The 57,671-nt window shown below is 44.4% G+C and carries 50 protein-coding genes (1 of these 50 running past the window's edge); 8 read left to right on the top strand and 42 right to left on the bottom strand.

Annotation, left to right across the window (positions count from 1 at the left end):
- The 5 genes from DN53_RS18010 to DN53_RS14595 form a co-directional block, all read right to left on the bottom strand.
- The coding region (locus DN53_RS18010) for a hypothetical protein (RefSeq protein ID WP_207211128.1) at positions 1-213 on the bottom strand (213 nt) is incomplete at its 3' end.
- Between the two features lie 156 nt (positions 214-369).
- Complete coding sequence (gene fabD / locus DN53_RS14580) at positions 370-1,251, bottom strand: ACP S-malonyltransferase (protein WP_129655390.1); 882 nt, start codon at positions 1,249-1,251, stop codon at positions 370-372.
- 77 nt (positions 1,252-1,328) lie between these two features.
- The gene (locus DN53_RS14585) at positions 1,329-1,838 is read right to left on the bottom strand and encodes a gamma carbonic anhydrase family protein (RefSeq protein ID WP_129655392.1); all 510 of its coding nucleotides are present in this window, start codon (positions 1,836-1,838) and stop codon (positions 1,329-1,331) included.
- A gap of 435 nt (positions 1,839-2,273) precedes the next feature.
- Positions 2,274-3,005, bottom strand: coding sequence for a LytR/AlgR family response regulator transcription factor (locus DN53_RS14590; protein WP_129655394.1), 732 nt, complete (start codon positions 3,003-3,005; stop codon positions 2,274-2,276).
- Positions 3,005-4,960 (bottom strand): tetratricopeptide repeat-containing sensor histidine kinase, encoded by a 1,956-nt coding sequence (locus DN53_RS14595; protein ID WP_165357447.1) that lies wholly within the window; start codon positions 4,958-4,960, stop codon positions 3,005-3,007. Before DN53_RS14595 ends, DN53_RS14590 begins: the two co-directional genes overlap by 1 nt.
- A 74-nt stretch (positions 4,961-5,034) precedes the next feature.
- Here DN53_RS14595 and DN53_RS14600 point away from each other — a divergent pair, with 74 nt between their 5' ends.
- Positions 5,035-5,523 carry a hypothetical protein gene (locus DN53_RS14600; protein ID WP_129655396.1) on the top strand — a complete coding sequence of 163 codons (489 nt, stop codon included), beginning with the start codon at positions 5,035-5,037 and terminating at the stop codon, positions 5,521-5,523.
- A gap of 167 nt (positions 5,524-5,690) precedes the next feature.
- Positions 5,691-6,860, top strand: coding sequence for a VWA domain-containing protein (locus DN53_RS14605; protein ID WP_129655398.1), 1,170 nt, complete (start codon positions 5,691-5,693; stop codon positions 6,858-6,860).
- Between the two features lie 50 nt (positions 6,861-6,910).
- Here DN53_RS14605 and DN53_RS14610 read toward each other — a convergent pair whose 3' ends face one another.
- Positions 6,911-7,906: a PorP/SprF family type IX secretion system membrane protein gene (locus DN53_RS14610; protein WP_129655400.1), complete on the bottom strand. Its 996-nt coding sequence runs from the start codon at positions 7,904-7,906 to the stop codon at positions 6,911-6,913.
- A 129-nt stretch (positions 7,907-8,035) separates the two neighbouring features.
- Between DN53_RS14610 and DN53_RS14615 the strand changes: the two genes are divergently transcribed.
- The 4 genes from DN53_RS14615 (at position 8,036) to DN53_RS14630 (ending at position 12,277) form a co-directional block, all read left to right on the top strand.
- A complete protein-coding gene (locus tag DN53_RS14615) occupies positions 8,036-8,932 on the top strand; it encodes a NifU family protein (RefSeq protein ID WP_129655402.1) in 897 nt (298 codons plus the stop codon).
- A 70-nt stretch (positions 8,933-9,002) separates the two neighbouring features.
- A complete protein-coding gene (locus DN53_RS14620) occupies positions 9,003-9,203 on the top strand; it encodes a dodecin family protein (RefSeq protein WP_129655404.1) in 201 nt (66 codons plus the stop codon).
- A gap of 60 nt (positions 9,204-9,263) precedes the next feature.
- On the top strand, positions 9,264-11,378 hold the full coding sequence (locus DN53_RS14625) for a thioredoxin domain-containing protein (RefSeq protein ID WP_129655406.1): 2,115 nt from the start codon (positions 9,264-9,266) through the stop codon (positions 11,376-11,378).
- Positions 11,379-11,455: 77 nt separating this feature from the next.
- A complete protein-coding gene (locus DN53_RS14630) occupies positions 11,456-12,277 on the top strand; it encodes a mechanosensitive ion channel family protein (RefSeq protein WP_129655408.1) in 822 nt (273 codons plus the stop codon).
- On the opposite strand, the gene tsaB is transcribed toward DN53_RS14630, so the two are convergent.
- The 26 genes from tsaB to ruvB form a co-directional block, all read right to left on the bottom strand.
- Positions 12,274-12,951, bottom strand: coding sequence for a tRNA (adenosine(37)-N6)-threonylcarbamoyltransferase complex dimerization subunit type 1 TsaB (gene tsaB / locus DN53_RS14635; RefSeq protein WP_129655409.1), 678 nt, complete (start codon positions 12,949-12,951; stop codon positions 12,274-12,276). The genes DN53_RS14630 and tsaB overlap by 4 nt on opposite strands.
- Before the next feature lie 16 nt (positions 12,952-12,967).
- Positions 12,968-14,317 (bottom strand): TolC family protein, encoded by a 1,350-nt coding sequence (locus tag DN53_RS14640; protein ID WP_129655411.1) that lies wholly within the window; start codon positions 14,315-14,317, stop codon positions 12,968-12,970.
- 37 nt (positions 14,318-14,354) lie between these two features.
- Positions 14,355-15,467, bottom strand: a complete 1,113-nt coding sequence (locus DN53_RS14645) for an efflux RND transporter periplasmic adaptor subunit (RefSeq protein WP_129655413.1) — start codon at positions 15,465-15,467, stop codon at positions 14,355-14,357.
- Positions 15,468-15,501: 34 nt separating this feature from the next.
- Complete coding sequence (locus DN53_RS14650; RefSeq protein WP_242502160.1) at positions 15,502-16,701, bottom strand: ABC transporter permease; 1,200 nt, start codon at positions 16,699-16,701, stop codon at positions 15,502-15,504.
- A gap of 59 nt (positions 16,702-16,760) precedes the next feature.
- Positions 16,761-17,990, bottom strand: coding sequence for an ABC transporter permease (locus tag DN53_RS14655; RefSeq protein WP_129655417.1), 1,230 nt, complete (start codon positions 17,988-17,990; stop codon positions 16,761-16,763).
- The gene (locus DN53_RS14660; RefSeq protein WP_129655419.1) at positions 17,983-18,684 is read right to left on the bottom strand and encodes an ABC transporter ATP-binding protein; all 702 of its coding nucleotides are present in this window, start codon (positions 18,682-18,684) and stop codon (positions 17,983-17,985) included. Before DN53_RS14660 ends, DN53_RS14655 begins: the two co-directional genes overlap by 8 nt.
- Before the next feature lie 176 nt (positions 18,685-18,860).
- Positions 18,861-19,073 (bottom strand): hypothetical protein, encoded by a 213-nt coding sequence (locus tag DN53_RS14665; protein WP_129655421.1) that lies wholly within the window; start codon positions 19,071-19,073, stop codon positions 18,861-18,863.
- 17 nt (positions 19,074-19,090) lie between these two features.
- Positions 19,091-19,621: a DUF420 domain-containing protein gene (locus DN53_RS14670; protein ID WP_129655423.1), complete on the bottom strand. Its 531-nt coding sequence runs from the start codon at positions 19,619-19,621 to the stop codon at positions 19,091-19,093.
- On the bottom strand, positions 19,618-20,361 hold the full coding sequence (locus DN53_RS14675; protein ID WP_129655425.1) for an SCO family protein: 744 nt from the start codon (positions 20,359-20,361) through the stop codon (positions 19,618-19,620). Before DN53_RS14675 ends, DN53_RS14670 begins: the two co-directional genes overlap by 4 nt.
- Positions 20,342-20,974 (bottom strand): hypothetical protein, encoded by a 633-nt coding sequence (locus DN53_RS14680; protein ID WP_129655427.1) that lies wholly within the window; start codon positions 20,972-20,974, stop codon positions 20,342-20,344. The genes DN53_RS14675 and DN53_RS14680 overlap by 20 nt, the downstream gene beginning before the upstream one ends.
- 71 nt (positions 20,975-21,045) lie before the next feature.
- Entirely contained in the window at positions 21,046-21,429 is a 384-nt protein-coding gene (locus DN53_RS14685) for a cytochrome C oxidase subunit IV family protein (protein WP_129655429.1), read from the bottom strand.
- 56 nt (positions 21,430-21,485) lie between these two features.
- Positions 21,486-22,460, bottom strand: coding sequence for a cytochrome c oxidase subunit 3 (locus DN53_RS14690; RefSeq protein WP_129655431.1), 975 nt, complete (start codon positions 22,458-22,460; stop codon positions 21,486-21,488).
- A 92-nt stretch (positions 22,461-22,552) separates the two neighbouring features.
- Positions 22,553-23,134, bottom strand: coding sequence for a cytochrome c oxidase subunit 3 (locus tag DN53_RS14695; RefSeq protein WP_129655433.1), 582 nt, complete (start codon positions 23,132-23,134; stop codon positions 22,553-22,555).
- A 6-nt stretch (positions 23,135-23,140) separates the two neighbouring features.
- Positions 23,141-24,040, bottom strand: coding sequence for a heme o synthase (cyoE, locus tag DN53_RS14700; protein ID WP_129655435.1), 900 nt, complete (start codon positions 24,038-24,040; stop codon positions 23,141-23,143).
- Between the two features lie 195 nt (positions 24,041-24,235).
- Positions 24,236-24,940, bottom strand: a complete 705-nt coding sequence (locus DN53_RS14705) for an energy transducer TonB (protein WP_129655437.1) — start codon at positions 24,938-24,940, stop codon at positions 24,236-24,238.
- A 52-nt stretch (positions 24,941-24,992) separates the two neighbouring features.
- Positions 24,993-25,400, bottom strand: coding sequence for a VanZ family protein (locus DN53_RS14710; RefSeq protein ID WP_129655438.1), 408 nt, complete (start codon positions 25,398-25,400; stop codon positions 24,993-24,995).
- Positions 25,393-25,773 carry a glycine cleavage system protein GcvH gene (gene gcvH / locus DN53_RS14715; protein ID WP_129655440.1) on the bottom strand — a complete coding sequence of 127 codons (381 nt, stop codon included), beginning with the start codon at positions 25,771-25,773 and terminating at the stop codon, positions 25,393-25,395. Before gcvH ends, DN53_RS14710 begins: the two co-directional genes overlap by 8 nt.
- Before the next feature lie 105 nt (positions 25,774-25,878).
- The gene (gene sov / locus DN53_RS14720; protein WP_129655442.1) at positions 25,879-33,021 is read right to left on the bottom strand and encodes a T9SS outer membrane translocon Sov/SprA; all 7,143 of its coding nucleotides are present in this window, start codon (positions 33,019-33,021) and stop codon (positions 25,879-25,881) included.
- A 5-nt stretch (positions 33,022-33,026) separates the two neighbouring features.
- Positions 33,027-33,608 carry a Holliday junction branch migration protein RuvA gene (gene ruvA, locus DN53_RS14725; protein WP_129655444.1) on the bottom strand — a complete coding sequence of 194 codons (582 nt, stop codon included), beginning with the start codon at positions 33,606-33,608 and terminating at the stop codon, positions 33,027-33,029.
- Between the two features lie 40 nt (positions 33,609-33,648).
- Positions 33,649-35,946, bottom strand: coding sequence for an NADP-dependent malic enzyme (locus tag DN53_RS14730; RefSeq protein ID WP_129655446.1), 2,298 nt, complete (start codon positions 35,944-35,946; stop codon positions 33,649-33,651).
- A gap of 121 nt (positions 35,947-36,067) precedes the next feature.
- Entirely contained in the window at positions 36,068-37,399 is a 1,332-nt protein-coding gene (locus DN53_RS14735; protein WP_129655448.1) for an MFS transporter, read from the bottom strand.
- Positions 37,400-37,587: 188 nt separating this feature from the next.
- A complete protein-coding gene (queG, locus tag DN53_RS14740; protein WP_417935933.1) occupies positions 37,588-38,484 on the bottom strand; it encodes a tRNA epoxyqueuosine(34) reductase QueG in 897 nt (298 codons plus the stop codon).
- A 67-nt stretch (positions 38,485-38,551) separates the two neighbouring features.
- Positions 38,552-38,962: a DsrE family protein gene (locus tag DN53_RS14745; protein WP_129655452.1), complete on the bottom strand. Its 411-nt coding sequence runs from the start codon at positions 38,960-38,962 to the stop codon at positions 38,552-38,554.
- Between the two features lie 11 nt (positions 38,963-38,973).
- Positions 38,974-39,651, bottom strand: a complete 678-nt coding sequence (locus tag DN53_RS14750; protein WP_129655454.1) for a Tat (twin-arginine translocation) pathway signal sequence containing protein — start codon at positions 39,649-39,651, stop codon at positions 38,974-38,976.
- A 12-nt stretch (positions 39,652-39,663) separates the two neighbouring features.
- Positions 39,664-40,734, bottom strand: coding sequence for a c-type cytochrome (locus DN53_RS14755; RefSeq protein WP_129655456.1), 1,071 nt, complete (start codon positions 40,732-40,734; stop codon positions 39,664-39,666).
- A gap of 222 nt (positions 40,735-40,956) precedes the next feature.
- Positions 40,957-41,979 carry a Holliday junction branch migration DNA helicase RuvB gene (gene ruvB, locus DN53_RS14760; protein WP_129655458.1) on the bottom strand — a complete coding sequence of 341 codons (1,023 nt, stop codon included), beginning with the start codon at positions 41,977-41,979 and terminating at the stop codon, positions 40,957-40,959.
- A gap of 138 nt (positions 41,980-42,117) precedes the next feature.
- On the opposite strand from ruvB, the gene DN53_RS14765 reads away from it, so the two are divergent.
- Positions 42,118-44,382: an acyl-CoA dehydrogenase family protein gene (locus DN53_RS14765; RefSeq protein WP_129655460.1), complete on the top strand. Its 2,265-nt coding sequence runs from the start codon at positions 42,118-42,120 to the stop codon at positions 44,380-44,382.
- A 2-nt stretch (positions 44,383-44,384) separates the two neighbouring features.
- Here DN53_RS14765 and DN53_RS14770 read toward each other — a convergent pair whose 3' ends face one another.
- The 9 genes from DN53_RS14770 to DN53_RS14810 form a co-directional block, all read right to left on the bottom strand.
- Positions 44,385-45,209: a GIN domain-containing protein gene (locus DN53_RS14770; protein WP_165357449.1), complete on the bottom strand. Its 825-nt coding sequence runs from the start codon at positions 45,207-45,209 to the stop codon at positions 44,385-44,387.
- A 124-nt stretch (positions 45,210-45,333) separates the two neighbouring features.
- The gene (locus DN53_RS14775; protein ID WP_129655464.1) at positions 45,334-47,151 is read right to left on the bottom strand and encodes a cytochrome c oxidase subunit I; all 1,818 of its coding nucleotides are present in this window, start codon (positions 47,149-47,151) and stop codon (positions 45,334-45,336) included.
- 41 nt (positions 47,152-47,192) lie between these two features.
- Positions 47,193-48,251: a cytochrome c oxidase subunit II gene (locus DN53_RS14780; protein WP_129655466.1), complete on the bottom strand. Its 1,059-nt coding sequence runs from the start codon at positions 48,249-48,251 to the stop codon at positions 47,193-47,195.
- A gap of 28 nt (positions 48,252-48,279) precedes the next feature.
- Positions 48,280-49,632 (bottom strand): quinol:cytochrome C oxidoreductase, encoded by a 1,353-nt coding sequence (locus DN53_RS14785; protein WP_129655468.1) that lies wholly within the window; start codon positions 49,630-49,632, stop codon positions 48,280-48,282.
- 17 nt (positions 49,633-49,649) lie between these two features.
- Positions 49,650-50,219 carry a c-type cytochrome gene (locus tag DN53_RS14790; protein ID WP_129655470.1) on the bottom strand — a complete coding sequence of 190 codons (570 nt, stop codon included), beginning with the start codon at positions 50,217-50,219 and terminating at the stop codon, positions 49,650-49,652.
- A 4-nt stretch (positions 50,220-50,223) separates the two neighbouring features.
- Positions 50,224-50,751 carry a DUF3341 domain-containing protein gene (locus tag DN53_RS14795; protein WP_129655472.1) on the bottom strand — a complete coding sequence of 176 codons (528 nt, stop codon included), beginning with the start codon at positions 50,749-50,751 and terminating at the stop codon, positions 50,224-50,226.
- A gap of 2 nt (positions 50,752-50,753) precedes the next feature.
- The gene (gene nrfD / locus DN53_RS14800; RefSeq protein WP_129655474.1) at positions 50,754-52,208 is read right to left on the bottom strand and encodes an NrfD/PsrC family molybdoenzyme membrane anchor subunit; all 1,455 of its coding nucleotides are present in this window, start codon (positions 52,206-52,208) and stop codon (positions 50,754-50,756) included.
- A 30-nt stretch (positions 52,209-52,238) separates the two neighbouring features.
- A complete protein-coding gene (locus tag DN53_RS14805) occupies positions 52,239-55,370 on the bottom strand; it encodes a TAT-variant-translocated molybdopterin oxidoreductase (protein WP_129655476.1) in 3,132 nt (1,043 codons plus the stop codon).
- Between the two features lie 32 nt (positions 55,371-55,402).
- Positions 55,403-56,737 (bottom strand): cytochrome c3 family protein, encoded by a 1,335-nt coding sequence (locus tag DN53_RS14810; protein ID WP_129655478.1) that lies wholly within the window; start codon positions 56,735-56,737, stop codon positions 55,403-55,405.
- 235 nt (positions 56,738-56,972) lie between these two features.
- On the opposite strand from DN53_RS14810, the gene DN53_RS14815 reads away from it, so the two are divergent.
- Entirely contained in the window at positions 56,973-57,347 is a 375-nt protein-coding gene (locus tag DN53_RS14815; RefSeq protein ID WP_129655480.1) for an SPOR domain-containing protein, read from the top strand.
- A gap of 64 nt (positions 57,348-57,411) precedes the next feature.
- On the opposite strand, the gene DN53_RS14820 is transcribed toward DN53_RS14815, so the two are convergent.
- Positions 57,412-57,671 carry the 3' portion of a hypothetical protein gene (locus DN53_RS14820; RefSeq protein WP_129655482.1) on the bottom strand. The gene runs 436 nt beyond the window's last position, so 260 of the gene's 696 nt are visible here — the last part of the coding sequence; its start codon lies beyond the right edge, outside the window — the gene reads right to left on this strand; its stop codon occupies positions 57,412-57,414.

Genomic DNA, 57,671 nt, shown 5'->3' on the forward strand with positions numbered 1-57,671 from the left:
GTCGTTCACAAGGTCCGCAACGTCAAGGGTCACCGTGAAGGTCAGGGTCGCAGTGCCCGCATTGCCCTCTGCAACAGGAGCGGGGTCGTCAATCGAAATAATCTGCCCATACCCAACACTTAAGCCAAAAAACAGAAAAGCCCAGAACAGGATGTATATCCGACTTGGGCCAGTACTAGGAAATAATGAGGTCTTTTTACAGAGAGATAGCATCAGCTGTTCTATGAGTTCCAGTTTCGTTCTTTTACTTGTTTTTAGGTTGGTTTTTGGGAATACCAATATTACTAAAAAAGCTTAGAACGCCACAACTTTACGGTTTAAATCTATGTTTCTTGGTTGAAATACAACCGCTTTGAAAAAAACAGGTTTTTACACCGCTGCGGATGCTGTTTCTGCGTCTGGACTTATTTTTTTTACCAGTCCCTGCAATACCTTTCCAGGGCCTACTTCCACAAAGGTTTTTGCCCCATCCTGAACCATTTGCTGTACACTTTGGGTCCACTTGACGGGAGCGGTCAATTGCAGGATCAGGTTTTTCTTGATCTCATCCGCGTTGGACACCGCTGTTGTAGTCACATTTTGATATATGGGGCAGCTTGGAGTACCAAACTGTGTTCCTTCTATGGCCGCGGCCAACTCTTCCCTGGCAGGTTCCATCAATGGGGAGTGGAACGCCCCTCCAACGGGCAACAACAATGCTCTTCTTGCCCCTGCTTCCTTTAATTTTTCACAAGCTACGTTTACCGCATCCACTTCACCGGAAATCACCAATTGTCCGGGGCAATTGTAGTTGGCGGGAACTACCACACCATCGACCTCAGCACAGATTTTCTCCACGACCCCGTCTTCCAATCCCAATACGGCTGCCATGGTACTAGGTTTTAGTTCGCATGCTTTCTGCATGGCCAAGGCTCGTTGTGACACCAATTTCAAACCATCCTCAAACGTAAGGGTGCCATTGGCCACCAAAGCCGAGAATTCCCCCAAGGAGTGCCCTGCCACCATATCAGGCTTGAAGCTATCTCCAAGTACCTTGCTCAAAATAACGGAATGCAAGAAAATAGCAGGTTGGGTCACCTTGGTCTGTTTCAGGTCCTCGGGAGTGCCCTCAAACATGATATCGGTAATGGAAAACCCTAAAATTCCATTGGCCTTCTCAAAAAGTTCCTGTGCAGTGGAGTGGTTTTCGTAAAGGTCCAACCCCATTCCTACAAATTGTGCGCCCTGTCCCGGAAAAATATATGCGTTCATAGTGTTCTTTTATTGTGAGTGGCACAAAAATAGGGATATTTTAGAATGTTGAATGTCAAGTGAGTTTCAATAACAAACTATTTGAACCAACTGGAATACGTAACATAGTTGTTGGCAATTCGGTCTATTTCTCCTGAACTGAGCTCTGGGCTGATATCCTTGATTTTTTTGGCCGGCATCCCTGCGTAAATGCTTCCTTCCTCCACATGGGTTCCTTTGGTCACCACGGCCCCAGCCGCTATAATGGAATTGCTCTCCACCACGCAATCATCCATAATGATACTGCCCATACCCACCAACACATTGTCTTTTAAGGTACAACCATGCACTATGGCATTATGTCCTATGGACACATTATTGCCAATGGTGGTCGGGGATTTTTGGTAGGTACAATGGATTATGGCCCCATCTTGCACATTGACCTTATTCCCCATTTTAATGAAGTGCACATCGCCACGTACCACTGCATTGAACCAAACACTACATTGGTCTCCCATGGTAACTTCCCCTACAATGGTGGCATTTTCGGCAATAAAACAGTCCTTTCCAATTTGAGGGGTTTTTCCCCTAACGGATTTCAATATCATTCTTTCTGTGTTAGTCCTACAAATTACGTTCTTTTCATGGATAAAAACATCTCGACTGCGCTCGATGTGACCTTCCACACTTCACTAAAGGATTTGCATTTCTTCCCATAGCCCAGAATCTCCTTCTACGCTTTGACACGAATTGCACAAATTTTCTCGAATACCTTTGTCATTTCGAACACTGTACTGAGCATACGGGTTTAGTAAAGGTGCTATGAGATATCTTTTTAAGCTTCCGACACGGATTGCACAAATTTTCTCGAACACCTTTTGTCATTTCGAACCTTGCCCTGAGCGTACAGCGAAGGAGCAGTGAAAAATCTACAGGTCTGTTGGTTGGGATTTCTCAATCATCCAGATTACTTCTGGACTCATTTAGAAATGACGATTTGCCTACTCTGTTTTATGCTTAGGCTTGGACTTTTCTATAATCTTTTATTGGAAATAGGATAAAAGTTCCGCTTTTTTGGATGCGGACACGGAGAGTTCCTTACCATTGGACAGCACTACACTTCCACCTTTTCCCTTTTTGTATTTGACCACTTCGGTAACATTGACCAAATAGGATTTGTGGATACGCGCGAAAGGATAGGCCTGAAGGGCATCCTCAAAATATTTTAGGGTCTTGCTGACCACAATTTTTTTATGCTCCAGATAGATTTCCGTATAGTTGTCATCGGCCTTGCAAAAATAAATGTCACCCACCTCCAGCACTTGAAACCCATCCTGTTGCGGCAAGGTAATCTTCCCTTCCGCCTTCATCGATTTGGCTTGAAGCACCTGACCTTCCAACGCCCCTTCCTTTTCTTTGATCGTCCTTACATAATCCACCGCTTTGATCAACTCATCAATATTGATGGGCTTCATTAAATAATAGGCCGCATGCTGATTTAGCGCATCCATGGCGTATTGGTTGTACGCTGTTACAAAAATGGTTTCAAAAGTGCGATCAGGGATTTGCTCCAATAGATCAAAAGCATTGCCAAAGGGCATTTCCACATCCAAGAACACCAAATCGGGTTCATGTTTTTTGATCAGCGCCAACCCTTCCTCTATATTGGCGGCCTCGCCCATCAGCTTTACACCAGAACAATATTTTGCCAAATAATTCCGAAGGATTTCCCGGCTGTTCGCCTCGTCCTCCACTATGATCGTGCGTAGTTCCATCAATCTTTTTTAAGCTTTAGGGACACTTTTGTGCCGGTTTGATCTTCATTGAGGTCGGTTATGGAAACATCGACCTTGTTCTTGTACATATCGTTTAGGATATGGATACGTTTTTTGATATTGCCCATTCCCTTGGATTTCTGCTTCTTCTGATTATTGGTTTTCAATTCCGCGGATTTTTTTCGGCCAATGCCATTATCCACAATGGTGATTTCCAATAGATCGTTACCGAGCTGTTGCACTGCAATTTTCAGAAACCCCTTATCTTCCTTGTACCGCAATCCGTGCCAGATGGCATTCTCTATATAAGGTTGCAACAACATGGGCGGAATCTGAAACGCTTCAACGTCCACTTTTTTATCGACCTCTATTTCATAATCAAACTTATCCATGAAACGGGAATGCTCCAGTTTCACGTACAGTTCCAACAATTCCAGTTCCTTGGACAATGGGATAAAATCTTCTTCCGAATTTTCGAGAACACTACGCATCAATACCGAAAACTCACTTAAAAACCGATTGGCACTGCGTTCATCGCTCTTGGCGATGTAATTGTTCACCGAATTCAGCGCATTGAAGATAAAATGGGGATTCATCTGGGTACGTAGCGATTTCAAAGCCAAAAGATTGTTGGCCAATTTCTGCTGTCTATTGCTCCGATAATACAAAAATGCCGTCAAGGCCATGAGCAAAATCCCAAAAGCCAAGGAATAAATGATCCACTTTTGCCGTTTGCTCGTTTCTTCATAGAGCTGCTGTTCGGTTACGGCCAGACTGTATTTGCTCTGGCTGAGTTCCCGTTCCTGCTCCAAACTGGAAATACGGTTCTGGGTGTTGGCAATCTCCCGATTGAACCGGGCCGCCCTGGAAATCTCTTGCTCCTTTTTAATATACAGACTGTCCACAACGGCCACATAATCTTGATACGACTCCAAAGCCCTGGTAAAATCCCCTTTGTACTTATAGACTTCCGACAGTTTCCGTGTCGCATCCTTTTGCACTACCAAATCGTCATCCTCATCGGCTTCCACGATACTTCGTTCCAGATAGGGAATGGCCTCATCCAACTTATCCTGGGCGATATAGGCATTGGCAATTTTGTAATTGATGCGTTGGGAGGTAATGGTATCTGAACCCGGCATTATAGAACTTGAAGCCGCCGTAGCCTTTTGTTGGGGCAATTGTTGCAGTTCGTTCAAGCTTTTTTTGCGCAATTGGATCTCATCATCATACCGACTTTTCTGATTGTAGAAATCGGCAACTTTTTCACTTTCCTGGATGGATCGTTCCGGAGCCACTTTCTTTGAAAGGTTCAGGGAATTCCGATAAAACCCTTCCGCTTCAATGGTACGATCTTGACCGGCATAGGCATCGGCCATTTTAGAGTTCAGGTCGATGACTTTTGGGGACACTTGGTTTTTTTCCGCAATTTGAAGTCCTTCCCTGTAAAACTCCTGGGCTTTTTTAAAGTTGGAGAGACCTTTATAGCTATCGCCAAGGGCTTCATAAAGCTCCACTCGCTGGTAGGGCACCATATTTTTCACCTCCAATAATGGGGTGAGGGTGGATTCCGCATTTTCATATTCACCATTCAATATATAGGCTTTGCCCAACAATAGTTTGGTCTTGCTGGTCTCCCGGGCAGAAAGGGCATCCTTAAAATTGGCGATGGCCAGATCGTATTGTTTGTGGAACATATAGATTTCCCCAAGAGTGGACAAGGAGGCCGACAATTCTTGTTTGTTCCCTTGACTTCCCAGAGGTGCTATGGAGCGGGCAATAAAATCAATGCTCTTTTCCAAATCAGTTCGCTTATAGAAATTAGCGGAGTCCAAGTATTGCTGATGGCTCAGCATGACTCGGGAAATAGGGCTTTCCTTTTTGGCATTGGACTCCCTGGCAGTTGATTTGGAGCGTTGCTCACCATCTTGGCCCATCCCATGATAAAGTCCCATCAAAAAAAAGAATACTATGTATACGCTGCGCATCATTGTTATGTAAACTTACTTCATCCCAAGCGTATTAAAAAATGGGTTTTACCGCAAAAACGACTTTAAGTGGCCCTATTTTACCGTTTTACCAATCCATCCCCTCCCTTCACTCATTACAAAGGTCATTTCCCTCATTTGCCTTTTTATCTTCACCAACAAACCACTACATCATCAATACATTATATTTGAAACATCCCTGGTCAAAAATTGTATCTATCATGAATGAATTTCTCAATACATTATGTAAAAGTATTCCCGACTTAAATGATGAAATAAAAGATATCAAAGCATTATTCATAAGAGCTCGATATTCTGGCTTTAATGAAAAGGAGGTTATAGAAATTAAAGACTACATTTTACAAGAGGAAGGCATAGGAATTGACGAATTTATTATCGACCCTGAGCCATGGAAAGGAAAAGACATATGGACCATAAGTTTTTTGGGTGATGAAGTTCAGGTTCAAAAGAAAAACATTTTGCTCTTCCTAGATATGCTGATCAAAAAATTCCCAAATCAGTTGGATTAAGGCACAGTTTGACAATCAGGAAATCTTGGAGTTGATATTATAAATCTCCTCAAGATTTACTAAGCTATAGCAACCCTTCACTCATTGTAAGTACCATTTCCCTCATTTGCGATTTTTCCTGAAAAATGTTGCGGGTACTTTTAGCCCATCATTTAAAACATTGCATCATGAAACATTTGAAACATCTATTCGGAATAACTTTTTGCCTACTCATTACAGCAACGTCATACGGGTGCGACCTGAAGGCGAAGGAACCTAGGAATACCGACCTGACCACCAAGTCGGTTACCGAAAAACCAAGCAAACAATATGTAAAGATTGCCCTGCTTTTGGATACCAGCAATAGCATGGATGGCCTTATCAACCAGGCCAAGGCGCAATTGTGGGACATTGTGAACGAGTTTACCCATGCCAAGTGCGGGAACGACTCCCGACCCTTATTGAAAATCTCCTTATATGAATATGGAAATGACAATCTATCGGCACGGGAGGGATACATCAGACAGGTTTTGGGCTTCAGTTCCGACTTGGATGAAATCTCGGAAAAGTTGTTTTCATTGACCACCAACGGTGGTGAGGAATTTTGCGGTCAGGTCATTCAAACCTCATTGAAACAATTGGATTGGGGCAAAAATGCCGATGATCTAAAAATGATCTTTATTGCTGGAAACGAACCTTTCACCCAAGGGAAATTGAATTATAGGGATGCCGCCACCAATGCCAAGGAGAATGATGTTATTGTAAACACCATTTTCTGTGGCAACTATGAACAGGGCATTTCCACCATGTGGAAGAGTGGGGCCACCCTTACCGGGGGCGAATACATGGCCATTGACCACAACAAACAGATAGTACACATAAACACTCCTTATGACGACATCATCATTAAGTTGAACTCCAAATTGAACAACACCTACATTTCGTATGGTGCCTTGGGAAGACAAAAAAAGGCCATGCAATCCATGCAGGACAGCAATGCTGCCGAAATGGAGGCCGCGGTTGCCGTGAAGCGGTCCGTAAGCAAGAGTTCAAGGCTTTACAATAACTCCAAATGGGATTTGGTCGATGCCGTGGAAGACGAAGAAGTGGTACTTTCAGAACTGGATGCTGAAGACCTCCCCGAAGAGCTTCAAGGAAAATCGGAAAGTGAGATCAACACCTACATCAAAGAAAAAAAGGAAGAACGCCAGGCGGTCCAAAAACAGATTCAAGAACTCAATGCCAAGCGCGAGGCCTATATTGCCCAAAACCAAAAGGAGGAAACCGGCGAACTGGAAAATGCACTTTTGTCCGCCATTAAGACCCAAGCGGCAAAGAAAAATTACAAGTGGGACTAACTATTTGTTGAACAACTGTGAAAGTGGTCCACCGAGAGCGGTGGGCCATTTTAGTTATTGGCTGCGGGACAATAGCAATCATATCGCTTGCCCTGGTCGCTCTGTCCAAAATCGTATCCCAAGGTAATCTGGTGAAAGCCTCCATTATCAAAACGGATATCCCCAGATTGGTAGGAATAATTGTAGGAGAACATGAAATTGTTCACATTCACCCCAATAATGGGCGTGAACAACTGTAAACGTTGCTCCGCAAAACCGCCATTGGACTGATACTGTGCCCCATCAAAGCTCCTTCTGTACGATAAACCACCCCAGACCGTCCCAAAACTCACATCCCTATACACTTTGGCATTGAGATCTACAGTTTTTTCCTTGGTAAAATCGGTCATTTGGAACAAAATGGAAGGCTCAATTCGAGTCGTTCTGCCAAAAACATATCCCACGGAGAACAGATACCGCCTCAAATTGTCAAATTCGGCAGCACTGTATAGATCCCGACCGCTTCCCAAAACATTCAAGATAGCGGCATGGGCATAAAATTCAAGAAAATTGTACGATGCCCCCAAGTCCACATTAAAGTAACTGGTCGTATTCTTCACCCCTGTGATCACCGGGTCCGGGAATACCGACCGGAATTCAGTTTCATCCAAACTACTCAGTATCACCCCGGCACTAAGTCCAAAAGATAATTGGTTGAGGGTCCTGAAATCACCCGCCAATTGCAAATGATGGGCATATGTGGCCTTAAATCCGGTTTGGGAATGGTATCCATTGGAGTCATTAAAAAGAATACCGCCAATACCACTGCGCTCCCCTACCCTGGAGTTGATGCTCAAGGTCTGTAAATTGGGTGCCTCGTCCACACTGAACCATTGCTTACGGGCCGTTAGACGTACTTTGGTCCCTTCGGCAATTCCGGCCATGGAGGGATATACCAAATAGTAGTTGTCCGACAAATAATCGAAGTAAACCGGGATTCCTTCCTGCGCCTTGGCAAATAGTCCAAAAAACAGGGTTACTATCGTTGAGGTTATGTAGCGTCTCATGTGACGTTTGGGGCTATAATGGTTGCGTTGTAACTGCAATTAAACATTTAGATAACGATTTGCTGGATACATTATTATAATATTTTGCTGCGCATTCCAACTATTGGTATTTTTGCACAAAGATTCGCCATGAAAGAATATAACATTACCGTTGTTGCCACGAACAATCCAAAAATCATAAAATTGGAAGCCAATCATTTTTTGGCCAAGGGCAATTATGAATATAAAAATATAGATGAGGCCAAGAATTCCCCCTTGGCCCAGCAACTCTTCTATCTTCCGTTCATCAAGACCGTTTACATTTCCGGAAACTTTATAGCCTTGGAGCGGTTTGATATTGTGGAATGGAACGATGTAAAGGACGAAGTGGCCCAGCAATTGGTGGAATACCTTAATGCAGGGGAACCTGTTGTCCATGAAGATATCACCCAGAAAAAAGAACCCATTACGGTGTACGCCGAGGTGACCCCCAACCCTGCCGTGATGAAATTTGTGGCCAATAAGCGTATTGTTCCCGCGGTTTACGAGTTCAAGAACATTGATGAGGCCAAAGATTCGCCATTGGCACAGGAACTTTTCCATTTTCCGTTTGTAAAAGAGGTCTTTTTTGATGAAAACTATGTTTCCATTTCAAAATACGATATGGCCGAATGGGAAGAACTCACCATGCAGTTGCGTGAATTTATCCGGGATTTTTTGGCTGATGGAAAGGAAGTGGTTTCCGCGGAAGCCCTCCAAAAAAGCAAGGAATCCACCGAGCAGGCCTCCACTCAGACCCAGTATGATGACACCTCGCAACAGATCATTGATATTTTGGAGGAATATGTAAAACCTGCCGTGGCCAGTGATGGTGGAAATATTCTGTTCCAATCCTATGAGGCGGAAAGCAAAACCGTGAACGTGATCTTACAAGGTGCCTGTAGCGGTTGCCCCTCATCCACCTTTACCCTAAAGAACGGTATTGAGACCATGCTCAAGAACATGATGGGTGACAAAATCCATGAGGTAGTGGCCCTTAATGGCTGATTTTAAGATTCGTTTGTTCTGGATTCTGCCTAAAATTTGCTACATTGAATGAAATTCAAAAACAATGACCATGGCAGTTTTAAAAGTAATCGAAGTATTGGCTAATTCCGATAAGGGGTGGGAAAACGCGGCCAAAAACGCGTTGGAGCAGGCCTCAAAATCGGTAAAGAATATCCGTTCCATCTACATCAATGAACAAAGTGCCACCGTAAAGGATGGAAAAATTGACGACTATAGAGTCAATGTAAAAATTACGTTCGAAGTTAAATGACCCAAGGGCACAACACCTGATCGCGCCCTTATGGGCGCTTTTTTTGTTTAAAAACATCGTATGCCAAAGAAAGCTCTCCTTGTATTGGCCTTGGCCACCCTAATCCTCAGTTGCAATCAAAAACCCAATAAAGTGTCGCACAAATACACCAATGCCCTGATCCATGAAACCAGTCCCTATCTGTTGCAGCACGCCCATAACCCCGTAAATTGGGAAGCTTGGAGTCCGGAGGTATTGGAACGTGCCCAAAAAGAGGACAAGCCCTTGTTGATCAGTATAGGGTATGCGGCATGCCATTGGTGCCATGTCATGGAAAAAGAGTGCTTTGAAGATGAGGAAGTGGCCCAAATGATGAACGAAAACTTCATCAATATTAAAATTGACCGCGAGGAAAGGCCCGATGTGGACCAAATCTATATGGATGCCATTCAAATGCTATCAGGAAATGGGGGGTGGCCCTTGAACATCGTTGCCTTGCCCGATGGAAAACCGTTCTGGGGAGCCACTTATCTCCCCAAGGACAATTGGATAAAATCCTTGGAACAAATTGTTCAACTCTATAAAAACGATAGGGCTAGGGTCACCCAATACGCCACAGACCTCGCTGGAGGCATCCATGCCATCAATTTGGTGGAAACCGATACAGAATCCGACCTATATTCGCTGGACCAGTTGGACGCTGCCGTAAACCAATGGTCGCAGCATTTTGACCCCAACTTGGGAGGATACCAAAGGGCACCTAAATTCATGATGCCCAACAACTGGGACTTTCTATTGCACTACGCCACCACAAAGAACAAACCGGAGCTCTTGGAACAGGTGAACACCACCCTTACCCGAATGGCCTACGGTGGGGTCTATGACCACGTGGGAGGAGGTTTTTCAAGATATGCCGTGGATACCAAATGGCATGTACCCCATTTTGAGAAGATGTTGTACGACAATGGTCAACTGGTCAGCCTATATGCAAAAGCTTATGCCGTGACCAAAAATGAGCTCTACAAACAGGTCGTGGAAGAGACCATTGGATTTGTCCAAGAAGAGCTTTTGGATGAAAATGGAGGCTTTTATTCTTCCTTGGATGCCGATAGCCTGGATGAGCATGGAGAACTGGAGGAAGGCGCCTATTATGTCTGGACAGAGGAACAACTTACCCAGTTGCTGGGGGATGACTTCCCCATTTTCAAGGAATATTACAACATCAACGCTTATGGCCTTTGGGAAGAAGGAAATTATGTCCTTATCCGGGATAAGGGGGACGAAGCGATTGCCCAAAACCATACAATTTCTGTCACGGAACTACAGGATAAAATGGCCAAGTGCCTTAAAATCCTAAAAAAAGAAAGGGCAAAACGTTCCAAGCCCAGATTGGACGACAAGATATTGACCTCCTGGAATGGGTTGATGTTGAAAGGATTGGTGGATGCCTATCGATATTTAGGCAATGAAGCCTACTTGGAACTAGCATTGAAAAACGCCCGATTTCTGGAAAAGGAAATGATCAAAGAAGACCACTCCCTATTCCGGAACCATAAAGCCGGAAAAAGCAATATCAATGCCTTTTTGGAAGACTACGCCTCAGTGATTGAAGCGTATTTAGCATTGTACGAGGCAACCTTTGATGATGCGTGGCTGAACCATTCCAAAAAACTACTGGATTATACCAAACAACATTTTAGGGATGAAATGTCCGGGATGTTCTTTTTCACTTCGGATGAAGACCATTCCTTGATCCGCAGGAGCATTGAAACCAATGACAATGTCATCTCTGCCTCCAATTCCATTATGGCCAAGAACCTTGTCAAGTTCCACAAGCTGTATACCAAGGAAGATTATGGCGACATTGCCCGCCAGATGGTAAAAAATGTACAAAAGGATTTTGATCGCAGTGCCCAAGGTTTTGCCAATTGGTTGCATGTAATCCTCTACGAGAATCAGAATTTCTATGAGATTGCCTTGGTAGGTGATAATTACAAAGCATTGGGCAAAGAGGTCGGTGCACAGTACCTGCCCAACAGTATTTTGGTAGGTTCCAAACAGGACGGAAATTTGGAACTCCTCAAAAACAGGCATGTGGATGGAGAAACCCTCGCCTATGTCTGCATTGAAGGCACCTGTAAGTTGCCAGTCACTACTTCGGAAGGGGTCATGCAACAAATACAGTCATTCCAATAGGATTAACATTTGTTTACATCGCATTTTTTTCGATTTCACAGAATATTATTTAGTTTGCCCCAAACCAAAAAAAGCATATGGAAGAATTCAAAAATTATCAAGACTACATAGATCACGCCTGGGAATGGACCTTGAGCATGTTGCCCAATCTCATTCTGGCCATCGTTATATTTTTCGTGGGATTATGGATCATCCGTTTCATCAATAAGATGGTACGTAGATTTTTCCAAAGGAAAGATTACGATGAGACCTTGGAATCCTTTTTGCAAAGCTTTATCAGCATTGCCCTAAAAGTATTGCTGTTTGTCTTGGTGGTTACCCAACTCGGTGTTAAGACATCTTCCTTGGTGGCCATGATCGGTGCCGCAGGTCTTGCCATAGGTTTGGCCCTGCAAGGGTCTTTGGCCAATTTTGCCGGCGGGGTACTTCTTTTGATCTTTAAGCCTTTCAAGGTCGGGGACTGGATTTCCGCCCAAGGTGTGGATGGAACCGTAAAGGAAATAAGCATTTTCAATACCAAACTCAGCACATTTGGCAATCAAATCGCCATAATTCCGAATGGACAACTGTCCAATGGCAATATTGTGAACTACAATATGGAAAATACCCGTAGGGACAAGTTTGATGTGGGAATTGGATATGGGTCCAATATCAAGGAAGCCAAAGACATTCTGTTGAAAATCTGTGCGGACAATCCCAATATCCTCTCCGAGCCTGCCCCCGAAGTTTATGTAGGGGCCTTGGGCGACAGTTCCGTAAACCTGACCCTACGTTTTTGGGCCAATACCGATATGTTTTGGCCCGCCCATTTTTATGTGATCGAAGAAGCCAAGCTTCGCTTTGATGCCGCTGGGATTGAAATTCCTTTCCCACAACGGGTGGTGCACCAAGCCGATTAAGCTTTCTTTTTTCCTTGTAGAACGAAGTCTTTTAGATAATAGGGTTCAAAATAGGCGACATCCTCAAAGCGTCCCGCTTCATATTTTTTATGGGCCAATTGCGCCATTTCCTTTGCGGAAGGTGTTACCGAAACGTCAAACTGAAAGTTGGGATGCTGAAGGAGGTCCTTGCATTTTTGGGCACCGCTGCCCACAATATGCACTTCTTTATGGGCCGTATATTCCCTAAATGAGTCTTCGGTGATGATTTCGGCCTTGGTTTCTCGGATTTCTTGATGGTCTGCATCAAATACGGCCGAATATACCTCCATCCTACGGGCATCCAATACCGGAATGATCAGTCCATCACCCTTTAGGGTGACTTGATGTGCCATACTTTCCAAGGTAGGAATGGAAATCAACGGAAGGTCCAATGAAAAACAAAGTCCCTTTGCTGCGGATACGCCTATGCGGAGTCCCGTATACGAACCTGGGCCCTTGCTCACCGATACGGCATCCAAGTCTGAAAAAGACAAAGAAGCCCCTTGCAAGGCTTCCTTGATAAAAATGTGCAATTGTTCTGAATGGGAGTATTCCATGGCATTGTTTTCCTTAAGGAAAACAACAGTATCTCCATCGGAGATGCTCACAGAGCAATTGGTGGTCGCGGTTTCTAAATTGAGTATTCTGGCCATAGCGGCCACAAAGATACTAGTTTAAGGAAATGGGCAAACCAAAGTAGAACTCCAAAATTTTCAATCTAAAGATATAATCGTATTTGGTGCGGATCACTTCGGCCTCCGCATTGTCCACCCGGGCCTGTGCCTGACTGAAATCAAAGGCATTCATTAACCCAACATTATAGCGTTCTTTGGCATATTCATAGGCCAATCTGCGTGCTTCCAAGGTTTTCAGGGCGGCCTCATAGGCCTTTTCAAAAGTACCCACATCCACATAAGCTTGTTGCACGGTAGTCTCCAAATCCAACTTGTCCTGTTCCAATTGCAACTTGGCCTTTTGTAAACTGATTTCTGAGCGCTTTACGCTGTTCTTGGTTCTCCACCCATTAAAAATGGGGACACTCAACTGCGCTCCGTAAGAGATACCATCGAATATCCACAACTGATCGGTGAAGTTCGGGGTATATACCCCTCCATTTCCATCAGGAATTTGGGTTACATCCGAATACCTTGATCCATATTGAAAAAATGCGGTTAAACTAGGATAGTAGGCTCCCTTGGCTATTTTTAAATCCTCTTCTGCCAAATCCACAGAGGATTCCGAGAACTTGATATCGCTTCTAAAGCTTACCGCCTTGTCAAAAATCACCTTGGGAGAATTGCTAAGGATATCGGAAGGAGGCACGTCGAACTCTTCCTCGGCGATATCAAAATTTTCATAATCGGTGATTTGAAGCAATTGCGCAAGATTTACCCTAGAGATGAGTACCATGCTCTCCCCGTTCACAATCTGCTGTTCCTGACTTGCCGCCGTGGCCTCAATTTCCAAAAGATCACCTTTGGGCACCACTCCAGATTCCACAAGTTCCTTGGTACGTTTCAAATCTTGCTCGGTTACCGCATATTGGGCCTTAAAGGTTTTTAATTGCTCTTTGTTGGACAGTACCTGTAAATAGGCATTGGCCACATTCAGCCGAATATCATCCTTAAGATTATCCAACCGGTATTGATTGGCGATGGCGTTAAGCTTGGCCCTATTGAGCTGCCGCATATTGCGCAATCCATCAAATAAGGTAATATTGGAGCTTATACCGGCATTCACGTTGAACGCCGTGCTATTGGTAGGCAAGTTATTGGTAGGGTTAATGGAAAACCCGGTATTGCTGGATACGGATGTTGACCCATTTAAATCAGGCAGCATATTTCCCAAGGCATCCGACTTGTCTATTTTGGCATTCTCAAGATCCAATTCAAATTGTTCAACGGTCAGATTGTGTTCCATGGCATATTGCACACACTCCAACAAGGTCCATTTACGAACCTGTGCCTGGGAGAGGGACATGGCAAAAAGGAGCACTATGGCTGTTATGATATTTCTCATTCTTTTTTTGATTTTGTTCTTGGAAAAGGTGACTTTTTTATTCTGCATCACTTTTCTTTTCGAGCTTGTTCCAGATCTTGACCTTGGCATTTTCCTCAAGCCCCGAAACCACTTCCACATCGATGCCGTCACTGACACCCAATTCCAAATCCTTACGCTCAAACTCATTCTCACCCACTTCGATCTCTACGTAAGGTTTTTCGGTTTCCTTATCAAACTGCAGCAAAGCTTCCTTGATGGCCAATACATCCTTTTTCTCCTCCAAGACAATGGAAGCATTGGCACTATACCCGGCTCTCACATAAGTGGTGCTATCGGTAAGGGCCAAATCGCCTTCAATCTTAAACTGTACGGCCCCTTCTTCCTCTACTCCCTTTGGAGCAATGAACTTCAATTTTGCCGAAAATTTTTCCGTTTCAAGGGCACCCAAGCTGATATCCAAGGGCATTCCCACGTGTAATTTCCCAACTTCAGCCTCATCCACCTCGCCTTCAAAGATCATTTTGGACATATCCGCAATCGTGGCAATGGTGGTCCCGTCATTAAAATTGTTACTCTGGATCACCTGATCACCTTCCTTCACCGGTATCTCCAAAATGGTTCCGGATACTGTGGCCCTAATATTGGTGTTGGCACTGGCAGACCCTCCGGACGACCCTTTTTTGATGATTTGGTAATCGGCACGGGCATTTTGCAATTCCTGCGTGGCTTGGTCAAAGGTCAACTTTAGGTTGTTGAAATCCTGACTGGAAATCACGCCTTTATCAAACAACACTTTGTTCCTATCATACTCGATCTTGGCATTGTTCAATGACAGCTCTGCAGTACGGACCCTTCCTGCCGCTTGGTTCAAGGATTGTTCATTGGGAACCACTTTGATTACCGCAATAAGATCCCCAGCATTGACCTTGACCCCTTCTTCCAAAATAATCTTATCTATGATTCCTGATATTTGGGGTTTAATGTTGATTTCATCCTCTGGAATGACCTTTCCGGTAACAATCACCTTGTTGACAATATCCTTCCGCTCCACGGTCTCGGTTTTGTAGAGCTCGGCCGGTGTACTGTTTTGTTTGAGAAAGTATACGGTAGCGGCCAAAATACCTATGACCACAACCCCAATCAATCCGTACTTTACATATTTGTTCATTATGACTAATTTGATTCGTTATTATTTGTATTGATTATTCTTCCCTTAATGCTTCTATGGGTCTTACCTTGACCGCCCTGTTTGCCGGCAACAGTCCAATGAGTACACTCAAGCCCACCATTAAGACAAACGATATGACAAACTGCGGTATGCTGATCATGGGATTGGCAAAGGGAAAATCGTCCCCACTGCCCCACATGGAATTCATGATGGCCAATATCCCAACGGAAATGGCAAATCCAACCAGTCCGGCAAAAGCTGTCAACACAATGGCCTCCACCACAATTTGACGTTTTACTATTTTAGGTGTGGCCCCCAAGGCCCTTCGTACTCCAATCTCCTTGGTACGCTCCTTCACCGTAATCAGCAGGATATTACTGATGGCAATGACACCGGCCAACAGCGTAAAAATCCCAACAAAAAAGGAGAAGCCTTGGAGCACCATGGTAAAACTGGTGATGTTGTTGAATATCTCGGACATATCAAAACTACCTATGGCCCGATCATCATCTGGATGGATGTCGTACTTATGCTTGAGAATATCCTTGATCTGTTTTTCTACCAATGGCACCGGAGTCTTTGGGTCTACGGCTATGGCCATCCACCCCATACGGTCTCCAGAGTTAAATGCTTTTTGAAAGGTGGTAAAGGGAATGAACACGGCATTCTCCCCATCGATATTGATGTTGTTGTTGGGCTTGTATATCCCGACCACCGAAAAGTACACCCCGTTGATACGGATATCCTGTCCAATGGCTTTTTCTCCCTTATCAAACAATAGCTTGTAGGTTTCCTCTCCAATGACACAAACCTTTTTGGAGTGTTCAATATCGGTTTGGTTCAGGAACCTACCTTCCACCAATTTCTTTTTGGTGATTTCGTCAATCTCTGGGTAATCCCCATAAACCGCTGAACCACTGGTTTGTCCGTTTCTATATACCGTGACCACACTCCTATGGCTACCCAATTCGATACGTGGGGCCAACACTTCAATTTCTGGAATCTGTTTTTTTAAGATATCGGCATCTTCTATCTTGTACCGGATCCTTCTACCTCTTTCAAATCCTTTATAGGGTTCTGATGTGGATTGCCCCCAAACAAAGAGGCTATTGGAAGCGGTTCCTGCAAATATCTTGTTGAATCCATTGCTCATCCCATTGGCAGAACCCAATAACAGCACCAAAATGACCATGGCAAAGATGACCCCCAACATGGTGAGGAAGGTCCTGAACATATTCTTGCCCAGCGTATGAAAAATCTCTATCCACAAGTCTCTATCAAATAACCACATACCTATTTATCACTTAGTGCTACAATGGGTTTAACATTGGCGGCTTTCATGGCCGGTATAAGACCCGCCAAAACACCCGCAACAATTAAAATAATGGTCGCCGTAATGACCGTGGATGCATTTACCGAGGGATTGCTAAAAGCCGGGGTCTGAAACATGGGGCCAACCGCAGCCAATATCACCCAAGCAAATACCAATCCGATAAATCCAGATAATGTGGTAATGAAAATAGACTCCAAAAGCACCAAGTTTATAATCTGTCTAGGTCTTGCCCCCAGTGCTTTCCGTACTCCTATTTCCTTGGTGCGCTCCTTAATCGTAAACACCATGATATTTCCTATCCCCACAATACCCGCAACCAGAATAAGGAAGCCAACCCCAATACCAATACCTCTTAAAACAGCCGTAAAACTGCTGATGTTATCAAAGGCTTCCGCATAGTTCCAAACATACAATCCTGCTTGGTCCTCAGGGTCTATTTTGTGTCTTCTTTTCATGACATCCTCCAGTTTTCCGGAAAATTCCAACGCCTTGGCCAAATCATAGGTGGGATTGTAGGTAAGCGCTATCACATTGATATTGTTGGTGTTCCCGTAAATACGTTGATATGTGCTCACCGGGGCATAGATTCCGCGTTCGGCGTTGTCGTCCCCATCATCTGTAAACACCCCTATAACCCGAAAGGACAGATTATTGAGTTCCACAAATTTTCCAAGGGGGTCTTCTTTCTTAAAAAGATCTTCAGCCACTTTTCGTCCGATCACCACCACCTTGGCTTTGTTTATGAGGTCGGCTTCGTTGAAATATCTTCCGGACATGATCAGGGTCTTTTCAATAGCCTGATGGTCCGGATGGGTGGCTTGCACGTTGTAAGAACCGGTTTCACTTTTATATCGAGCCGTGACATTGGCATAATACCTAGCGCTTAGGTATTCAATATCATCGGCAAAACTTTGCTTGACATACTCCAGATCTTCATTTTTTAATTGGATACGTCTCCCTGCCTCGAACCCGCCATAAGCTTTTGAGGTAGTCCCGGGGCGAATAAAAATGGTATTGGTGGCATCGTCATTGAACTGACCCAAAAACCCGTTTTGCATGCCATTTACGGAAGCCAAGAGCATTACCAAGATAAAGATGGCCCATCCTACCGAAAAACCCGTCAAAAATGTCCTGAGCTTATTGGTCTTTATGGTATTGAATATTTCTTGCCAGACGTCTCGATCAAACATATTGTGCCGCTCTTACCTGTTCTATCTTTTTGTCCTCCACGATCACCCCATCTTTAAGGTGTACAATACGTTTGCACATATGTGCGATATCTTCTTCGTGGGTAACCACCAAAATGGTATTCCCCTCGTCATTGATCTGTTGGATCAAGTCCATGACCTCATAGGAAGTTTTACTGTCCAAAGCCCCGGTAGGCTCATCTGCCAACAATACTTTGGGTTCGGCCGCCATGGCGCGGGCAATGGCCACCCGCTGCTTTTGACCACCGGACAATTCGCTGGGCAAATGGTGGGCCCAAGGTTTGAGCCCCACTTTCTCCAAGTATTGCATCGCCTTTTCCTGACGCTCTTTCCTGGGAACTTTTTGGTAGTATAGTGGCAGTGCCACGTTTTCCAAGGCACTTTTGTAATTGATGAGATTGAAAGATTGGAAAATAAATCCCAAAAACTTGTTTCTATACTGGGCCGCTTTGGTCTCGCTCAGGTTCTTGATCGGGACCCCATCCAAAGTATATTCCCCAGAATCGGCACCATCCAACATCCCTAATATGTTCAAGAGTGTGGATTTTCCAGATCCTGAAGACCCCATAATGGCCACCAGTTCGCCTTCTTCCACTTTAAAATTGATTCCTTTTAAAACATGTAGGGAATTGCTCCCCATTTTATAGGACTTGTGAAGATCCTTGATTTCAATCATAATTGGTGATGTTAGCTATCCAATATCAACTTCTGTATGTAAGACATACAAATTGCTGAATTGTTACAAGAATGATTGAAATTTTTTGTTAAATAATTGATAACAAGGATTTCCATCTCCCGAAAACTCAGGTATCGATATTGGCAATAGGAAAAATTTGGGGTAAATCAGATTTTTTACCCTCGCATTTTACGGTAGACAAAATAGCCAAGACCTGCCACCAACACATATGGGATGGCCATAAGGTACACAATTCCATTATTGATTCCCTCTGCGGTCTTACCATCAGCTTCGCTTTCCACTACCGCACGGCACATGGCACATTGGGCCTCCGCAACATTGGGCAAAATCAACAAAACAAGTAACAATAGTAGAAGCTTGATCCTCATTCTCGGTATATTCAATATTAATAGTAGGGGGAAATCATGATGTATACAACAACCCCGGTCACTGCCACATACAGCCAAATGGGAAATGTATATTTGGCCCACAGTCTATGGCTTTGAAAGTCGTTTAAATATACCTTGGAATAGGTGATCAGAACCAAAGGAATCACCGATATGGAAAGTACAATATGGGTCAACAGAATAAAGTAATAGATGTATTTTATGCTGCCCTCACCACCATAAATCGTGGTTTCCGATGTCATATGGTATGCCACATACATCACCAAGAACAGTGCGGACAATGCAATACAAGTCGTCATCAATTTTTGGTGAATCCCTCTTTTACCATTTTTAATGGCCACTACCGCAATCACCAATAGAACAGCGGTTATTCCATTTATCGTGGCGTAAATGGGCGGTAAAAAAGATAGAGGCTCTGCATTGGGTATCTTGTAACCGAACAACAAGGCCACTACCAAAGGTATGGCCACTGATATCACCGTAATCCATTTATTGAACCGTTTTTCCCTTAAAGAAACTTCGTCGATCATTCTGCCAATAATTTTTTAATGTCCTCTTTTAATATGGTAATCTGCTGGGGTTCCCCCTCCGCATTGACCCCTTGTTCCTCGGTCACGGTTCCCCTGTAATAGATCAGAGGGTTTCCATGCTCATCTTGGCGAGAACGAATATACCCATTTTTGTCGACCAATGCGAACATTCCAGAGTGCTCAAAACCACCCGGGGCATCCTCCACTTCATTGGCCACAATATAGAACCCTTCTTGGGCCAAATTGTAAATTTCATCCCTATCGCCGGTCAACAAATGCCAATCCTTGTCCACGATATTATACTTCTTCGCATAGTTATTTAGCACGGATGGCGTATCGTACCTTGGGTTGATTGTAAAAGAAGCCACTCCAAAACCCTCATCATTTTGAAAGGTGTTTTGCAATGACACCAAATTTTTGGTCATCACCGGGCATATGGTAGGACAAGTGGTAAAGAAAAATTCGACCACGTAGACCTTACCCAAATAGTCCTTATCCGTGACCAGCACACTATCTTGATTCAAAAAGGAAAAAGCGGGTACTTTTCGTTTCTTCCCATTATTCAATATAAAACCTACCTGTTTTTGCTGGAATCCCATGTTCATCCGGTCTTTCTCCACCACGGTTCCCTCCTTAAGCCTCTTTGTGATCTCATATACCGCAAAAATCCCAAAAACCAGAATAACCGCGGACACCCAGACGTAGGTGTATTTCTTTTTACTATTTGCTCCTGTTGGCATCGTTGTTCTTTAACGCTAATCTATATTCGGCCAAGATAATCTTGACATCATCTTCCATCTTGTTGTTGAGCTCCGCCACTGAGGTGGTGTTAAAGCCGTATTTTACCCCATCATCCTCATCATCTTTCCTTCCCCTGAGGTTGCGGTCTTTATCAACGATAAAAACATAGGGAGTGGATAGGTCATCATCCAAATTCACATCGGTCTTCAGTTGGGCAAAAAACGTTTTGATCTCATCCCCATCCCCAAAGGCAAAGTGCCATTTGTCGGCATTGGAAAGTTCCCCTAGTTCCTTTTTAAGAAGTTCGGCATCTTCTTGATGTCCATCTTCCACCACCATGACCATCTGAAAGTCATTGAAATCCCCGAACCGTTTGTAGATTTTCTGATTGAGGTTAAAGGCATTTCCCTTTTTCTGCTGAATGTTGCTCCCCATGAAACCCAGAATGGTAATCTTTCCATCCAGGCTCAATGCATGGTCCAATTGGGAAATATCAGGGATATTCTCCGTTAAAACCGGAAGTTTTCCGAAGTTGTTCACCCCAGATGCAAAAAATAGATACGCCACCAAAGGGAGTACAAACAAAACCACTAAAACAAACGTCTTTTTCATAGGGAACAAAACCTTACAAAAATAAAAAAGACGGTTGAAAAACCGTCTTTTAATCTTGTTAATACTTTCCTTTAGAAATTCCAGGCCAAGAAACCATCCTTATAAACATTATAGATGTAATCTGCCTCAAAAAGGAGAATGAAGATCAAATAACAGACCAAAAATATTGGGGTCCATACAATGGATCTTCTCAAGGCTTTCTTTTCATCACGCAAGTGCATAAAATCCCATGCAATGTAATACGCCTTTACCAAGGTCAGGATAATGAATATCCAGTTGAGCAACTTCATGCCCAAAAAGAAGTTATGGGTCAATACTCTTGGCTTGGTGATACCCAAGGCAACTTCCACTGCCGTTACTAGGGAAAGGAAGATAAGAACGCCCCAAATCTTTTGGACGTTGGATTTGAACTTCAATGTTCCTCTAAATATCTCAAGTTTATGATCGTGTGCCATGCTATTTTATACTATATGCTTATGATTCCCGATGTATCCGGAATCGAAATCCAATTTTAAACCAAATAAAAGAATGTAAATACGAATACCCACACCAAATCTACAAAGTGCCAGTACAATCCAACCTTCTCCACCATTTCATAATGGCCTCTACGCTCGTAAGTTCCCAGGATGACATTAAAGAAGATGATTACGTTGATGACCACACCTGAAAATACGTGGAATCCGTGGAACCCTGTTATAAAGAAGAAGAAATCGGCAAAAAGCCTGCTTCCATATTCATTATGGATAAGATTGGCTCCTTCCACTACCAAAACGGCATCTTTTAATTTTGCCAAGGATTCCTCCCGATTCAATACGGTCTTATGTCCTTCTTCGGTAATGGTCTCCGTACGGATAAGGATATTCGGGGTAGCCTTAAAGCCTTCCACCACTTCATTCAAGGAGAATGAGGTTTGTGAACCCTCTTTTTCAAACCAAATACCTTTGCTGCTTTCATGCTTTACCCTTTCCTCGGGCAAGGTCTTGGAGAAATCGGCCAATGAAGCCCGTTGTCCGGTCTCCGCATTGACAAACTGCAATATTCTACCTCCCTTGGTTTCCAATGCTCCATGGTCTCCCTTGATAAAGGTTGCCCATTCCCAAGCCTGTGAACCAACGAAGATGGCCCCACCTATAATGGTAAGGAACATATAAAGAATCACTTTTTTCTGCATCATTTTGTGCCCCGCATCCACGGCAAGTACCATGGTCACAGAGGACATGATCAAAATAAAGGTCATAAAGGCCACGTAGTACATGGGATAGTTTCCGTGGAAAAAGGGAACGTGGGTAAACACCTCATCGGCAATGGGCCAAGTTTCAATGAACTTGAACCTAGAAAAGCCATAAGACACCAAGAACCCGGAAAAGGTCAAGGCATCAGAGACAATAAAAAACCACATCATCATTTTTCCGTAGCTAGCACCCAAGGGACGATTTCCGCCTCCCCAAACACTTTCTTCCGTACCGGTAGTCACCGTTGCATCCATAAAAAAAGTCGGTTTATTAAAACTTTCACAAATTTACACCTTTTGGTGTATTCAAAAAGATAAAGTTGAATGAAAACTGCTCCATTCAGAATTTATTTCACGAAATACATAAATAGTATTAAATACACCCATAGAAAATCCAAGAAATGCCAGAAGGTGGCACCCAATTCCAGACCCAACATATTTTCGGGACTGTATTTACCTCGCAATTGCTGCACCAACACCACCAACAAGGAGATAAGACCTGCCACAACATGCACAATATGCACTGCCGCGATCAAAAACACATAGGACATTTTAATGCTGCTCGTAGGGCCGGTAAAATAATACCCGTGCTCCAGCATTTGAGAAAATCCCATGAACTGCAATACGATAAATGAAATGCCAAAGAACAAGGTCACGAACAACAAAATAGTTCCCAACTTCTGATTGTTCTTTTCAACTGCTTTCTGGGCTATGAAATAGGTGATACTACTTAAAATTATAATGGCCGTGCTGACAAAAAATGCCTGCGGGAGTTCCAGATCACTGATCCAATCGTCCCTTTTGCTACTGACAATATAGGCACTGGTCCAACCAGCAAATCCCATGATCAAACTTACTATTCCGAACCAGAGCATCATTTTCTTTGCCCTCCGGTTTTTCTCCACTGCTGTTCCTTGGGTTAAATCCATCCTTTTCTAAATAAATTTATCTGCAACATATACGATTTGAATCAACGATATATAGGTGACACTGGCCAACATCAGTTTTCTTGCTGTTGCATTGTCGCGTTTTTCATACAATCTCAAGGCAAAAAAGAGCATGACCAATCCAAATACAAATACCAATACGGCTCCAGTTACAGAAAGCGTCAACCTTCCCGTAAACCCAAAAACAGGCACAATGGAAATGACCATCATCCAGATTGTATACAGTATTATTTGCAGGGCTGTCCCCTTATCCTTTTTCCCAGTGGGCAACATTTTAAATCCTGCCTTTTTATAATCTTCATCCAACATCCAACCCAAGGCCCAAAAATGGGGAAACTGCCAAAAAAATTGTATCATGAACAACGTTCCCGGCTCAATGCCAAAATCATCTGTGGCCGCCACCCATCCCAACATAAAGGGAATGGCTCCCGGAAAGGCCCCAACAAAAACAGACAAAGGGGTCTTGGTCTTCAATGGGGTATAAACACTGGTGTACAAAAAAATTGAAATGGCCCCGAACATGGCCGTTTTTGGACTTAACGCAAATAAGGCCAAAACGCCCAGAACCGTTAATGTAATGGCAACGGCCAAAGCGGTTTTAACCGACATCCGACCCGAAGGAATTGGACGATTTTTAGTTCGGTTCATCAACGCATCCAAATCCTTTTCTATAATTTGATTGTAGGCATTGGAGGCCCCAACCATACAGTATCCACCAAAAGTGAGCAACAATAGGGAAACCAAGCTTAGCTCATAGGCCCCTAAAAAATATCCCGCAATGGAAGAAAAAACCACACTGACCGCCAGCTTGGCCTTGGTAATCTCCTTGAAATCAGAAAGAATTACGGACAGCGATGTGTTTTTTACGGAACCTACAGCAGACTTCATCCACAAATTTATTGGCTGGCAAAGATAGTGCTGAGAGGCTTCTTTTCCAACCTATTGATGGTCTTTATACTGTTTTGGAAATGTTAATACATCACATAAAAGCCACCCTACTATATTTTTGAAACAAAAAAAAGCCCTGAGGTTTTACCATCAGGGCTTTTTCCACCCCTGCCTCAGCAGGGATATATATGCTTTTTACTGCAATTTGAACGTAATTGGAATACTAAAAGGAACTTTTACCGCTCTACCTCTTTGTTTTCCGGGGGTCATTTTAGGCAATTTCTCAATGATTCTCAATGCCTCAGCCTCCAAGTTTTTGTCCGGTCCACGCATTCTGATGTTACCGATACTTCCATCTTTTTGGATTACGAAAATAACGTTAACCCTACCTTGAACTCCCATTTCTTGGGCAATTTCTGGGTAACGGAAGTTCTTACGGATGTGAGCCTGCATTTTTTCCTGGAAACAAGCTTTTTTATCGCTGGCGCTTTCACAACCTGGGAAAACGGGAACATCTTCAATCACGGCAAATGGAACCGAAATATCTTCTTCAACCTCTTCAACCTCAACTTCTTCAATTTCTACAACTTCTTCTTCCTGACTGGTTTCAGTGGACTCGATAACGGTCTCTTCCACTTCTTCCTCATCTTCAACAACTTCAATTACCTCTGGCGCAGCAGGTGGCGGTGGTGGTGGGGGAGTCTTGATTTGCTCGGTCATTGGCACTTCTTCGTCCAACTGATCTTCAACATTCATTGAAATGTCGTAATCATTGACCTTGTCATATTTTTTCCACTCCATGGCTCCATAAACCAACCCCAAAACAGCGGCCAACCCTACCACAAAATAGAGTGAGCTGTTTCTTCCTACGTCCGCTTTTGGATTCTTTTTTAGTTCCATCTCTTTGATTTTAGTGTTTGCTAATTTAATTATTAATTGGTTAAATAAACAATTAAAATTTCCATTTTAACGGCCTTTCCTTAGAAAAAGACCACCTAACTAGGCTTATTCCTACAAATGCTCCAAAAGTATTGGCCAAAACATCGCCAAATTCGGCCATACGATCGGTAGTCAAGGTATATTGTAATACCTCAATACCTATGCCATAGGCCACGGCTACAAGAAAAATAAGCCTACTTGCCTTGACCAACTCCATTTGTCCCTTTGTTCTTTCTCTTACAAAAAGACACCCCAGCATTCCAAAAACAAGATAAAAGATAAAATGGGTAATCTTGTCGGCATAGGGAATGTTCCATCCCCCTTCATCCAAATCCATTTCTGAAAAAGAAAATAAGCTGAGTGCCGTTATGAACAGCACCCAGCCTATAAATAATAAGGTATATCCGTATTTTCTATGCACCTATCAATGCCTTGTAATCATCAGCACCCATTAGACCATCAACCTCAGAGGCATCGCTCATTTTAATTTTGATCATCCAGCCTTCCCCGTAAGGATCGGTATTGACCTTTTCTGGCTCATCTTCCAAGGCTTCATTGAACTCAATGATCTCACCACTTAGGGGCAAGAACAGATCGGATACCGTCTTTACGGCTTCAACAGAACCAAAAACCTCTTCTTTATCCAAGGTTTCATCCAGTGTCTCCACCTCTACATATACAATATCCCCCAACTCACTTTGGGCAAAATCCGTGATTCCAACCGTGGCGATATCGCCATCTATTTTGACCCATTCATGGTCCTTGGTGTACTTTAGTTCAGAAGGTATGTCCATTTGCGTTTACGTTTGAATTAGTCGATGGACAAATGTAACGGATTGTGGATAGGTTTTCAAAAAATCCACCAAACAAAATTCAACAATCCCCAATCCTTCCAAAACCTAGTTTCCGAAGTTGTAGCGCAAGGTAAACCCGGTATTGATCGTTGTCTGGGGAAAAGCTGTTGACACGGCAAACTTTGAGAAGGAATGATCGTAAAAGAAAAGAGCATTGAAATTCTTGCTCAAAGCGTAATCGGCAGTAAACTTAATGGACATTAAATTTTGGCCCGATGTGATTTGGTTATTATCAATATCCAAATTTCTGATGATGGTAATATTATCCCTTAGGGTAAGATCGAATTTTAAATTAAGGTCGCCCTTGAGTCGGGTTTTTTCCCCGCCAATGTTGGTCACCATTTTTACATCCTTGAACCGGTAGCCCAATCCAAGGGTATATTCCTTTCCATTGATCTCGGTCATCAAGTTATTGTCAAAACTCAAGGAAAGGGTCCTGTCCGTTCTCACCTCGGCCAAAAAGCTAAAGGAATTCTGCATTTCAAAATCCATACGCATCAGGGGGTTGAACTGGTCCGTCAACACCACATTATTGATAATATTCTCGGGAAGCGCATCATCATTCTCCACATTTATGGCAGGCAGGCCATCCTTGATCAATTGCTCCCGCGCCAAATTGGTCTGGAAGGAGTTGATACTATAGGCCGCACGGTATCCATGGCTCAAAGAGAAACGTTTGAACTTCTTCCTAAACCAACGGTTTTTCATCAATCCGGTATACTTGAGGTTCCAGTTGGGGATTGGTATCTGGCGGAATGCATCCAAATTTACCCGGTTCACATCCTGTCCGGTATAGGCCGCAAAGAAAGCCGGCAACAATACTTCTTGCTGGGTCTTCCCGTAACGTTCCGGGAATCCATCATCATCCAAAGTACCTGGGTTTTCACCACGGTCGGAAACCAATCTATTGGCAACGGTAATCCTATTCTGTTTGAACTGTTCAAAAGTTTCCGAATCAAACTCATCACTCTTGTTGAATATGGTACCGATCATTATGGTGGAAATACTGAAATTTCCATAATTGTTGCCCAACAAGGTCTCATATTCAAACTGTCCTCCGCCAAGGTCGTTCACCTTAAAGGTTTCCTGATAGCTATTGGATATCTGCCTATCGGCCGTAATGTCTATGGTCAAGTCTTGGGTGGGCTGAGCCGTTGCAGTAATGTTCAATTGTTTGGTGGAGTTCTGCATAAACTGGGTATTGAACTCCGGAAAGGTGGTCAACCAACCTTTTCGGGCGGCCTCGTATCGCACATCGGCCTGACTACCGAACACAAATCCTATGGAAGGTCTTGCTGTACCGATAAATCCAATACTTTGGGTATATCCCGGCAGCATTTTCCCCCTGTTCTCGGTATAATTTATATTGACACGCTTCACCATGGTCACAATATCCACCAAGGTATTGAAGCCTTTTCCGGTCTTCTTGGGCGCATTGTTTTCAGAATCAGTGGCAGGATTACCCGCTTTGTCCCTTCGTACAGGCGCTTGGGCGGCAGTTACCTTACCACTCCGCTTCTTCAACCCCAAAAAGTCGTAGAAACGTTGCATGGTCAGGTTACCCGTTATATTATGGGTACTGGCATTCTGCACCGTATTAATGTCCTGACCGGCCACTTCATTGAGCGCATCGCCTCCCCTTTGCCAATCAAAATTACTGGTGTAGGTGTATTGGGCATTGATAAAATCAAGGAACGGGAACTTGCTAAAAGGCAATTCGTAGTTCAACTGCATCTGCTGGGCATGACGATTGGGCTCCCCAATGTCGAAAAAGCCGTCCCACAGATCCAAGGCCTGGTTGATACCGGAATCCGTGTCGTCATCCACATTGAAGTAATTCCGTACAATATTATTATTGGAGGCCGTCAAATTCAGACGTAGGGACTTGGAGATACTATAGTTGAGGGCATATTGCCAATTGAACAGATAGTTGCGCTGTTGCAACAAGGGCAATTGCAAGGCATCCACCCCTGGCTCCAGTACATCCCTGAACCGTTGCTGGTTGAAAGCCCTGTTGATATTGGCATTCACGGACATGCTGGTAGGCAGTACATTCAAGTTCAAATCCTTGAGCCATTTCCAATACCTTCCGGTAAGCAAAGAATCCTTTTTGGCGAATGGTGCCACAGGGGCTGGCTTAAAATTGTGATTGTATACAAAGCCCGTGTTCACATTCTGATCCTTTAGATCGGCAATCTCAAAATCCCGATGGCTGGTTTCGTTATACGAATAATTAAAGGTGAAGTTTTCTATATCAAAAAAGTTCTCTTTGGCTTCTTCTCCCCTATTTTTTCTTACCCCGATCAGGTTGAAACTGGTACGCTTGGTATAATCCTCGGCCTGCTCTTGGATGGTTTCGGCATCTTCCTGCGTAGCTGCCGCCGCGATACGGTCGTCCAATTTTAAATCGTCATAAACAGGATCAAACTCCGGTGTGATCAAGGTCTCCGAAACCCCATAATTGAACGGCACTTGCAGGTTCCACTTTTTGGGCAACAATTGTCCCGCATTCACATTGGTGACCATATCATAGGAAACCGCATCTTCCCTGGAGCGTTCATTGGGCATTTGGTCTATGGAACCAAAACCTGAAGTACTCTTGCTCCCGGTAACGGACACGTTGGCAAAATCGGCCATATTGGCGTCCATGGCCACAATAGCGGCCCAACCACCCTTATTGTCCAAGCCCACAAGGCGCAATTCGTTGAACCATACCTCTCCCCTTGCCGGAAGGTCGTCAATGTTCTTTATCCCTACCATCATCCCACGGATACTTCCCAAGGAAGGGTTACCGCGAATTCCAATTCGTACCGTTCCCAACGTACGGGGGGCAAACTCATCCACAGGAATGGCTTCGCCATCCACAATCTCATAATAGTTGGTTTCGTTCAGGGTCTGTTCCGCTATCCCTTTGGATTTTACCTTGTTCAAATCATTCAAGGCAATATCTATCTGGTTGACATCGGGCCAAATCTCCTCTGCCGATGTCACATTGAAAGGGGTAAACTGTAATGGAAGTTCCACCTGATAGTAGTTCTCGGAGAAATCCGTTCCAATCCGAAGAAATCCCACCAATGGGGTATCACTATCTGAATAGTCCCCATTCATTATCTTTTCGGCGTGCATGAACATTTTAATACGTTCATACTGGCGTACATCCACATTCACATTCTTGAACACCCCACGGGAATCTTCAGACTCCAAATTTTCCACCACAAAGGACAGGGACTGTTCATTCTGACGGATAATGGTGTTGTTATTGTTCAGCTGTTCCCGCACCACCCCTGGAGGCAATACATAAGGAATAGGCTGACGACCAAAGTTTTCTTCAATATTGACCGTGTTCACGTCGGTTACCGTTCCATCATCGGAAGGGTCGTTGTCCACTCCTTCTGCCTGCAACGATCTTGTATAGGTACGCCAATCGCCACGGACCAAATCCAAAGTGGCAAAACGCATGACCACATCATCGGAGAAACCGGTAAGGTACATCCGCATAAAGCTAATAGACCTAAAATCTGTAATCCCTCCAACTGCATCGGTAAAATCACTCAATGGAATCTTATACTGTATCCATCTTCGATTCAATTGGGTTCCATTGGGCAGCGTCGGGGTCTGTCCTTCACGGATATCCGTAACATACTGGTCGTTGATGGTGGTATTGGGCTTGATCTGGATACGGTACTCATAGTAACTGTTTACCGTGTTCATGGTCAAATCGCGATCAATGTCCTCCACATCGGGCAAAGTAGTAGACCCCCTATTGGTATTGGTCACAGCCACCGGCGAGTTACCTTGCGTATTGTTGAAATCAAGATAACGCTCCAAAATATTCCCCTCACGGTTCAAATAGTATTGGTAGTTGTCCAAAGCAGGGTCTTCTGCTGGACCATTATATATGGCCTGCTCCTCGGCATCGCTCAAACCATCCAATCCAACATCCTGTGAGGTACGGTTGGCTTCATCGGCATCAAAAGCATACACCAAGGATTGTGTAGAGGGCACTTGTCCCCACATGGTGGGTCTGGGTACCTCATTATTGGTGCTTGCCGGCAATCCATTTTCATATTGCTTACGGCCATCACGCAAAATATCTTCTGAAATATTCCCCAAGTTCAACACAAGCTCTCCTGCGTTGGAGTTGTCGGTCTGTCCATCCACATAGGGATCTAATACCCAAAATTGGACAAATTCCACATTGGATTGCTCAAAATTGGTGCTGCTCAACGGACGCATGATACCGGCCCATTTGTCCTGCGGTCCTTCGGTCTCAAAACTTGGGTTGGCATTGTACGGCCCTTTTTGATTGGGGTAGTAAACAATGTCCAAGGTGCTCTGCACTTGGGTCTGGCCTTGGGCAATGTCGGTTTCGGTAAAAACCTCATCAATGAATACCCTTCGGGTTGAGTTCAAGGAAATATCATTGTCCGATAAACCGGATGGTCTTTGATTGGTATAAAAGATAGGGTCGATGGTATACCAAGCCATCTTGGCACGCTCGTAGCCCACATCAATATCGGTCCTGTCCTGAACAAACTCAACCGGCGGACTCGCCAGGGTCCATCCCAAAGAGGAACGAATGTCGATCAAGGCCTGTGCTCCTTCAAAATCATCCAAATAGGTTGTGGTCTCTCCCTGAAAATCTGCATTCTTGGGTGAATTGGGCTTTAAAAAGGCTACTTCGCCACGCAAGGACAGGTTGGAAGGTACATCGGTATCTATGTTGGGCAACTTATTGGCCAAACGGGTCAAAAATGGAATCTCGGTGCTGAAATTTCCATTCAAGCCAAAGATGGTATTGTTCACAGGCTCTACCCCGTAGTTGGATTTTTGAGTTAGGGGTCTTTCATTCAGGTTGAGAAGAGTTCCTCCCAAAACAAACTTTTCATTGAACTGGTGTTCCACATTCACCCCTGCAAATCGACGGGTCTGCTGTCCAAAAACCGCATTGTTTTCCACCGAAATGTTAATGGGGGTATTGGAAGCGGCCAAACTGGGATCTAAAATCTGCACCGTTCCGGCTTGGTAGTTCACCGTATAATCTATTCCTTCCTGAAGTTGTCTGCCCCCTGCCGTTACCCGGACCGAACCTCTGGGTACGTTGAACGCCCCAATTGGAATACCATTATTCCCTTGCGACTTGTAACGCCCCTTGATCTGAAAACGGTTCTTTTCCGCATCCTGCAAGGATGCCGCCTTGGTTTTGGCATACATGTTACGGAACACGTATCGTCTCTGGTTGGCATTATAACCTTGATCATTTTCTATATCATAGGTTCCACCCCCCAGCTCCTCAAAAAGGTATTCCCCAAAAGGCTCCACCTTGGTAAAGATGATACGTCCAGACTGTGGATCTACGGTAATGCCCGGTACGTAGTCAAAGAATCCATCCCCTCCGGGCTGAATGTCATTGTACACATTCAAGCGGTCCAGGTTGAACACATTGATCAATATACGGTCTTCCAAACCATTGGGCCATCCCGCATTGGGGTCCACCGGGGTGATATAGTTTCTGGGAGTGGGATCGGAATAAAGGATATTGAGTTTAAAATCTTCCTCATCCAATTGAAAAGCACCCGTAGCATAGATATTCTTCATCATCAAATCCCAAATGGGATCCTCTACATTGGTAATATTACTCTTCAATAATTTCAGGATCAAGGTATTGTTCTCGACAATAGGATTCACCCCTCCGGAAACAGTTGTGGCATCCACCCCACCATTGGCAAACTCCCCTACTTGGTATACTTGGCCGTTGATGGTGTATTGAAATGCAACCCCCAATACCTCATCATTGCTTAAACGCTGATTCAAGGAAATGTATCCCAATTGTGAGTTGAACTGGTAATCCCTACCTTGCTCCAATTTTCGGGCATTTTCCAAGATGGCATAGTCAAATCCCTGGTTCACTTGATATCCGGGAACATTGAAACCTGCTTCCACCGTGGCAATATCGCGAATAGACTGGGTCAAGGCGCCTGTCCCAATTTGCGCTGGGTCAAAGGCATTGGCTGCATTCTGTGGGTATCCCGTGACTATGGCCGATGGATTAAAAAACCCTGCCGGATCTCCATTGTTGATGCCGATTCGGGTCTTGTCTTCCAATGCTTCCCCCAAATCCTGAAGGGCCACCACATTCCTCACATTGAGGGTCTGCTGGTTACGGTTGGTCACCCAAACCTCCAATCGGGTAATCTGTACTTGGCTCCTAATAAAAGGATAGTCTTGAAGGGCACGATCGTAATTGTCCCTAAAATATTGAGCGAGGAAAAAGTGCTTGTCCTCATCATAATCCAAAGCGGTAAGCGAGAATTCATTCAGTGTTCCCCCTCCTTGCGCCACAACGGTATTGTTCTGTGATCGCTGTTCCGAAAAAACAGCGGTCACCGTGGTTTTTCCAAATTGCAATTGGGTCTTGACCCCAAAAAGGCTCTGTGCCCCGGTGATCAAGGAACTGTTCAAGGGCATGTTCACATTACCAATTTCAATCTTCCGAAGGATATCGTCCTCAGTTGGGGTATATTCCAACTTCACCAAGTTTTGAAAATCAAAAACAGCTTCCGTATCGTAATTGGCGGTCACTTGGAGACGTTCCCCAACTTTTCCCAACAAGCTCAAACTGATCCGTTGGTCAAAATCAAATGAAAGATTGGTACGGTTACGGGGCGAAAGGGCCGGATTGTCATTCTTTTGCCAGAGCACCCCAAGATCCATGGCCACTGAACCTTGCGGAATAACTTCGATGGTATTCCCCCCAAAGATGGACTCGAAGAAGTTGCTGTTCACATAAAAATTGGGCAATAAATTTTTTCGGGCCTCCTCACTTCCTTCCTTTTTCCCAGTGAAGGCGTCAATCTTTTGCTTGAAATAGGACCGCATTTGTTCCTTCCTTACCAATTCATAATACTGGTCGGGAGTGAGGATAACGGGATAATTGATATTGAAATCCCCTATACTTTCGGTGTAGATATAACGGTCGGTCTGGGGGTCGTAGGTGTATTTGGCAATAATGCTATCGGGGTTCTCCAAGATAAGCCTCCCTAGCTCTACCCCGGTCTGTACAGAATCCTGAACCTGTTCATTGGTTTCCTCCTGACCCATCATGGACGTGACGGCCAAAAAACAGATGAATACGAAAATGTACTTAAAACTGGCTGGTTTAAGTATTGGTTTTGCCCCTCTTTTCAAACTAGTTACAAATTTTTCAGCGCCTGTTTAATAGTGTTCTCAACGCTAAGTGAAGGATCTTCGGAAAGCACCTTGTCCACAACCTTTTCAGATTGTCTTCTGGTAAAACCAAGAACCTCTAAAGCAGATAACGCTTCTTCTTTACTTGTATTGTTTGATGGAAGGGAAACTTCGCCCATATCGTAGACTTTCAAAATCTTGTCCTTCAAGTCCAATATCACCCTTTGGGCCGTCTTGGCCCCAATTCCCTTAACCGCCTGTATGGAAGCCACCTCGCCATTGGCAATGGCATCCCTCACTTCAGCGGGTGACAAAGAGGATAGCATGGTCCTTGCAATACTGGAACCCACGCCGGAAACGGAAATCAACAATCTAAAAATCTCACGCTCCGATCGCTCCACAAAACCAAACAGCGTATGGGAATCTTCCTTGATCAAAAGGTGGGTATACAATTGTATGTTCTCCTCGTCCTTCAACAAGGAAAATGTATGCAGGGAAATGTTCAAAAAATAGCCTACCCCATTGCATTCCACAATAACATAGGTTGGATTCTTCTCTACCAGTTTTCCTCTTAAATGGGTAATCATATTCGGTGCGTTGGTTTATTCATTTTTTTGATTGTGGAAACTACTCCGCTCCGCTTCTGGTCTTTCTGCGTTTTTCTCGCTCCTGGGCATCAATTACGGCCACGGCGGTCATGTTCACCATTTCATCCACACTGGCCCCCAATTGCAGAATGTGTGCGGCCCGGGTCAGTCCTACCATAATAGGCCCAATGGAATCCGCTTTGTTGAGGCCCTTGAGAAGTTTATAGGTGATATTGGCCGATTCCAAATTGGGAAAAATGAGCGTATTCACCTTCTTTCCGGACAACTTGGAGAACGGAAAGTTATTGTTGCACAGTTCTTGGCTCAAGGCAAAGTCGGTCTGGATTTCTCCGTCCACAACCAAATCAGGGTTTTTTTCATGCAAAATCCGAACCGCTTCCTTCACTTTTTGGGCATTGGGATGGATGGATGAGCCAAAGTTGGCATAGGAAAGCATGGCCACAACCGGATTAAAACCAAAGGTACTGGCCACATTGGCCGTCATTTGGGCAATCTCTGCCAATTCCTCTGCATTGGGATCTATATTGATGGAGGTATCCGCCAAAAAGAGGGGTCCTCTTTCGGTAATCATAATATTGACCGTGGAAGCGTTTTTCACGCCCTTGGCCCTTCCCAAGACTTCAAAAACAGGACGAAGCACTTTGGGATATGACCTGGAATATCCGGAAATCATCCCATCCGCATCCCCTTCAAGAAGCATCATGGCCCCAAAATAGTTTCGCTTGCCCATGTTCACCCGGGCACTATACTGGGTTTCCCCTTTGCGTTTTCTGGATTCCCATAATCTAAGGGCATATTTGGTCCGCAGTTCCTTGACCTCATCGGAACGAGGGTCAATAATGGTCACTTCGGCATCAAAATCGAGTTCCTTTTTTAGACTTTCTATGGTTGGCTTGTGCCCCAAAAGTATCGGTTCCGCGATACCTTCCTCATAGACTATCTGGGCTGCTTTCATCACATCCAACAGTTCAGCTTCGGCAAAAACAATACGCTTTGGATTTACCTTGGCCCTGTTGTGCAGTAAACGGACCACCTTATTGTCGTTGCCCGATCTTTGATAAAGCTCCTCCTCATACTTGTCCCAATCCTGAATGGGCGCTTTGGCCACCCCACTTTCCATAGCGGCCTTGGCTACGGCCAACGGAATGGTGGTGATCAACCTGGGATCAAAAGGTTTTGGGATGATGTATTCTTTTCCGAAGGCCAAACGTGTAGCATCATACGCAATGTTCACTTGCTCGGGAACAGGTTCACGGGTAAGATCGGCCAAAGCCCTAACCGCCGCCATTTTCATTTCCTCATTGATCTTGGTGGCCCGTACATCCAATGCTCCCCTAAAAATAAAAGGGAATCCAAGTACATTGTTCACTTGGTTGGGATGATCGGAACGTCCGGTGGCCATGATGACATCCTTTCGGGTCTTACAAGCCAGATCGTAGGCAATCTCTGGATTTGGATTGGCCATGGCAAAGACAATGGGGTCGTCTGCCATAGACTTGAGCATTTTTGGGGTCACAATATTGGCTATGGACAGACCGATAAACACATCCGCGTCTTTCATAGCCTCTTCTAATGTGTCAATTTTTCTATCTGTGGCAAATTCCTTCTTCTCCTCACTTAAATTTTCCCTGTCACTTCGGATAACTCCCTTACTATCCAGCATGACAATATTCTTGCCATTGGCTCCGAAAGCTTTGTAAAGTTTTGTGCAGGAAACTGCGGCAGCACCGGCACCACTGACCACAATTTTTACCTCATCGATTTTTTTATTGGTCAACTCAATGGCATTCAGCAAGGCTGCAGCAGAAATTATGGCCGTTCCATGTTGGTCATCGTGCATTACCGGGATGTCCAATTCCTCTTTAAGGCGTCTTTCTATTTCAAATGCCTCGGGCGCTTTGATGTCTTCCAGATTGATTCCACCAAAGGTGGGTGCGATGGTCTTTACGGTTTCAATGAATTTATCCACATCCTCCGTATCCAATTCAATATCGATGCCATCAATATCCGCAAAAATTTTAAAAAGAAGGCTTTTCCCCTCCATCACGGGTTTTGAGGCTTCCGGGCCAATATTGCCTAGACCCAAAACGGCCGTTCCATTGGAAATTACGGCCACAATATTTCCTTTGGCCGTGTACTTGTAGACATCGTCCTTGTTCTTTTCTATTTCCAAACAGGGTTCCGCCACTCCGGGAGAGTAGGCCAAGGCCAAATCTCGCTGGGTGGAATAGGGTTTGGTAGGGACTATTTTTATCTTTCCGGGTTGGGGTTTCGCATGATACAACAATGCTTCCCGTCGTTGTTTTTCCTTGCTCATATCGTGAAAAATGAATGGGGTAAAGTTAGGGGATTCCTTGGTTTTGGAAAGTCCCTATCCACCTATTTTGATAATATCCATGAAACACCCTTTAAATGGGCTCCTCATCAAAAGCAGAAACTCAGGGGATTTCAATATCCAATTCAGAATCTTGCTTGCTTTTTGGAATGTTGAGTCGCATGGCCAATAGTGAGGCCAGCACAAAACATCCGCCTGCAAACAACATGGCATTGACAGAGTTTGCACCGAGAATATTTTTAAAGATAGGACCGAAGGTCAAGGTTTGGATACCCATGGGGATTACAATCATCATATTCAATATCCCCATATAGACCCCTCTGCGTTCTTGGGGAACAATTTTGGACACCATACTGTAGGGAATCCCCATCATGGCCGCCCAACCTATCCCGAAAAAGACCATAGGGAACAAGACATATACCGGGTCCGAAATATTGGGAATGGCAAACAAAGCAACAGCCGTCCCCAAAAGGCTGAGTGCATATATCTTTTTCCCTCCAAATCGCATGGTCAATGGCACCAAAACCAAGGCCACCACAGCAGTAACAATATTGTATGTAGTGCTCATTTTAGCGGCTTGAGCCGCAGCTTCTGAGGTATCATACCCTAAAGTAGCCCTGAAAAGTGGCGTAATGAACTGCCAATAGACAAAAAGGGCATACCACTGAAAAAGATACACCGCAGACAATCGCCACATGAACTGGGGCATTTCCTTTACTGCATGGGAAATCTCTACAAACGGGGTTTTAAACCGTTCCATAAAAGGCAAAGACTTGTGCCTGTTGATTTCTGCCAGTTCTTCATCCGAAGGTGGTATCTCCGGGGTCTTTAAAACCGACCATAATATGGTGACAATGGATAAAAACGAGCCTATAAAGAAGGAATAATACAACCATTTGGGAACCGTTCCCTCAATTTCTTGGCCGCCCCCAAACCAATCTTGAAACAGAAAGATGGATGCATTGGCCAAAAGAATACCTGCTCCCACAAACAAACTTTGCATTTGGTAACCAATACTCAATTGGGCATCGGGTAATTTATCCCCCACGAAAGCCCGATAGGGTTCCATGGCCATATTGTTGCCCACATCCAAAATCCACAGGAGTCCCACGGCAAACCACAAAGCAGGGCTCAATGGAAAAGCAAACAGACACAGACTGCCCAATACTGCCCCTATCAAGAAAAAGGGTTTTCTCCTCCCCCATCTAGGTGACCATGTTTTATCTGATATTGCCCCAATTATGGGTTGGATTATCAATCCGGTTATGGGACCGGCAATGTTTAAAATGGGGAGAATCTCTTCTTTGGCACCCAAAAAAAGAAAAATGGGATTAATAGCGCTCTGTTGAAGTCCAAAACTGTATTGGATACCCAAAAAGCCCACATTCATATTGAATATCTGCCAAAAACTCAACCGGGGTTTTATAATCTTCATCGTATGTGTTGTTTGGTTAGCAAAACTGGAGTTGAAAAACTCAAGGATTTACATTATAACAAAAACACCGCTTAAATTTTGAGAATACATCAATGTAAATCCAATTCAATATAGTCTTTTTAATGATTTCATTAAAAAAACTTAACTGCTAATTGACATTACGGCAAACGAAAACGTTGTAGTGAATCCTAAGATTTCAAAAAAGTGATATTTCGCTGCAGTCCTCCATACTTGGTTCGCTTGACCGCAGATTTCTTGAAGACTTTTCTAAATACCTCCTCGGTAATTTCCTCCCAATCTTTCTTGGTCATGGAAAGCAATTGAGGATTGGGGTCAAAGAGGGGTTCACTATGCGGTTTTGAAAACCGGTTCCACGGACAAACATCCTGGCAAACATCGCAGCCAAACATCCAATCATCCAACTTCCCCTTGAACCCAGTGGGAATTTCATTCTTGAGCTCTATGGTAAAATAGGAAATGCATTTGCTGCCATCCACCACGTAGGGTTCCACAATGGCTTCGGTTGGACAGGCATCGATACATGCCGTGCACGTACCACAATGATCTGTAGTTGGCGCATCGTATTCCAAATCCAAATCCACAATAAGCTCTGCAATAAAATAAAACGACCCTACCTGTTGGGTAAGCAGGTTGCTGTGCTTGCCTATCCAACCCAGACCACTGCGTGCAGCCCATGCCTTGTCCAAAACCGGGGCGGAATCCACAAAGGCCCTTCCATGGACCTCCCCTATTTCATCTTGGATAAAATGCAAGAGACTTTTGAGTTTGTCCTTTATCACAAAGTGATAATCGGTACCATAGGCATACTTGGAGATTTTATATGAATCTTGGTTCTGCTCTTGGGATGGGAAATAATTCAATAGTAGCGAAATCACCGATTTTGAACCCTCCACCAATTTGGTTGGATCCAAACGCTTGTCAAAATGGTTCTCCATGTACTGCATCTCACCATGCATGTTGTTTTTGAGCCATTTTTCCAAACGCGGGGCCTCTTCTTCCAAAAATTGCGCTTTGGAAATGCCACAAGACAAAAAACCGAGGCGCTTGGCTTCGGTTTTTATCATTTGGGTTCTTTTGGTGGCATTCATGCCATAAAGTTAATCCATAAAATTGCAATTGAATGCATTTTGGTCATTGCGCTTCTTTAATGTAGCCCCAACCTTCTTTTTGTCTCATGACGATTTCATAAATTCCATCGGGCACCGACCCCACTCCCGGGATCAGGTCGTTCATGGACATTTCATGTCGTTTCATGGTCTGTTGGCAGATCACAATGGACACATTATCCTTTTTGACCATTTCCGTTAAGGTTTCTCCTGCTACCGAAGATTTATTATCCACCATAGAATAGGCTCCGCTGTAGATTACCATTTCAAATTCCGAATCTGGGTACGCCTCGGCCATCAATCGCAAATGTTTGGCCGCTGTACGGTGCACATCAGGATTGCTACTGGTTACATCAAAAACTACTTTGATGGGTTCATTCTGGGCCATGACAACACCAGAAACAAATAACAAGATCAATACGATTGCTTTTTTCATTGCATTCAATTTTATTCTCCGGCAAAAATGTATCCACAACCTTCTTCCTGCGCCCTACCCAATGCCCAAACACCGGATGGCACAATCTGGATGCCCGGCAAAACGGCAGCTTTCCACTCTTCGTATACCTCATTGGGATCTTTACCCATCTGTTGTGCAATAGCTCCACTGTACACATTGAGTGCCAAGTTACAGACGCAGAACATGGCCCCGCGACCCAGCATATCTTTAACGCCTTGAATCATGGGAAGGGGAAAATCTCCTTCCTGTGGTTCGTAAAACGGATTGCGGTCATAGGGGGTCCCATCCGCTTTTTTCACATGGAACATCTCCCCCAGTGGGTATTTTGTCCAGAGGTCATCCTGTAATGCCAAGGGAATGGCATCGTGCCTGAAAACGGTCATGGCCGTAATCTGGTCGTCAGCCGAACCCATTTCGTTATTGGACAAATAATAGGCCCAGTTCCAAATAACGGGAAACCCCTTATGCGGATATGAACCATCATAGACCACACGATGATTGCCCTTAATGGTTTTGATCCAATCTTCTGCCCCCTTCATTTCTGAAGTGGTAAATTCTGGCGCTCCGCCAAAAATTGGGTTGGTAAAAGCGGATAATGTGGAAGCCGTGGCCCCCAACATCATGGCGCCCATAAAATTTCGTCGCGATGTTGTTTGTGTTGTTTTCATTGTAATGTGTGTTTATTTAGATTTATTGATTTGATGGTTGTCTTTGTAATACGCCATGATGGGTTGAAATGGACCAAGCTGATGTTGTTCTTGCGTAAAAGGATCTACGTACGGGCCATAGGGGGTAGAAACGGGCTTTTTCACCAAATCCGGAAAGTCGACTTCCCGATTGGGTTTGGTCGGTCTTAACTTTTGATTGATGTACCCTGCAACATCATAGGCTTCTTCATCGGTAAGTAAAGGTTTGTCATAGGTGGTTCCATAAGGCATGTTCCCCTTGATGAATTGGGCAGCGGTAATTACCCTCGTCATACCTGCCCCATTATTATAAGAATCATTCCCCCAAAGTGGTGGATAGAGGTAAAGGCCATTGTCTTCCATGGTTTGTCCCTGACCATCCCGGGCATGACACTCCACACAAACCTTCTCAAAAACTGCTTGTCCATGCGCTAGATCCACAGCACGGTTTGGAATCTGAATTTTTAAAAATCCTTGTCCTTCAATTTTTCCATTATCGGGAGCTGCGCGGCCCAACCATTCCATGTAAGCAATGAGCGCCTTCATTTCCCTTGTACTCTCTGGCATCACTTTGCCATTCATACTGCGCTCCATGCAGCCATTGATTCGCTCTTCTATGGTGCCCATTTTATCTTCACGACCTCGATATTGCGGAAATCTTTTGATGACACCGATCAGGGGAGCACCATAAGGCTTGGTTCCTCCATTTAAATGACAACTGGCACAGGCCAAATTGTTACCTGCATAGATTTGGGAGGAATCCTTCTGTTTGGGACCAATATGCAATGGTGTATTTCTAAAAACCTCAAACCCGTGTTTGATCAGTTCATTTTTCTTGGAGAAGGATAGGTTATAGACATTATAGTCCATGTAGTAGACCTCGTCTGGAAAGGAAGTAAATGTGGATTTTTTGGCACCAAAACCAATCAGAATCACCCCAAACGCCATAATGATCATGAGGGCACTACAAATACCTATCTTGGCACACAACCCCCTTATTTGCTTGGATAAGGATTGGGAGTCCGTTGCAGTGGAAGTCCGTGTATTTCCTTGACTAGCTTCCATAATACCATCACGACCGATTAAAATCTATCTGAGAACCTAATTCGTAAATGGTAGATCTGGAATAGCTACATCATATCAAACCATAGATTTGCCTTAAGCACTTTATAGGAAAAACACCACATAAAGCATTGCAAACCAAAGCATTGTATTAATTTACAAAAAAATGTTAAAATCAATGAAGTTGAAGGCAAGTATTTTGCCGAGCAAGAAGTCGTACAACTACTAAAATAAGCCTGGTTGGGTCCCACCCTTGATTCTTCCCAAATGCTTATAAGCCAGTTCGGTGACCTCGCGACCTCTTGGGGTCCGCATAATGAAACCTTGTTGGATAAGGAAAGGCTCGTATACTTCCTCAATGGTTTCGGCGCTTTCGGAAACCGCCGTGGCCAAGGTGGTGATTCCAACAGGCCCTCCCTTGAATTTATCAATGATGGTACTTAAAATCTTATTGTCCATTTCATCCAAACCATGTGCATCTACATTCAAGGCTTTGAGGCTAAATTGGGAGATTCCCAAATCGATGTTGCCATCCCCCTTGATCTGGGCAAAATCCCGCACCCTTCTCAAAAGGGCATTGCAAATCCTGGGGGTCCCCCTACTCCGTCCTGCAATTTCTATGGCCGCTTCTTGGGTGATGGGTACTTTTAAGATTTCCGCGCTTCGTTCCACAATAGTGGAAAGCAGTTCCGTGTTGTAGTACTCCAATCGACTCTGGATACCAAACCTTGCCCGCATAGGTGCCGTGAGCAATCCAGATCGTGTGGTGGCCCCTATCAGGGTAAAGGGACTCAAATTAATTTGAACCGTCCTTGCATTGGGACCGGTCTCGATCATGATGTCAATTTTATAATCCTCCATGGCCGAGTAGAGATATTCCTCCACAATGGGACTCAAACGATGGATCTCATCAATGAAGAGAACGTCCCTTTCCTCCAAATTGGTCAACAATCCCGCCAAATCGCCGGGTTTGTCCAGTACCGGACCAGAAGTCACCTTGATCCCCACACCAAGTTCATTGGCCAGAATATGGGCCAAAGTGGTCTTTCCCAGTCCCGGAGGGCCATGAAAAAGGGTGTGGTCCAAGGCTTCATTCCTAAGGTTGGCCGCTTGTACAAAAACCTTAAGGTTTTCCAATACTTGGGCCTGTCCCGTAAAATCGTCGAAAGTAATAGGGCGTAACGCTCTTTCTATATCGAGCTCCTCTTGGGAAAAATTATGGGCCGTTGGATCTAAATTTTCATTCATGGCTTAACAAATATAGTTGAAAAGCCCATGAGGCTGAAAGCAATTCATCCAAAATGATGACAGGCACACATCTTAAAAAACTAAACCTTACCTTAGATACATTGAAAACAAAATGACCCCATCGTAACCCAAAATTCAATGGTAACTACAGATTATTCCTTGGGAATCCTACAATACATCCCTTTTTTCTATGTGATTTGGTCGGACGACCTACTTTCCGCTTCCGAGATTTCAGTGGTTGAAAACACGGTTCAAGCTGACAACTCCCTTGACCCAGATGAAAAGAAACAATTAAAACTCTGGCTCAACAAAGAAAATCCGCCTGCTGACGAAGAAATCAAAACTTGGAGACAAACCATTGCCAACTCTGGGGTGAAACTGGTGGAAAGTGACACCTACCCCTTGGCATCCTTGAGTCAACGATTGGCTAGTTTACGATGTGATGAATGTGACTTCAACGAGCATTTAAAACATATTGAAATCAATTTGGGCATACAGCCCAATCACTACAACCACTTGTTCGATGTTGAGGTGGTCCATGAAAAGACTTCCGACCTGTACGATGCAACCATTTTGGATGGAATCCTGAAAGGCGAGCATGCCCCAGTAGTTGATGAATTTCGCCAGTTCTTGGCGCAACCCACTTTCCAATGGGATATCCGCCGAAACAAAGAGGATTTCAGAACAAGAATATTGGAGCAGGTACAACTTTTGGGTAAAAAGGGGTACGGTGCCATGGCGTATCCTTCTACATATGGGGGCACGGACAACATGCCCGCCTATGCCGCCATATTTGAGCATTTGATGTTCGTAGACGGAAGCCTTGCGGTAAAATTTGGGGTACAGTTTGGACTTTTTGGGGGAAGTATCCAAAAATTGGGCACTAAAAAGCATCATGACCAATATCTCTCCGATGCCGGAAAAACCAATTTGTTGGGCTGTTTTGCCATGACCGAGACGGGGCACGGCTCCAATGTAAGGGGCATTAGGACCACTGCCACATATGATCCAACCACGGATTCCATCATCATCCACACCCCGGGTAAGAATGACAACAAAGAATATATTGGTAATGCATTGCATTCCACAATAGCCACTGTTTTTGCCCAACTCATCGTCAATGGAAAAAATGAAGGGGTGCACGCCATCTTGGTCCCCCTCAGAAATGAAAGGCACGAACTGCTTGAAGGTGTCACCATAGAGGACAATGGCTATAAACTTGGGCTAAATGGCGTGGACAATGGAAAGATTTGGTTCAACAGTGTAAGTGTACCACGGAAAAATCTTTTGGACAAGTATGGAGAGATTACCAAAGAAGGAAGCTATTCCTCATCCATAAAAAATCCGAACAAGCGTTTTTTTACCATGTTGGGCACCTTGGTAGGTGGACGTATCTGTGTGGCCCGAGGTGCTTTGGGAGGCGCCAAGATGGCCCTGACCATAGCCGTGAAGCATGCGTTGAACCGCAGACAATTCAATGACAGTATCAAAATCCAAGAAGATCTGATCATGGATTATCCCACGCATCAGATACGATTGACCCCAGCCATAGCCAGTGCTTATGTTTACCATGTGGTGCTGGAGGAAATGATGAAACGCTACAGTGACAACTCCCAACCGGACAAGCGGCAAATTGAAACCCAAGTGGCCGGACTTAAATCTGTGATCACCTGGTTTGCCAATGATACCATCCAAGAATGTAGGGAAGCTTGTGGCGGAAAGGGTTATTTACTGGAAAACCGAATTGCCGACCTCAAAGGGGATGTGGATATCTTTACCACATTCGAAGGCGACAACACTGTGCTCCTACAACTGGCAGCAAAAGGTATTCTTTCCGATTTTAAGGCGGAATTCAACAGTGCTGGATTCACATCGGTGTTGAAATTGCTGCAAAGCCAGCTTTCTGACAAATTAACGGCCATCAATCCTCTGTATTCCAATAAGGTGGATGCGGAGCACTTGTACAACCCAAAATTCCACAAGCATGCCTTTAACTACCGTACCCGAAGATTGACCTATACCTTGGCCATGCGAATTCGTGGTTACATCAAAAAAGGAGTGCCTTCCTATCAGGCTTTCTTGAAGGTACAGACCCATTTGTTGGCCTTGGGCAAGGCCTATAGTACCGAATTGGCCTACTCGGTTTTTTCTGAATTCTGCACTACGATAGAAGATGAAACCTATCGAGAACTCTTGGAAAAGGTAGGTACGCTGCATGCGTTGCAACAGATACATTTGGATGCCCGATGGTATTTGGAACAGGGCTATCTCGGCAGTACAAAATCCAAGGCGATACGTCAGAGAGTGGAACGTTTATCCACCGAACTACGACCCCATATTGAGGTTTTGGTGGACAGTTTTGGCATTCCAGAGCATTGTCTTACCGCTCCCATCTCGCAGTAACCTCATTCTTGTTTTTTGATAAGTTGGGAAGTATCCAAAAATTCAAGAATAGTGACTTTTGGGGTACCGTAGAGGTATATCCTTGAATCTCCCTTGGCGCTGAGTTCAAATTCGCTGTGGGCATAGATGCGGGCGCTTGTATTGCTTTCCAGTTCCATTTTAACGGTCCCAACCTCCATGGTCTCCCCTTTGTATTTCGCATTTCCCATTAAACGTCCTTGGACTCTATTGGAGGCCCCCTCGAGGGTTAGGGAGGTGTTGTCTTCCAAATCCACCAAGCTGACTTCGTTCACGGCATAGATGTATGCATCGGATTTATGTCCCATGCTGATATTCAAACTATCCACATCCACATTAAAATCCCCATGGCTGGTATCTTCCAGATTAATGTCCATAACACCGGCCCTAGCCTTGATATCGAGTTTGGTATTGTTGAATCCGTCTACAAACAACTCATCACTTTCAATGATATCCTGGGAAACCATACTGCCGTCTTTAAGGGTAATTGCCTTTAAATCCACATAGTTGACGATGATATCGAACTGTTTCCTTGCGGTAACATCATAATAGGAACTAATGAGCAAGGTACCGTCCTGCACCTCAAACTTTAGAATGTCTATTAAATTATCGTCCGCCATGACCTCATAACCAGAGCCAAAAGATTTTTTAAGGACGATATCCAAATTATCATTCAATACTATGGCATTGAATGGGGGAAGTTCTTCATTGACCTGGGTAACAATACGGCTTCCCTTTATTCGGGGTTTGCGTTGGGCCAAGATCAAAATGGGAAAAACCAACAGGATAAGGACAAGTACTTTTTTCACTGTGCTTCTTTTTGGGGTTCCGTTCTTTAAAGATATTATAATTGTTGCTAACTCTTGTGGATCAATGTGCTACAATCAAAAAAGCCCATCCGAATTGGATGGGCTTTTTTGATATATTTTCACCTTAGTGGTTGAGTTCTTCCTCATTTTCCTGAAGCGGTACGTTCTGCGGAACAAAATCCTGTCCAGCTATGATGTACTCCCCATTTTCGTAGGTCTTACTGTAATCGTAGGCCCAACGGGTCACATGTGGAATGGCACCCGGCCAGTTTCCATGGATGTGCTCTTGAGGTGTGGTCCATTCCAACGTATTGGCTTTCCATGGGTTTTGTGGACCCTTCTTACCGTAGAATATACTAACGATGAAGTTATAGGCAAATACCAATTGTACACTTGCAGTGATGATGGCAAATACGGTCATCAATACTTGGATATTGGTCAAGTCGTCAAACATTGGGAACGCAGTGTTCTGGTAGTAACGTCTTGGTACCCCTGCCATTCCCACAAAGTGCATGGGAAAGAAGATTCCATAAGAACCTATCGCCGTTACCCAAAAATGGACATATCCCAAATTCTTGTTCATCATACGTCCTTGGAACATCTTAGGGAACCAGTGGTATACCCCAGCAAACAATCCATATAGTGCAGATATACCCATTACCAAGTGGAAGTGAGCCACTACAAAGTAAGTATCGTGAACGTTGATATCCAACGTACTGTCACCCAAAATAATCCCTGTTAAACCTCCAGTGATGAAGGTAGATACCATTCCTATGGAGAACAGCATCCCTGGGTTCAATTGCAGGTTTCCTTTCCACAGTGTAGTTATCCAGTTAAAGGCCTTAACCGCCGATGGAATCGCAATCAAAAGCGTAGTAAATGTAAATACAGAGCCCAAGAATGGGTTCATTCCCGAGATGAACATATGGTGTCCCCATACAATCGTAGAAAGGAACGCAATAGCCAAAATGGAGGCAATCATGGCACGGTATCCAAAAATAGGTTTACGTGCGTTAACCGCCATTACTTCGGAAACAATTCCCATCGCTGGCAAAATAACAATATATACTTCCGGGTGACCCAAGAACCAGAACAAGTGCTCGTACAATACAGGCGAACCTCCTTGGTAATGCAATACCTCACCTTGAATGAAGATATCGGATAGGAAGAACGACGTTCCAAAGCTACGGTCCATGATCAACAACAAGGCTGCTGAAAGAAGTACCGGGAATGAAATCACCCCGATAACGGCTGTCACAAAGAACGCCCAGATGGTCAATGGTAAACGTGTCATTGACATTCCTTTGGTCCTAAGGTTAAGAACGGTTACAATATAGTTCAATGAACCCAACAATGAGGAAGCAATGAATATGGCCATGGAAACCAACCATAGGGTCATACCCATACCGGAACCAGGTTGCGCCATAGGCAAAGCACTCAATGGAGGATAGATGGTCCAACCAGCTGCTGCAGGCCCAGCTTCAACGAACAAGGAGAGTACCATGATCAAAGAAGAAAGGAAGAACAACCAGTACGAAACCATATTCAAGAAACCGGAAGCCATATCCCTTGCACCAATCTGCAATGGAATCAATAGGTTACTAAAGGTACCGCTCAATCCAGCGGTAAGTACAAAGAATACCATGATGGTACCGTGAATGGTTACCAATGCCAAATAAATATCGGCATCCATGACCCCATCGGGCGCCCATTTTCCAAGTAGGGCCTCAAAGATTGGGAAAGATTCCCCTGGCCATGCCAATTGCATTCTAAACAACAAGGACATTGCAATACCGATGAATCCCATGATAAGACCCGTAATCAGGTACTGCTTGGAAATCATCTTATGGTCTTGACTAAAGATGTACTTGGTGATAAAGGTCTCTTTATGATGATGCCCGTGATCTTCGTGTCCGTGTTCGTCGTGTCCGGTAGCTGACATAATCTTCTTAAGTTTTGTTATGGTTTCTTTCCTAGCCTAAATTATTCTGCGGGTGCTACGGTTTGTTTGAACGTAGCCTGTTCCGCCATCCATTTGTTGAACTCCTCTTCGGTCTCCACTATAATCTTCATTTGCATGTTATAGTGCGACTTTCCACAAATTTTATTGCAGAGCAATACATAATCGAACTCCCATGGATCGGAATTCGGTCTTCCTTCTGCTGCCCATTCTGCCCTAATGGCATTGGTACGTTTTACTTTTTCCACTACATCTGGGTTCAAACGCATTTCTTCCGTGGTCACGGTTGGTGTGAACGAGAATTGTGTGATCATTCCGGGCACACAGTTCATCTGAGCCCTAAAGTGTGGCATATATGCTGAGTGAAGCACATCTTGGGAACGCATCTTAAAGTTCACCTTTCTGCCTACGGGCAAGTGCAATTCCTTTACAATAACATCATCTTCCCCATTGGGATCTGCTTCATCCAAGCCCAATATGTTGGCCTTATCAATATCAATCAAGCGTACATTGGCATCTCCCAAAACATTATCCTCCCCACCATAACGGGCGGTCCAGTTAAACTGTTGGGCATAAAGTTCAACAATCAATGGGTCATCCTCATCGTTGACATCCATGATGTTGGTCCAAGTATACAATCCCCAAAGGATCAATCCGGCCAAAACCACTACTGGGATGATGGTCCAGATGAACTCCAAACGGTCATTGTCTGCAAAAAACAATGCCTTTTTTCCTTCTTCCCCACGGTACTTGTACCCAAAATAGTGCAACAAGGCCTGTGTGATAAACTGAACAAAGAAAATGATCGCAAAGGACACCCACATCAATTGGTCGTATTCCCCTCCATGGGCAGATGATGCCTCTGGCAACAACACTTTGGTATATTTTGCAAAACAAAATATGGTGATCCCATAGATGAATATCAGGAATGCAAACAACAGATATCCGTTGTTTTTGTTATCGGTATCGTTTGCTATCTCGGTCTTCTCTGTTTTAAGTTGGGACAATTCAAAAATCTTGGTCATTTGCCATATCGCAATCGCCACCAGTGCTAAAACAGTCAATGTTAATAATGCAGTCATTGTATACTTATCTAAGACTTAAATCGTATTAATAATGAAAATGTCTACTTTCCTCAATAAATGGATTGCGCTTGGGCTGCAACGGAGCTTTGGTCAAGGTATTGAACACCCAGTACACAAATAGCCCTCCAAAGAACAATATACCTCCTATTTCGGGCAACCCGATATACCATTGGTCTCCTACCGTTGCCGGCATCACCATATTGAAGATATCCAAATAGTGTCCTGCCAAAACCACGATACCTGCCATGATCACAAACCAGTTGACCCGTTTGTAGTCGCTGTTCATCAACACCAACAATGGGAACACAAAGTTCATCACCAACATGGCGAAGAACGGCAATTTGAAATCTTGGAAACGTGCTACGTAATAAGTAACCTCCTCAGGAATGTTAGCATACCAAATCAACATGAACTGGGCAAACCATAGGTATGTCCAAAAAATACTGATACCGAACATAAACTTGGCCAAATCGTGGATGTGGCTATTGTTCACCTGCTCCAAATATCCTTTTGATTTTAGGTAAATGGTCACCATGGCAATCACAGTGATCCCAGAAACAAACATACTGGCAAATACATACCATCCAAAAAGGGTGCTGAACCAGTGTGGGTCCAAACTCATGATCCAATCCCATGACATCATGGATTCAGTAACCAGATAGAATACCAAGAATCCGGCAGACCATCTAAAGTTCTTTATAAAGTTGCTATCGTCATCAGACTCGTCTTGAGCCAAAGAAAGCTTTCTGGAATACTCACGGTAAAAAATCCATCCGCCCAAGAATATAGCGGCCCTTACCAAGAAGAAGGTTGGGTTCAAATATCCTGCTTTTCCTTGTAGCAATTCATCGTGTGCCACAACATCGGCATCCATCCACACGAACATATGGTTCATGTGCATTACAGAGAGTAACAAAATCACAAAAACAATGATTCCACCAGGAACCAAATAACCCGTGATTCCCTCCATTACTCTAAACAATAAAGGCGACCAACCTGCCTGTGCGGCACGTTGTATGGCGTAGAAGGCCAATACCCCCAAAGCGATCATAAAGAAAAAGAAAGCAGCTACATACAGTGCGGCCCATGGCTTGTTCTGTAATTGGTGCAATAAATGCTCATCATGTGAGGCATCATGTCCTTCATCATGCGAAGCTTCTGTACCGTGTGCGGCACTTTCCCCGTGGCCTTGATCACCTCCATGGCTCACAGCCTCTTGTCCGTGACCACCTCCGTGACCATCATCATGGGCAGCCACAATGGCCTTTGCCTCTTCCACTGTTGATGGAGCCGATAGAAAACCAATGGCCAAGAAAATAACTCCAAGCCCCATGGCAATGAAAGATCCTATTTTAAGTCTGTTTGAAAAGGTGTACATAGTTTACTCTTATCCAATTATTTTGTTAGGTCCCCCTTTAACTTCATCACGTATTCCGACACCTGCCACATCTCTTTTTCGTTGGCGAACTGAGATGCATAGGAGCCCATGGAATTCAAACCATAGTAAATGGTATGGTACGTAGTACCCACGGTAATGTTTCTTGCTGCATCACTGTAGCTGGGAACACCCAATATTTTTTCACGTTTTACCAAGTTTCCTTGTCCATCGCCTTTAGGTCCATGGCATACCGCACAATAAATAGCGTACAATTCCGCTCCGGCAGCCAAGTCTTCCTCCAAGTTCAAGGAATCCAAAGGACTTGTATTCAACCTTGCCAGTTCTTTTCCTTCAGGAGTATTTTCGAACTCATAGGGCATATATCCTCTGGAGATGGTTCCTTCAACAGGCAACATGGCTTCCGTTCCTTCGGGGAACAGTCCATTATCCACTCCTTGATAGGTTTCATATCCTACGCCTTCGTACATATTTGGCATAAATTGGTAGTTTGGTCTGTTTTTGTCAGCGCAAGCAGCAACAAACAACACCAAGGCCAATACAACACTTATTTTACCTAGTAGTTTCATAGTATTAAGACTCCTTTTCTGTAACTTTTATTTCCACCGCTCCTGTTTCCCACAACAAATCGGTCAACTCCTTTTCATTATCGTGTACTCCAATTTCCATTAAAAAATGGTCGTCTGTAGTACGTTTATCGGGATTTTCCGCTTTTTTGAAGGGCCACATTTTACTTCTTAGGTAAAACGTGATCACCATCAAGTGAGCCGCGAAGAAAACCGTCAACTCGAACATGATCGGAACAAAGGCGGGCATATTCTCCAGATAGCTAAAGCTGGGCTTTCCTCCAATATCCTGAGGCCAATCCTCGATCATGATGTAGTTCATCATCACAATGGCCACGGTAAGTCCCAAACAGCCATACATGAAGGAAGTGATTGCAATTCGCGTATCCGCCAATCCCATGGCCTTGTCCAAACCGTGAACTGGAAAAGGGGTATATACTTCCTCTATATGATGGTGCTCTGCCCTCACTTTCTTTACGGCATGCATCAACACATCGTCATCGTGGTAAAGTGCTTGTATAACTTTTGATGCCATAATTATTCTTTATCGTTAGATTTTTTAGCTTTAGTTGTATTTCCTCCTTTAGCCGGCATTTCATACAATGGTTTTCCAGCATCCCTAAGTTTCTTGTACTTTTCACCTGATGCCTTCAAGATAGATTTCACTTCTGCCTGGGCAATTACAGGGAACGTTCTGGAATACAATAGGAACAACACAAAGAAGAATCCTATGGTTCCAATAAAGATTCCGATATCCACAAAGGTTGGGGAGAACATGGTCCAAGATGATGGCAAGTAATCCCTATGCAATGAGGTAACAATGATCACGAAACGCTCAAACCACATCCCTATGTTTACCACGATAGAGATAAAGAAAGAGAACATGATACTGGTACGCAATTTTTTAAACCACATGAACTGGGGCGAGAACACGTTACAGGTCATCATGGACCAGTATGCCCACCAGTAAGGCCCGGTAGCCCTGTTCAAGAAAGCGTATTGTTCGTACTCAACTCCTGAGTACCAAGCAATGAACAACTCCGTGATATAGGCACATCCTACGATGGAACCTGTGATCATGATCACGATGTTCATCAACTCAATATGTTGTACTGTGATATACGCTTCAAGGTTGCACACTTTACGCATAATGATCAAAAGCGTGTTCACCATGGCAAATCCAGAGAAAATCGCACCAGCAACGAAGTACGGTGGGAAAATGGTGGTGTGCCACCCTGGAATTACCGAAGTAGCAAAGTCAAACGATACGATGGTGTGTACGGAAAGTACCAAAGGTGTTGCCAAACCGGCCAATACCAAGGAAACTTCCTCGAAACGTTGCCAGTCTTTGGCTCTACCTGTCCAACCGAAGCTCAACAAGCTGTATATTTTCTTTTGGAAAGGTTTTACGGCTCTGTCACGGATCATGGCAAAGTCAGGCAGTAGCCCTGTCCACCAGAATACCAATGATACAGAAAGATAGGTTGAAATCGCAAATACGTCCCAAAGCAATGGTGAGTTGAAGTTCACCCAAAGGGAACCAAATTGGTTAGGGATGGGAAGTACCCAATACCCCAGCCATGGACGACCCATGTGAATGATCGGGAACAAACCTGCCTGAACTACCGAGAAGATGGTCATCGCCTCCGCGGAACGGTTGATCGCCATTCTCCATTTTTGACGGAACAACAATAGTACCGCCGAAATCAGTGTTCCTGCGTGACCAATACCTACCCACCAAACGAAGTTGGTAATATCCCAGGCCCAGTTAACGGTTCGGTTTAGACCCCAAACCCCAATACCCGTGGAAACGGTATAAATGATACATCCTAGACCCCAAAGGAATGCCACAAGGGCAATGGTGAAGACAATCCACCATTGTTTATTGGCCTTTCCCTCTACCGGACGGGCAATATCCACGGTTACATCGTGGTATCCTTTGTCTCCAAGTACTAAGGGCTTTCGAATAGGTGCTTCGTAATGCGACGCCATAATTTATCTTCTAGTTACTTCTTTTATTGATTACGCCTCGTTGGTGTTTCTTACTTTAACATGATAGAACACATTGGGTTTTGTACCCACATGCTCCAACAAGTGGTACATTCTATCATCTTCCTTCAACTTGGCAACTTTACTGTCGTGATCATTAACATCCCCAAATACCATGGCTCCACTGCTACATGCTGCAGAACAGGCTGTTTGGAACTCTCCATCCTTGATGACACGTCCATCGCGCTTGGCATCCAAAATGGTCTTTTGCGTCATTTGGATACACATGGAGCATTTTTCCATTACCCCTCTTGATCGTACATTCACGTCTGGGTTGATGACCATCTTGCCCAAGTCATTGTTCATATTGAAATCGAACTCGTCATTGTTGTTGTACAAGAACCAGTTGAATCGACGTACTTTATACGGACAGTTGTTGGCACAATATCTAGTACCTACACAACGGTTGTATGCCATATGGTTCTGACCTTGTCTACTGTGCGATGTGGCCGCAACCGGACAAACCGTTTCACAAGGTGCATGGTTACAGTGCTGGCACATTACAGGCTGGAAGGCCACCTGAGGATTGGCCGATGGATCTTCCATCTCCCTGAATCCACCCAAGGAACCTTTTTCACCCCATAGACCGTCCATTCCGTCCTTCTTCTCATTATCCTGCTCAAAGGTCTCCTCTGAAGAGTAATATCTATCGATGCGCAACCAGTGCATATCACGGGAACGACGCATCTCCGCTTTACCTACAACCGGAACGTTGTTTTCAGCATGACAAGCAATAACGCAAGCCCCACATCCCGTACAAGCATTCAAGTCGATGGACAAGTTGAAGTGATGCCCAATAGAACGATCGAACTCATCCCAAAGGTCGGCATCTGGAGAAGTCACAGGGATTTCATTGTGGTTCAATGAAACCTGCGGCATATGATTCCACTCTGCATGGTCTTTGGTATTGAAGATCTCCAAGGTGGTCTCCTTGATGATATCTCCTCTACCCATCAATGTTTTTTGTGACTGGATACAAGCAAACTCATGCTCTCCAGCAGCCTTTTCAACAGTTACGGACTGTACATCTGAAAAATTGGTATACAAGGCGTAAGCATTTACCCCCGTAGCCATTTCAGCTTGCATTCCGGCTTTTTTACCATATCCAAAAGAAAGTCCCACGGTTCCTACGGCCTGACCAGGCTGCACGATTACCGGAACACTTTCCAATACTTTTCCATCAACGGTCAATTTCACATAACTACCATTGACACCACCATCGGCGACCATTTTGTTTTCCACACCCCATTTTTCGGCATCGGCTTTGGAAACGGTCACGTAGTTGTCCCAAGAAACCCTTGAAATAGGATCAGGGAACTCTTGCAACCATGGGTTGTTGGCCTGTCGGCCATCCCCCATACCTACTTTGGAATATAGTACCAATTCCGTTCCGGCACTGGTAGCATTCACCAAGGAGCGAATTGCAGATGCAATGGGAACCACTGTGGATTCGCCTTCCGCTTCTTCCGCCTCAGCTTGTGAAGCTGCAACAACACCCTCTTCTTGGACAACAGGAGCAGAAGCTGCAAAAACCCCATCCTGAAGCGCCTTGTTCCAAGACCCTCCCTGAAGGATATCCGCACTCCAAGTTTCCTTGATGTAATCGTAATATGTTTTTTCACTGCCCATCCAAGTCAACAAGGCCGCTTGGAACTGTCTTGTATCGAACAACTGTCGGATGGCAGGTTGCATTAAAGTGTATTGTCCTTTTTTAAACTGCGCATCGCCCCAAGACTCCAAGTAGTGGGAAGCAGCAGCAACATAACCAGCCGCTTGGGCAGTTTCGTCATTATTGAACGCAAATGCCACGGAAACATCAACCTTTTCAAGTCCAGCTACGAACTCCTCGGCATTGGGCAATGTATAGACAGGATTCACCCCGTCCATGATCAAAGCCCCAACACGACCGGCATTCATATCGGCAATCAACTTACCTACTTTGGCCGTATCACCTTGACGAACATATCGTGGGTTTTCGGCATCAAAAGCCTCACTGGCCAATAATTTATTAATGGCCAAGACAACCGCCTGTGCGTTTACATCATTAAGTCCTGTGACCACAACGGCTTTGCTTCCCGCTTTTTTCAACTCGGAAGCAACCTTATCCACAGCTTCATCCACGTCAGAAGTACCACCACCAACACTACTGCCATTCAATTTGCCATACAACTTGGCCAAGGCAACTTTTTGTTGGGTTGGGGTCATGGGATAACGCTTGTCCGCATTGGCTCCGGACAAAGACATATTGGACTCCAATTGAATGTGCCTGGACATTTTCCCATGTTTGGGCACACGTCCTTTGGCATATCCGCTATCATAGCCTCCTCCTTGCCAATCTCCCAAGAAATCAGCCCCGAAGGAAACTATCAATTCTGCTTTTTCAAAATCGTAATCGGCCAAGGCACGCTCACCATAAGCTGCATTGAACGCATTGAGTGCAGCATCCTCGGAAATGGCATCATAAACCACATGGTTCACGTTTTCACCATAAGCTTCCTTGAACTCAGCAATCAATTTATCGGTAGATGGACTGGCATACGTCTGGGTCAACAAAACAATTTGTCGGTTAGACCCTTTCAAACTACCCAATTTAGCTTTTACCGTAGCATCCAACACCTTCCACTCCACAGGCTCACCATTGGCACTTGGCCCTTGAACCCGCTTGCTATCATACAGTGTCAATACAGAGGCTTGAACCCTTGCATTGGCACTTCCGTTCACCTTGGCATCGGTGTTGTTTTCTATTTTTATAGGTCTTCCTTCCCTTGTTTTTACCAAAACACTGGCAAAATCAAAACCATCCGCAATAGTGGTCGCGTAATAGTTGGCCACACCTGGAACAATATTGTCCGGCTGCACCACGTAGGGTATGGACTTATGGACCGGCCCCTCACATGCAGCAACAGCCGCCGCTGCCGTACTGAACCCAACATATTTCAGAAAGTCCCTCCTGTTGGTATTTGAAGCGGACAAGTTCTCCTTGTCACCCAAAAACTCATCAACGGGGATCTGTTCTGTAAATTCGTTTTGTCTTAGCGTCTCAACAATGGAATCGTTCGGATTCAGCTCCGCTTCACTTTTCCAATATTTTTTGTTTGATGCCATACGATATATCTGAGATTATCTTCCTTTAATTCTTAATAGTGACACTTACCACATTCTATACCACCCATCATGGCCGCGGTCAACTGCTCAACGCCATACTTTTTGGACAACTCCTCATGAATGGCCTCGTAGTACGCATTGCCTTCGATCTTCACATTGGTCTCCCTGTGACAGTTTACACACCAACCCATGGTCAATGGCGCAAATTGTTCCACAACTTCCATTTCCTCAACAGGACCGTGACAAGTCTGGCAGGCAACCCCCGCAACAGAAACGTGCTGGGAGTGGTTGAAATAGGCAAAATCAGGTAGGTTATGAATCCTTACCCATTGCACTGGCTGTGCCTCACCAGTGTAGGATTGATTTTCCTCATCCCATCCAACGGCCTTGTACAGCTTTTTGATTTCAGCTGTGTAAAAATCATTGGTGTGACCGGCAGCCAAATCTTCAGCTGATGGTCCTTCGGGATTACCGGCATATTGGTAGATGGACTTGTGACAGTTCATACAAACATTCAAGGAAGGTATCCCCGATGTTTTTGAAACCCTTGCCGAAGAGTGGCAATATTTACAATCTATCTTATTGTCACCTGCGTGGATCTTATGTGAAAAGTGAATGGGCTGTACCGGAGCATATCCTTGATCGACGCCCACCTGCATCATCCAACCATAAGCGAAATACGCACTGGCCAACAAAAGAAAAATGGCACTTACCAAGACCAAAAACTGGTTTTTGGCAAACGCTTTCCAAATGGGAAGACGTTTTTCTTTCTCTTGTTCCAACACAACTCCATTGGCTTCCGCGATTCTACGCAAGGTCTTGTTCACCAAAATCAACATGATGACCAACAGACCGAACACCAACGCCAAGGCACCCAAAATCACTTCATTGGATATTCCACCTGACGCAGCGGACCCTCCATCACCTCCACCTGATGCCGCTGGAGCAGCTGCTGGCGCAGGAGGCGGAGCGGCCGTATAGGCCAAAATATCATCGATGTCCTGATTGGACAAGGTTGGGAAAGGCGTCATTGCCGCCTGATTGTACTCGGCGTAAATTGCATTTGCATAGGAATCCCCTGAACTAATCATCCCAGGGCTGTTCTTGATCCAAGAATACAGCCACTCCTTATCCAATCCTTGATCTTCTGACAAACGCGCTTCAACGTTGGCCAGGGCAGGACCTGTCATTTTACGGTCCAGGGCGTGGCAAGCAGCACAGTTCTGGTTAAAGAGCTGTTTCCCTTTTGCCGGATCACCACCACCTGCGGCGGCAGCTTCTTCCTGCGCATAAAATGAAATGGAGAAAAATAGGAGAGAGAAACCTAAAATTTTAGAAAATAGATGGCGGTACAAAACCTTTTTCATATTAACGAAATTTCTATCGAAATCTTTGGCATGATTATTTCTATTGATATTGAGAACAATAGCTTCCAGTCCTACCAAAATTGGTCACAAAAGTACGACATAGCGCCATTTTTTAAAATGTTAAGGTATTTATAACTTCTAATTTATAAAGATTCTAAATAAAGTGGGTTCAACGGGGTTAGACCATAAAAATTTACTTTTGCACCATGACCGTATGTCAAAACACTTGAATTATATGAAGACTCTTGTATTTATTGCGCTTTTTACAGGGTTTGCCCTACATATTTCCGCACAGGAAGGAACAGTTTCCATACAGCAGGACCCTAAAATAGACGAGTTGGTAAAACGCTATACCGAAGTGAACTCAAAAGCAGAGTTTTACCAGATCCAAGTAGGTTTTGGCTCCTACCAAAAAGCACAGAACCTGAAGGCCCAGGTTGAAATTGATTTCCCGGGATGGGATTCCAAAATTGAATTTGAATCCCCTACCTACCGGGTTCGCCTTGGCCGGTTCAAGACCAAATTGGAGGCGGAACGAAAATACCTTGAAGTCCGAAAAAAATATCCCGATGCCATGCTCCTGAAACCGGAGCACGATTCCAAATCATAGCAATACTCCCATCCGCATCGGCACAATGAACACATAAGGCTTCACTCTGCCATATCCCGGATATTTATTTTAGGAAAAAGTAAGCTTTCATCCCAAATGAAAACTGAAAATCCGTTAAAGGGCTATCATTATCGTAATAGCTCGAATGATGGTCATAATACAGGTATTCATCCAATGTAGGGTTAACGAAGGACCTGTATTTGTTTTCCCTTCGTTTTATACCACCGCCCACATACACATTGAACCCCATGGAAGACGACAAGGGAAAGATAAAACCATAATTCACCGTCAATCCATATTTGGTCCTTTTGTAGTCCATAGAGT

It is taken from the genome of Flagellimonas olearia, assembly GCF_004150225.1.
In the GTDB taxonomy this organism is placed as follows: Bacteria; Bacteroidota; Bacteroidia; order Flavobacteriales; family Flavobacteriaceae; genus Flagellimonas; species Flagellimonas olearia.

Bases quoted from the DNA above. Each gene is read 5' to 3' on its own strand.
- DN53_RS14605 (WP_129655398.1), top strand. From the start codon at position 5,691: ATGAAACATTTGAAACATCTATTCGGAATAACTTTTTGCCTACTCATT.
- DN53_RS14590 (WP_129655394.1), bottom strand. From the start codon at position 3,005: ATGGAACTACGCACGATCATAGTGGAGGACGAGGCGAACAGCCGGGAA.
- DN53_RS14780 (WP_129655466.1), bottom strand. From the start codon at position 48,251: ATGACTGCATTATTAACATTGACTGTTTTAGCACTGGTGGCGATTGCG.
- DN53_RS14745 (WP_129655452.1), bottom strand. From the start codon at position 38,962: ATGAAAAAAGCAATCGTATTGATCTTGTTATTTGTTTCTGGTGTTGTC.
- DN53_RS14765 (WP_129655460.1), top strand. From the start codon at position 42,118: ATGGTAACTACAGATTATTCCTTGGGAATCCTACAATACATCCCTTTT.
- DN53_RS14705 (WP_129655437.1), bottom strand. From the start codon at position 24,940: ATGGAACTAAAAAAGAATCCAAAAGCGGACGTAGGAAGAAACAGCTCA.
- DN53_RS14675 (WP_129655425.1), bottom strand. From the start codon at position 20,361: ATGCCAACAGGAGCAAATAGTAAAAAGAAATACACCTACGTCTGGGTG.
- fabD (WP_129655390.1), bottom strand. From the start codon at position 1,251: ATGAACGCATATATTTTTCCGGGACAGGGCGCACAATTTGTAGGAATG.
- DN53_RS14620 (WP_129655404.1), top strand. From the start codon at position 9,003: ATGGCAGTTTTAAAAGTAATCGAAGTATTGGCTAATTCCGATAAGGGG.
- ruvB (WP_129655458.1), bottom strand. From the start codon at position 41,979: ATGAATGAAAATTTAGATCCAACGGCCCATAATTTTTCCCAAGAGGAG.
- DN53_RS14785 (WP_129655468.1), bottom strand. From the start codon at position 49,632: ATGTACACCTTTTCAAACAGACTTAAAATAGGATCTTTCATTGCCATG.
- DN53_RS14640 (WP_129655411.1), bottom strand. From the start codon at position 14,317: ATGAGAAATATCATAACAGCCATAGTGCTCCTTTTTGCCATGTCCCTC.
- DN53_RS14660 (WP_129655419.1), bottom strand. From the start codon at position 18,684: ATGATTGAAATCAAGGATCTTCACAAGTCCTATAAAATGGGGAGCAAT.
- DN53_RS14790 (WP_129655470.1), bottom strand. From the start codon at position 50,219: ATGAAACTACTAGGTAAAATAAGTGTTGTATTGGCCTTGGTGTTGTTT.
- DN53_RS14735 (WP_129655448.1), bottom strand. From the start codon at position 37,399: ATGAAGATTATAAAACCCCGGTTGAGTTTTTGGCAGATATTCAATATG.
- queG (WP_417935933.1), bottom strand. From the start codon at position 38,484: ATGATAAAAACCGAAGCCAAGCGCCTCGGTTTTTTGTCTTGTGGCATT.
- DN53_RS14815 (WP_129655480.1), top strand. From the start codon at position 56,973: ATGAAGACTCTTGTATTTATTGCGCTTTTTACAGGGTTTGCCCTACAT.
- DN53_RS14610 (WP_129655400.1), bottom strand. From the start codon at position 7,906: ATGAGACGCTACATAACCTCAACGATAGTAACCCTGTTTTTTGGACTA.
- gcvH (WP_129655440.1), bottom strand. From the start codon at position 25,773: ATGGACATACCTTCTGAACTAAAGTACACCAAGGACCATGAATGGGTC.
- DN53_RS14645 (WP_129655413.1), bottom strand. From the start codon at position 15,467: ATGAACAAATATGTAAAGTACGGATTGATTGGGGTTGTGGTCATAGGT.
- DN53_RS14655 (WP_129655417.1), bottom strand. From the start codon at position 17,990: ATGTTTGATCGAGACGTCTGGCAAGAAATATTCAATACCATAAAGACC.
- nrfD (WP_129655474.1), bottom strand. From the start codon at position 52,208: ATGGCGTCGCATTACGAAGCACCTATTCGAAAGCCCTTAGTACTTGGA.
- DN53_RS14665 (WP_129655421.1), bottom strand. From the start codon at position 19,073: ATGAGGATCAAGCTTCTACTATTGTTACTTGTTTTGTTGATTTTGCCC.
- DN53_RS14585 (WP_129655392.1), bottom strand. From the start codon at position 1,838: ATGATATTGAAATCCGTTAGGGGAAAAACCCCTCAAATTGGAAAGGAC.
- cyoE (WP_129655435.1), bottom strand. From the start codon at position 24,040: ATGAAGTCTGCTGTAGGTTCCGTAAAAAACACATCGCTGTCCGTAATT.
- tsaB (WP_129655409.1), bottom strand. From the start codon at position 12,951: ATGGCCAGAATACTCAATTTAGAAACCGCGACCACCAATTGCTCTGTG.
- DN53_RS14750 (WP_129655454.1), bottom strand. From the start codon at position 39,651: ATGAAAACAACACAAACAACATCGCGACGAAATTTTATGGGCGCCATG.
- DN53_RS14615 (WP_129655402.1), top strand. From the start codon at position 8,036: ATGAAAGAATATAACATTACCGTTGTTGCCACGAACAATCCAAAAATC.
- DN53_RS14690 (WP_129655431.1), bottom strand. From the start codon at position 22,460: ATGGATGCAACGGTGACTACCGGTACGGAAGAAAGTGTTTGGGGAGGC.
- DN53_RS14775 (WP_129655464.1), bottom strand. From the start codon at position 47,151: ATGTCAGCTACCGGACACGACGAACACGGACACGAAGATCACGGGCAT.
- DN53_RS14795 (WP_129655472.1), bottom strand. From the start codon at position 50,751: ATGGCATCAAAAGTTATACAAGCACTTTACCACGATGACGATGTGTTG.
- DN53_RS14805 (WP_129655476.1), bottom strand. From the start codon at position 55,370: ATGGCATCAAACAAAAAATATTGGAAAAGTGAAGCGGAGCTGAATCCG.
- DN53_RS14595 (WP_165357447.1), bottom strand. From the start codon at position 4,960: ATGGGACTTTATCATGGGATGGGCCAAGATGGTGAGCAACGCTCCAAA.
- DN53_RS14625 (WP_129655406.1), top strand. From the start codon at position 9,264: ATGCCAAAGAAAGCTCTCCTTGTATTGGCCTTGGCCACCCTAATCCTC.
- DN53_RS14755 (WP_129655456.1), bottom strand. From the start codon at position 40,734: ATGGAAGCTAGTCAAGGAAATACACGGACTTCCACTGCAACGGACTCC.
- DN53_RS14680 (WP_129655427.1), bottom strand. From the start codon at position 20,974: ATGAAAAAGACGTTTGTTTTAGTGGTTTTGTTTGTACTCCCTTTGGTG.
- DN53_RS14730 (WP_129655446.1), bottom strand. From the start codon at position 35,946: ATGAGCAAGGAAAAACAACGACGGGAAGCATTGTTGTATCATGCGAAA.
- DN53_RS14670 (WP_129655423.1), bottom strand. From the start codon at position 19,621: ATGATCGACGAAGTTTCTTTAAGGGAAAAACGGTTCAATAAATGGATT.
- DN53_RS14685 (WP_129655429.1), bottom strand. From the start codon at position 21,429: ATGGCACACGATCATAAACTTGAGATATTTAGAGGAACATTGAAGTTC.
- DN53_RS14630 (WP_129655408.1), top strand. From the start codon at position 11,456: ATGGAAGAATTCAAAAATTATCAAGACTACATAGATCACGCCTGGGAA.
- DN53_RS14650 (WP_242502160.1), bottom strand. From the start codon at position 16,701: ATGTTCAGGACCTTCCTCACCATGTTGGGGGTCATCTTTGCCATGGTC.
- DN53_RS14600 (WP_129655396.1), top strand. From the start codon at position 5,035: ATGGGTTTTACCGCAAAAACGACTTTAAGTGGCCCTATTTTACCGTTT.
- DN53_RS14695 (WP_129655433.1), bottom strand. From the start codon at position 23,134: ATGGATTTAACCCAAGGAACAGCAGTGGAGAAAAACCGGAGGGCAAAG.
- DN53_RS14810 (WP_129655478.1), bottom strand. From the start codon at position 56,737: ATGAAAAAGGTTTTGTACCGCCATCTATTTTCTAAAATTTTAGGTTTC.
- ruvA (WP_129655444.1), bottom strand. From the start codon at position 33,608: ATGATTACCCATTTAAGAGGAAAACTGGTAGAGAAGAATCCAACCTAT.